This window comes from Aeromonas sp. QDB23 (assembly GCF_027707745.1).
Classification (GTDB): Bacteria; Pseudomonadota; Gammaproteobacteria; order Enterobacterales; family Aeromonadaceae; genus Aeromonas; species Aeromonas allosaccharophila.
Genome location: NZ_JAPCJA010000007.1, coordinates 1 through 56676, shown reverse-complemented (window position 1 = coordinate 56676; position 56676 = coordinate 1). Strand labels below are relative to the sequence as shown.

Annotated in this window: 54 protein-coding genes, 2 other RNA genes and 1 riboswitch (1 of these 57 only partly in view); of the genes, 36 read left to right on the top strand and 20 right to left on the bottom strand. The window is 58.1% G+C overall.

The annotated features are described in order from the left end of the window. From PG888_RS05220 to PG888_RS05210, 3 genes are all read right to left on the bottom strand, one after another. Window positions 1-120: the 5' portion of a DUF485 domain-containing protein gene (locus PG888_RS05220; RefSeq protein WP_005336970.1), read on the bottom strand. Its footprint begins 192 nt before the window's first position; the window shows 120 of its 312 coding nt (coding positions 1-120); the start codon lies at window positions 118-120; the stop codon falls past the left edge of the window. 105 nt (window positions 121-225) lie between these two features. Beyond that, window positions 226-852 carry a 3'-5' exonuclease gene (locus PG888_RS05215; RefSeq protein WP_182939543.1) on the bottom strand — a complete coding sequence of 209 codons (627 nt, stop codon included), beginning with the start codon at window positions 850-852 and terminating at the stop codon, window positions 226-228. Between the two features lie 2 nt (window positions 853-854). Further along, window positions 855-2642, bottom strand: coding sequence for a putative nucleotidyltransferase substrate binding domain-containing protein (locus PG888_RS05210; RefSeq protein WP_182939544.1), 1788 nt, complete (start codon window positions 2640-2642; stop codon window positions 855-857). A gap of 168 nt (window positions 2643-2810) precedes the next feature. On the opposite strand from PG888_RS05210, the gene PG888_RS05205 reads away from it, so the two are divergent. Further along, window positions 2811-3617: a crotonase/enoyl-CoA hydratase family protein gene (locus PG888_RS05205; RefSeq protein ID WP_075111897.1), complete on the top strand. Its 807-nt coding sequence runs from the start codon at window positions 2811-2813 to the stop codon at window positions 3615-3617. Between the two features lie 70 nt (window positions 3618-3687). On the opposite strand, the gene PG888_RS05200 is transcribed toward PG888_RS05205, so the two are convergent. After that, window positions 3688-5187: an alanine/glycine:cation symporter family protein gene (locus PG888_RS05200; RefSeq protein WP_042062719.1), complete on the bottom strand. Its 1500-nt coding sequence runs from the start codon at window positions 5185-5187 to the stop codon at window positions 3688-3690. Between the two features lie 348 nt (window positions 5188-5535). Here PG888_RS05200 and PG888_RS05195 point away from each other — a divergent pair, with 348 nt between their 5' ends. Continuing rightward, window positions 5536-5973 carry a GNAT family N-acetyltransferase gene (locus PG888_RS05195; protein ID WP_182939545.1) on the top strand — a complete coding sequence of 146 codons (438 nt, stop codon included), beginning with the start codon at window positions 5536-5538 and terminating at the stop codon, window positions 5971-5973. A 70-nt stretch (window positions 5974-6043) separates the two neighbouring features. Next, window positions 6044-6811, top strand: coding sequence for a zinc-dependent peptidase (locus PG888_RS05190; protein ID WP_232093657.1), 768 nt, complete (start codon window positions 6044-6046; stop codon window positions 6809-6811). Between the two features lie 80 nt (window positions 6812-6891). Here the strand turns inward: PG888_RS05190 and PG888_RS05185 are convergent, their stop codons facing one another. The 9 genes from PG888_RS05185 to PG888_RS05145 all read right to left on the bottom strand — a co-directional run bounded on the left by PG888_RS05185 (window position 6892) and on the right by PG888_RS05145 (window position 18649). Further along, a complete protein-coding gene (locus PG888_RS05185; protein ID WP_042062716.1) occupies window positions 6892-7488 on the bottom strand; it encodes an acetate uptake transporter in 597 nt (198 codons plus the stop codon). 225 nt (window positions 7489-7713) lie between these two features. Then, window positions 7714-10734 (bottom strand): DUF748 domain-containing protein, encoded by a 3021-nt coding sequence (locus PG888_RS05180; protein WP_270692897.1) that lies wholly within the window; start codon window positions 10732-10734, stop codon window positions 7714-7716. A gap of 52 nt (window positions 10735-10786) precedes the next feature. Then, window positions 10787-11548, bottom strand: coding sequence for a substrate-binding periplasmic protein (locus PG888_RS05175; RefSeq protein ID WP_182939548.1), 762 nt, complete (start codon window positions 11546-11548; stop codon window positions 10787-10789). 36 nt (window positions 11549-11584) lie between these two features. After that, window positions 11585-11995: a MerR family transcriptional regulator gene (locus PG888_RS05170; protein WP_075112978.1), complete on the bottom strand. Its 411-nt coding sequence runs from the start codon at window positions 11993-11995 to the stop codon at window positions 11585-11587. A 2-nt stretch (window positions 11996-11997) separates the two neighbouring features. Continuing rightward, window positions 11998-12966 (bottom strand): hydroxymethylglutaryl-CoA lyase, encoded by a 969-nt coding sequence (locus PG888_RS05165; RefSeq protein ID WP_182939549.1) that lies wholly within the window; start codon window positions 12964-12966, stop codon window positions 11998-12000. Beyond that, window positions 12963-14933, bottom strand: a complete 1971-nt coding sequence (locus PG888_RS05160) for an acetyl/propionyl/methylcrotonyl-CoA carboxylase subunit alpha (protein WP_182939550.1) — start codon at window positions 14931-14933, stop codon at window positions 12963-12965. The genes PG888_RS05165 and PG888_RS05160 overlap by 4 nt, the downstream gene beginning before the upstream one ends. A 109-nt stretch (window positions 14934-15042) precedes the next feature. Next, window positions 15043-15897 (bottom strand): enoyl-CoA hydratase-related protein, encoded by an 855-nt coding sequence (locus PG888_RS05155; RefSeq protein WP_182939551.1) that lies wholly within the window; start codon window positions 15895-15897, stop codon window positions 15043-15045. An 11-nt stretch (window positions 15898-15908) separates the two neighbouring features. Further along, window positions 15909-17510 carry a carboxyl transferase domain-containing protein gene (locus tag PG888_RS05150; protein ID WP_182939552.1) on the bottom strand — a complete coding sequence of 534 codons (1602 nt, stop codon included), beginning with the start codon at window positions 17508-17510 and terminating at the stop codon, window positions 15909-15911. Next, the gene (locus tag PG888_RS05145) at window positions 17507-18649 is read right to left on the bottom strand and encodes an isovaleryl-CoA dehydrogenase (RefSeq protein ID WP_182939553.1); all 1143 of its coding nucleotides are present in this window, start codon (window positions 18647-18649) and stop codon (window positions 17507-17509) included. The genes PG888_RS05150 and PG888_RS05145 overlap by 4 nt, the downstream gene beginning before the upstream one ends. A gap of 305 nt (window positions 18650-18954) precedes the next feature. Between PG888_RS05145 and PG888_RS05140 the strand changes: the two genes are divergently transcribed. The 9 genes from PG888_RS05140 (at window position 18955) to PG888_RS05100 (ending at window position 28083) form a co-directional block, all read left to right on the top strand. Beyond that, complete coding sequence (locus PG888_RS05140) at window positions 18955-20112, top strand: acyl-CoA dehydrogenase family protein (protein WP_182939554.1); 1158 nt, start codon at window positions 18955-18957, stop codon at window positions 20110-20112. Between the two features lie 140 nt (window positions 20113-20252). Next, a complete protein-coding gene (locus PG888_RS05135) occupies window positions 20253-21035 on the top strand; it encodes an enoyl-CoA hydratase (protein ID WP_042062702.1) in 783 nt (260 codons plus the stop codon). Window positions 21036-21053: 18 nt separating this feature from the next. After that, window positions 21054-22166 carry an enoyl-CoA hydratase/isomerase family protein gene (locus tag PG888_RS05130; RefSeq protein WP_182939555.1) on the top strand — a complete coding sequence of 371 codons (1113 nt, stop codon included), beginning with the start codon at window positions 21054-21056 and terminating at the stop codon, window positions 22164-22166. A 51-nt stretch (window positions 22167-22217) separates the two neighbouring features. After that, window positions 22218-23138: a 3-hydroxyisobutyrate dehydrogenase gene (gene mmsB / locus PG888_RS05125; RefSeq protein WP_182939556.1), complete on the top strand. Its 921-nt coding sequence runs from the start codon at window positions 22218-22220 to the stop codon at window positions 23136-23138. Between the two features lie 52 nt (window positions 23139-23190). Next, window positions 23191-23970 (top strand): SDR family oxidoreductase, encoded by a 780-nt coding sequence (locus tag PG888_RS05120; protein ID WP_182939557.1) that lies wholly within the window; start codon window positions 23191-23193, stop codon window positions 23968-23970. Window positions 23971-24328: 358 nt separating this feature from the next. Next, a complete protein-coding gene (gene arcD, locus PG888_RS05115; protein WP_058051835.1) occupies window positions 24329-25765 on the top strand; it encodes an arginine-ornithine antiporter in 1437 nt (478 codons plus the stop codon). A 106-nt stretch (window positions 25766-25871) separates the two neighbouring features. Continuing rightward, the gene (locus PG888_RS05110) at window positions 25872-26660 is read left to right on the top strand and encodes a sulfite exporter TauE/SafE family protein (RefSeq protein ID WP_182939558.1); all 789 of its coding nucleotides are present in this window, start codon (window positions 25872-25874) and stop codon (window positions 26658-26660) included. Window positions 26661-26762: 102 nt separating this feature from the next. Beyond that, an RNA gene (gene ffs, locus PG888_RS05105) (signal recognition particle sRNA small type) lies at window positions 26763-26859 on the top strand. Between the two features lie 84 nt (window positions 26860-26943). Further along, window positions 26944-28083: a site-specific integrase gene (locus PG888_RS05100; RefSeq protein ID WP_128297116.1), complete on the top strand. Its 1140-nt coding sequence runs from the start codon at window positions 26944-26946 to the stop codon at window positions 28081-28083. 196 nt (window positions 28084-28279) lie between these two features. On the opposite strand, the gene PG888_RS05095 is transcribed toward PG888_RS05100, so the two are convergent. Continuing rightward, window positions 28280-30913: a phage/plasmid primase, P4 family gene (locus PG888_RS05095; protein ID WP_270692901.1), complete on the bottom strand. Its 2634-nt coding sequence runs from the start codon at window positions 30911-30913 to the stop codon at window positions 28280-28282. Window positions 30914-31505: 592 nt separating this feature from the next. On the opposite strand from PG888_RS05095, the gene PG888_RS05090 reads away from it, so the two are divergent. Genes PG888_RS05090 through PG888_RS05070 form a run of 5 tightly spaced genes read left to right on the top strand, consistent with a single transcriptional unit; the run spans window position 31506 to window position 38780 of the window. Continuing rightward, entirely contained in the window at window positions 31506-33467 is a 1962-nt protein-coding gene (locus PG888_RS05090; protein ID WP_270692902.1) for a type I restriction-modification system subunit M, read from the top strand. Then, entirely contained in the window at window positions 33464-34882 is a 1419-nt protein-coding gene (locus PG888_RS05085; RefSeq protein ID WP_270692903.1) for a restriction endonuclease subunit S, read from the top strand. The genes PG888_RS05090 and PG888_RS05085 overlap by 4 nt, the downstream gene beginning before the upstream one ends. After that, on the top strand, window positions 34879-35187 hold the full coding sequence (locus PG888_RS05080) for a nucleotidyltransferase family protein (RefSeq protein ID WP_270692904.1): 309 nt from the start codon (window positions 34879-34881) through the stop codon (window positions 35185-35187). Before PG888_RS05085 ends, PG888_RS05080 begins: the two co-directional genes overlap by 4 nt. A gap of 9 nt (window positions 35188-35196) precedes the next feature. Next, the gene (locus tag PG888_RS05075) at window positions 35197-35586 is read left to right on the top strand and encodes an HI0074 family nucleotidyltransferase substrate-binding subunit (RefSeq protein WP_270692905.1); all 390 of its coding nucleotides are present in this window, start codon (window positions 35197-35199) and stop codon (window positions 35584-35586) included. Beyond that, complete coding sequence (locus tag PG888_RS05070; protein WP_270692907.1) at window positions 35583-38780, top strand: type I restriction endonuclease subunit R; 3198 nt, start codon at window positions 35583-35585, stop codon at window positions 38778-38780. The genes PG888_RS05075 and PG888_RS05070 overlap by 4 nt, the downstream gene beginning before the upstream one ends. A 266-nt stretch (window positions 38781-39046) precedes the next feature. Here PG888_RS05070 and PG888_RS05065 read toward each other — a convergent pair whose 3' ends face one another. Further along, window positions 39047-39397, bottom strand: a complete 351-nt coding sequence (locus tag PG888_RS05065; RefSeq protein ID WP_005324909.1) for a hypothetical protein — start codon at window positions 39395-39397, stop codon at window positions 39047-39049. Window positions 39398-39603: 206 nt separating this feature from the next. Here PG888_RS05065 and radC point away from each other — a divergent pair, with 206 nt between their 5' ends. The 6 genes from radC to PG888_RS05035 all read left to right on the top strand — a co-directional run bounded on the left by radC (window position 39604) and on the right by PG888_RS05035 (window position 43100). Next, complete coding sequence (radC, locus tag PG888_RS05060) at window positions 39604-40071, top strand: RadC family protein (RefSeq protein WP_005324908.1); 468 nt, start codon at window positions 39604-39606, stop codon at window positions 40069-40071. Beyond that, the gene (locus tag PG888_RS05055) at window positions 40068-40436 is read left to right on the top strand and encodes a DUF2787 family protein (RefSeq protein ID WP_270692908.1); all 369 of its coding nucleotides are present in this window, start codon (window positions 40068-40070) and stop codon (window positions 40434-40436) included. The genes radC and PG888_RS05055 overlap by 4 nt, the downstream gene beginning before the upstream one ends. A gap of 5 nt (window positions 40437-40441) precedes the next feature. Continuing rightward, on the top strand, window positions 40442-40582 hold the full coding sequence (locus PG888_RS05050) for a hypothetical protein (RefSeq protein WP_005324906.1): 141 nt from the start codon (window positions 40442-40444) through the stop codon (window positions 40580-40582). Then, the gene (locus PG888_RS05045; RefSeq protein WP_005345168.1) at window positions 40579-40722 is read left to right on the top strand and encodes a hypothetical protein; all 144 of its coding nucleotides are present in this window, start codon (window positions 40579-40581) and stop codon (window positions 40720-40722) included. Before PG888_RS05050 ends, PG888_RS05045 begins: the two co-directional genes overlap by 4 nt. Window positions 40723-40962: 240 nt before the next feature. Beyond that, entirely contained in the window at window positions 40963-41526 is a 564-nt protein-coding gene (locus tag PG888_RS05040) for a recombinase family protein (RefSeq protein WP_005324902.1), read from the top strand. Window positions 41527-41657: 131 nt separating this feature from the next. After that, window positions 41658-43100 carry a hypothetical protein gene (locus PG888_RS05035; RefSeq protein WP_244776027.1) on the top strand — a complete coding sequence of 481 codons (1443 nt, stop codon included), beginning with the start codon at window positions 41658-41660 and terminating at the stop codon, window positions 43098-43100. Between the two features lie 275 nt (window positions 43101-43375). On the opposite strand, the gene PG888_RS05030 is transcribed toward PG888_RS05035, so the two are convergent. Next, entirely contained in the window at window positions 43376-43558 is a 183-nt protein-coding gene (locus tag PG888_RS05030; RefSeq protein ID WP_005324899.1) for a hypothetical protein, read from the bottom strand. Between the two features lie 269 nt (window positions 43559-43827). Here PG888_RS05030 and ffs (PG888_RS05025) point away from each other — a divergent pair. Then, window positions 43828-43921, top strand: an RNA gene (gene ffs / locus PG888_RS05025) — signal recognition particle sRNA small type. Window positions 43922-44236: 315 nt separating this feature from the next. Here ffs (PG888_RS05025) and PG888_RS05020 read toward each other — a convergent pair. Together PG888_RS05020 and PG888_RS05015 are read right to left on the bottom strand one after the other, a co-directional pair. Beyond that, window positions 44237-44806 (bottom strand): permease, encoded by a 570-nt coding sequence (locus tag PG888_RS05020; RefSeq protein ID WP_232093638.1) that lies wholly within the window; start codon window positions 44804-44806, stop codon window positions 44237-44239. Window positions 44807-44849: 43 nt separating this feature from the next. Further along, entirely contained in the window at window positions 44850-45305 is a 456-nt protein-coding gene (locus PG888_RS05015) for a permease (RefSeq protein ID WP_270692912.1), read from the bottom strand. A gap of 106 nt (window positions 45306-45411) precedes the next feature. On the opposite strand from PG888_RS05015, the gene PG888_RS05010 reads away from it, so the two are divergent. From PG888_RS05010 to PG888_RS04955, 12 genes are all read left to right on the top strand, one after another. Next, complete coding sequence (locus PG888_RS05010; protein WP_042657746.1) at window positions 45412-45708, top strand: ArsR/SmtB family transcription factor; 297 nt, start codon at window positions 45412-45414, stop codon at window positions 45706-45708. Between the two features lie 85 nt (window positions 45709-45793). Beyond that, on the top strand, window positions 45794-46162 hold the full coding sequence (locus PG888_RS05005; protein ID WP_042062690.1) for an ArsR/SmtB family transcription factor: 369 nt from the start codon (window positions 45794-45796) through the stop codon (window positions 46160-46162). Window positions 46163-46165: 3 nt separating this feature from the next. Then, complete coding sequence (arsD, locus tag PG888_RS05000) at window positions 46166-46594, top strand: arsenite efflux transporter metallochaperone ArsD (protein WP_182939559.1); 429 nt, start codon at window positions 46166-46168, stop codon at window positions 46592-46594. Window positions 46595-46662: 68 nt separating this feature from the next. Next, window positions 46663-48450: an arsenical pump-driving ATPase gene (gene arsA / locus PG888_RS04995; protein WP_182939560.1), complete on the top strand. Its 1788-nt coding sequence runs from the start codon at window positions 46663-46665 to the stop codon at window positions 48448-48450. Between the two features lie 96 nt (window positions 48451-48546). After that, complete coding sequence (gene arsB / locus PG888_RS04990; protein ID WP_182939561.1) at window positions 48547-49617, top strand: ACR3 family arsenite efflux transporter; 1071 nt, start codon at window positions 48547-48549, stop codon at window positions 49615-49617. Window positions 49618-49619: 2 nt separating this feature from the next. Beyond that, entirely contained in the window at window positions 49620-50051 is a 432-nt protein-coding gene (gene arsC, locus PG888_RS04985) for a glutaredoxin-dependent arsenate reductase (protein WP_182939562.1), read from the top strand. Next, entirely contained in the window at window positions 50048-50596 is a 549-nt protein-coding gene (locus PG888_RS04980) for a sigma-70 family RNA polymerase sigma factor (protein ID WP_232093640.1), read from the top strand. The genes arsC and PG888_RS04980 overlap by 4 nt, the downstream gene beginning before the upstream one ends. Window positions 50597-50827: 231 nt before the next feature. Beyond that, window positions 50828-52267: a glutathione synthetase gene (locus PG888_RS04975; protein ID WP_232093641.1), complete on the top strand. Its 1440-nt coding sequence runs from the start codon at window positions 50828-50830 to the stop codon at window positions 52265-52267. 121 nt (window positions 52268-52388) lie between these two features. Continuing rightward, window positions 52389-53378 (top strand): permease, encoded by a 990-nt coding sequence (locus tag PG888_RS04970; RefSeq protein WP_270692915.1) that lies wholly within the window; start codon window positions 52389-52391, stop codon window positions 53376-53378. A gap of 13 nt (window positions 53379-53391) precedes the next feature. Then, entirely contained in the window at window positions 53392-53622 is a 231-nt protein-coding gene (locus PG888_RS04965) for a thioredoxin family protein (RefSeq protein WP_182939564.1), read from the top strand. Between the two features lie 311 nt (window positions 53623-53933). Next, window positions 53934-54626: an iron-sulfur cluster assembly scaffold protein gene (locus tag PG888_RS04960; protein WP_182939565.1), complete on the top strand. Its 693-nt coding sequence runs from the start codon at window positions 53934-53936 to the stop codon at window positions 54624-54626. 10 nt (window positions 54627-54636) lie between these two features. Beyond that, the gene (locus PG888_RS04955) at window positions 54637-55638 is read left to right on the top strand and encodes a GGGtGRT protein (protein ID WP_058051859.1); all 1002 of its coding nucleotides are present in this window, start codon (window positions 54637-54639) and stop codon (window positions 55636-55638) included. A gap of 85 nt (window positions 55639-55723) precedes the next feature. Here the strand turns inward: PG888_RS04955 and PG888_RS04950 are convergent, their stop codons facing one another. Together PG888_RS04950 and crcB are read right to left on the bottom strand one after the other, a co-directional pair. Continuing rightward, the gene (locus PG888_RS04950; RefSeq protein ID WP_182939566.1) at window positions 55724-56053 is read right to left on the bottom strand and encodes a DUF190 domain-containing protein; all 330 of its coding nucleotides are present in this window, start codon (window positions 56051-56053) and stop codon (window positions 55724-55726) included. 11 nt (window positions 56054-56064) lie between these two features. Then, complete coding sequence (crcB, locus tag PG888_RS04945; RefSeq protein WP_182939567.1) at window positions 56065-56448, bottom strand: fluoride efflux transporter CrcB; 384 nt, start codon at window positions 56446-56448, stop codon at window positions 56065-56067. A gap of 69 nt (window positions 56449-56517) precedes the next feature. Next, a riboswitch (Fluoride riboswitch) is annotated at window positions 56518-56594 on the bottom strand. Window positions 56595-56676 lie beyond the last annotated feature (82 nt).

Genomic DNA, 56676 nt, shown 5'->3' with positions numbered 1-56676 from the left:
AAACGCCAGGTAGAGTCCCAGCATCAGAGCCGAGAGGGCCCAGGCAAAACGCTGGCGCTTGGCGACCAGCTCCTGGAAGTTGGGATCTTGCTGGATCCTCAGGTAGCTTTGCTGTTCCATTGCAGTTCTCCATGACATAAGTGTCAGCGGTGGATGGGGTAACCCCGACGAGCAGGGGACCTGCTCATGTAAGCAAAATGTGAATTAAATGTTATTTGTGGGCAATTAGACTTTGGGATAAGCCAGCGGCGAGCCGCAGGTCAGGCGCAGGTAGATGAGCGCGGCCGTGGTGGCATCGGCAAGAGCATCGTGGGCGGGCAGGGGGGGCAGCGCCAAGTGACGGCAAATGGCACTCAAGTGCAGGTCGATGGCCGCATCGGGATAGCGGCGATAGAGGTGGTCGTGATAGAGCTGGCTCACCTCGATCCCTCGTTGGGGCAGGGTTAATCCCCACAATTTCTGGCAGGCGAGATTGAGAATACGCAGGTCGTAGGCGATGTGATAGCCCACCAGTTCACGCGGGCCGATAAAGGCCAGAAGCAGGCGCAGCGCGGCTTCCAGCCTCATCCCCTGTTGCAGATCCTGATGGCGCAGGCCGTGGATCACCACCGATTGGCCGGTCAGGCTGGCCGGTGGCTGTACCTTGATGGCGAGCGCCTCGCCAGTCAGCAGCCGGTTGCCCTGAATGCGCACCGCCCCGATGGAGACGATCTCGGCCTGCTCGGGATCGAGACTGGTGGTCTCGAAATCGAGGGCGATCCGTTCATCATCCGGTGGGGTGGCAAACAGCGGCGCGAACTCGCCCGTTCGGAACGCGCGGCCATACCAGTAGCGTCGAGCGCGGCTCAACATGGTTATTGTCTCAGACGAAAGTGCAAGGTGAGCCACTGCTGGAACTTCTTCACCTGATGCAGCGCCTGACGCAGCAGATCCCGCTCGCTGTGGCTGAGATCCTGTGTCTGCACCCGACTGTTGCCCCCCTTGAGCTGGCTGCGCAGCCTCAGCCGGATAAAGAGCCGAAACGCCTCCGCCAGATTGCTGCCATAGTCGGCACTGAGCCGCTCGGCGGCCACCAGTGCATCGATGCGCCCCAGGGTCGAGGTCTCCATTATTCCCCCCTCAATGGCCAGCATGCGGATACCGTGTACCAGCGGGAACAGGCCGCCCCGCTTCAGATCCAGCCCTTCCGGTGGCTGCTCCAGTCGGCCAAACAGGGTGAGCGGGGCATGAAAAGCCACCGCCGGTCGCACCATCTCTGCCAGCAGATCCCGCCTGTCTGCCAGCTGCTCGCGCAGTGCTCGGGCAACAGGCAGATGCAGCTGGCGATCTCCCGCGATGGGGTGGGCATCGGCAAGGGTGGCGAGCCAGAGCAGCTCATCCTCTTTCGCCGTGGTGCAGGCGCTGGCAATGGCTTGTTGCCACTCGCTGCCCGTTTTTACCCAGGCCGGATTGTTCACCATCACCTGCCCGGGGCAGAGGGGGTAGCCTAGTCGCTCCAGCAGGGCGCTGAATTCGGCCAGATCCGCGGCTTGGGTGGGCCATGTCAGCCCTTCTGGCAGGATCAGGGCGTTGTCCTGATCGGTTTTGAGGATCTGCTCGCCGCGCCCCTCCGAGCCCAGCATCAGCAGGCAGACGTTATCCTGCACCTCGGGGGAGATCACCAGCGCAAAGGCTTTGGCGATCAGCTGTTCGTTGATGGTGGCGATCAGCTTCATCAAAAAGGCGGTGTGGATCCCCTGGGCAAACAGCGAACGGGTCAATTGTTGCTGTTCGCGGGCCACCGCCTCCAGTGCCGGCAGGCTGTCGGCGCGGGCGATGCGCAAGGTCAGCACATGGGAGTGGGTCGAGAAGAGTCCCAGCACCTGAGTCAGTTGCAAAATGCCCGCCACCTCGTTGCCACGCCACACCACCAGCCGCTTGATGCGATGGCGGGTCATCAGCAGCAGGGCATCAAACAGATAGCTCTCCAGCGGCAGACCAATCAGCGGGGTGGGGGTCAGTACCGAGAGGGGCGCCGTCAGCGGCAATCCCTTGAGAGTCAACGCGTGGAGCAAGGTCTTGCGGGTTGCCAGCGTGAGGGAGCCATCGTGGGCGGGGTAGAGCAGGCAATCGGTCCCCTTGTTCACCATGGCTTCGGTCGCCGCCAGCAGTGACAGCTTGCTGTCGACGATGAGCGGTGGTTGCAGATGACCGAGCTCGATGCGGGTCAGGATAAATTCCGCCAGATTCTTCTGGCCCAGTTGCTCGCGTTGTTCCTGCTGTTGCTGGCGCTCGGCCAGATTGGCGGTGAAGTAGCTGGCAAACTGCGGATCCTGCTCACAGAGCGCCAGAAAGGTGTGGCGAGGAATGAGCTGGCAGAGGCTATCTTCCAGCGCGGTGAAGCGGTGGCGGCAGCGGCCGTCAAATTGGGCGCGCACATCGAACAGATCATCAACCCCGTAATCACCAAACTGGTGGTGAGGGGCCGACTCTTCCACTGCCCCCTTGATGATGAGATAGAGGCCGGGAGGCTCGTCCCCCTCCTTGAGCAGCAGATCCCCTGCCCGAAAATAGCAGAGCGAGAGGTGACGGGAGAGCCGCTCGCGCGCCTCATCGCCCAGTCGGTCGAACGGTGGTCTGGCAAAATTGAACAGGGTTGACATGACAGCGTCCTCTGCTGGCTTGCGGCACTGATCCTGCGCCCAGTGTGACAAAGGGAGGGGGAGGCGGCCAGCCGACTTTAGTCTCAGCTGTACCGGATGATAACACTCTGATAACGTGGTGGTATGACCAGTGAGTCAGTTTCAGGGATCAAGGAGAGGACAAGGGAGATGGAAAAACCAAGGATCAAGTGCGAGATCCACGACGGGATTGCCGAAGTGATGCTGACGCGGGGGGATAAACTCAATGCGCTGGACCGCGCCATGTTCAGCGCCATCGACGAGACGCTGACGCAACTTGCTCAGCACAAGGGGTTGCGGGCGGTGATCCTGCACGGCGAGGGGCGGGCCTTCTGCGCCGGACTGGATGTGAAATCCATGCTGAGACAGCCGGTAGCGGCGCTCGATATTCTCAAGCGCGAAGCGGACGAAGCGACCAATCTGGCCCAGCGGGTCGCCTATGGCTGGCATCAACTGCCGGTGCCGGTGATTGCGGTGACCCAGGGGGTCTGTTTTGGCGGTGGTCTGCAGATTGCCCTCGGCGCCGATTTTCGCTTCAGCACCCCCGATTGCCGCTTCTCGGTGATGGAGATCAAGTGGGGCATCATTCCCGACATGAGTGGCAGCGTCACCATGCGCAACCTGATGGGGCTGGATACCGCCATGGAGCTGGCCATGAGCGGGCGCGAGCTGGATGCCGTCGAGGCGAAATCCCTCGGGATGGTGAGCCGGGTCTGCGCCGATCCGCTGGTGGAGGCGCGGGAGTTTGCCCGCACCCTCATCACCAAGTCGCCGGATGCGCTGGCGGGGATCAAGCAGCTCTACAGCCAGGCCTGGGCCCGCAGTGACGAGGCGATGCTCAAAGAGGAGACCCGCCTGCAAAAGCAGATTCTGGGGCGCCCCAATCAGTGGCGAGCTACCTTTAACAGCCTGTTTCGCTGGCGTCTGCCCTTCGGGCCACGCCGCAATCCGCTTTGAGATGAGGTGATAGGAAAAAGAAATGGCAGCCGAGGCTGCCATCTTTATTGATGTCTTATGTCGTTCAGGTTCAGGAGATCTTGCGATCCTGATCCGGTTCGAACGGGTGACCGGATTTCTCCAGCTCCAAATTCTCTTCGGAGCGTTTGCCCACCCAGTAATCGGCGTTCTTGATGCCGAGCTTCTCCGGGTGGAACACCGGATCCAGCCCTTGCGCCTGTTGCGCCTCGTAATCCTTCAGGCAGGTGAAGGCAGTTTTTTGCAGCAGCAGGATGGCGATGATGTTGAGCCATGCCATCAGGCCGACCCCGATATCACCCATGCCCCACGCCAGATCCGCCGTCTTGACGGTGCCGTAGACAGTGGCGGCCATCAGCGCAATCTTCAGCAAGAAGGTGAGCCAGGGGCGATTTATCTTGCGGTTGATGTAGGCGATGTTGGTTTCGGCGATATAGTAGTAGGCAACGATGGTGGTGAACGCGAAGAAGAACAGCGCGATCGCCACGAAAATGCTGCCAAAGCCCGGCATCATGCTCTCCATGGCGGTCTGCACATAGCCCGGGCCCGCAGCGATACCGGCAATACCTGTGTAGAGGGCGGCGCCGTCCGGCCCTTGTACGTTATAAAGGCCGGTGATCAGCAGCATAAAGCCGGTGGCGGAGCAGACGAACAGGGTGTCGATATAGACGGAGAACGCCTGCACCAGACCCTGCTTGGCCGGGTGGCTTACTGCCGCAGCAGAGGAGGCGTGCGGCCCGGTACCCTGACCCGCTTCGTTGGAGTAGACCCCGCGCTTCACACCCCACATGATGGCCAGACCCAGAATGGCACCGAAACCGGCATCCATACCGAAGGCGCTCTTCCAGATCAGCAGGATCACGCCCGGCAGGGCAGAGATGTTGAGGGCGATGATGACGCAAGCCACGATGATGTAGCCGAGCGCCATAAAGGGCACCACGGTACTGGCGAAGCTGGCGATACGCTTGACACCGCCGAAGATGATAAAGCCGAGCAGCAGCGCCAGACCGGCGGCGGTGACGTTCGGATCGATATCAAAGGCGGTTTGCAGGCTGGAACCGATGGAGTTGGCCTGCACCCCCGGCAGCAGCACGCCGCAGGCGAAGATGGTGGCGATGGCGAAGGTCCAGGCATACCACTTCATGCCAAGCCCTTTCTCGATGTAGAAGGCCGGGCCGCCACGGTACTCACCGTTGATCTTCTCCTTGTAGACCTGACCCAGAGTGGACTCCACGAAAGCGGAGCTGGCGCCGAGGAAGGCCACCATCCACATCCAGAACAGGGCGCCCGGGCCACCGAAGGTGATGGCGGTAGCCACACCCGCGATGTTACCGGTACCCACGCGACCGGCCAGAGTCATGGCCAGCGCCTGGAAGGAAGAGACACCGGCATCGGTGCTCTTGCCATCAAACATCAGCCGCACCATCTCTTTGATATGACGCAGTTGCAAAAAACGGGTGCGCAGGGAGAAGTAAAGACCGACCCCCAGACACAGGTAGATGAGCGCAGGGCTCCAGATTACACCATTGATGGCATTGACGATTTCATTCATGTACAACAACTCCTTTGTTGTGTTTGTGGCGCTGTCTTGGCGAGATCTTGGCCTCGCTCTCTGTCACTGTTTTCGGCCCTGACTGTTAACAATCCAGTTAACAAACGAGCACGGGGTTGAGGGGTTAAGCAGAGCGCAAAGGCGCGCCATGCATGGCTTGTAACATATCGAGTTGTATCGGTGCTTCCCAGCTAAAAATGTCGTTTTGTTGCAAATTTGTGAATTGACAAGGGTGGGTGGATAATGGCAGGCAGCGTTTTCTATGAGTAAAGATGAGATCCTCCTTGTTGATCTGCGCCGAGCAATGTGACGGGCGTAACACAATGGAAAGCAAACATGAGGCCAACAATGAAAGATACCTCTGACACATTGACGATCCGTCCCCCTGAGGCCGACGACGGGAGCGCAGTCGCCCACCTGTTCAGCCAATTGGGGTATCCTGCCGAAGGTTGTGACGTGACGGCGTGCCTGTTGGCGCCGGATCCCGCCAGCGTTGTGCTGCTCGCCTCCCTGGCTGACAAGGTGGTCGGCGTGTTGGTGTGGCACAGGCTGGCACCGCTGCATGTTGCACCAGCATGGGGCCTGATCTCGGCGCTGGTTGTCGATGAAGGGGCAAGAGGGGCGGGAGTGGGCGCGGCCTTGCTCAAGCAAGCCGAACAGATGGCGCGTGCCGCAGGTTGCGCCCAGCTGGAGCTCTCCAGCAGCCTTAAGCGCGAGGCTGCTCACCGTTTCTATCTGGCGCAGGATTATCAGGAGCGGCCGAAACGGTTCGTCAAACTGCTGTGACCTGTTTTTTGCATCAAAAGAAGGAGTAGGCGTGCTGGGATGGTTTAAATGGCTGGGTGGTCGCCCGCAAATGCCCATGAGTGAGGATGAGTTGGCTCTGTGGCGTCAGGCGCTGGCGGCAGTGCCTATCTTGCAAGGGCTCAGCGACACCGAGCAGACGACGCTTATCGGGTTGGGGCAACAGCTGCTCAGGCGCAAGACCCTGACCCTGATCGGGGTAGCGCTCAGCCTCCGTCAACAGGCGGTGCTGGCGCTGCAGGCGGCGTTGCCCATCTTGCACCTCGGCCTTGACTGGTATCGCGGCTTTCACGAAATCATCATCATTCCCGAACCTGTCACGCGGCGCCAGGAGGTGCAGGATGAATTTGGGCTGGTGAGCGAAGTTGAAGAGGAGAACGCCGGTGAATCCTGGCCGCAAGGGCCGTTGGTGCTGGCCTGGAGCGAGCTGCAGCAGGATGGCGACTGGGATGGCTTTAATCTGGTGATCCACGAGTTGGCCCACAAGCTCGACATGCTGGGTGGTGAGGCGGACGGCACGCCGCCGTTGCCGGGGTCGATGAGCAGCCAGCTGTGGCAACAGGCCTTTCAGACCGCCTTCGATGCGCTGTGCCAGCAGCTCGATCGGGACGAAGTGACCGCCATCGATCCCTATGCTGCCGAACATCCCGCCGAGTTTTTTGCCGTCAGCTGCGAGTGCTTCTTTACTGATCCGCTGCGGCTTCGTAGTGTCTATCCCGAGGTTTACCGTCAGCTGAGCCTGCTGTTTGGTCAGGATCCGGCGAGTCGTTTTCCGCCAACCCGTCTATTAGCCGGAGAGGGAGATAGTCGGTTGTTGTGAATCCTGAGCAGCAAATACAGCATCGTAGAAAGCAAAAAAGCACCCGAGGGTGCTTTTTTACTATCTGAATGGCTTGCCTATCAGGCAGCGGCTTTCAGCTGTACGGCGGCGGCTTTCTTGTGATCGCCGATCGGCATCACGGTGCGGCCGAACTGCTCGTTGATCACGGTGGCCATGGCCAGGTAGATGGCGCTGGCGCCACAGATGATGCCTTCGAAACCGGCGATGGTGCCGATCAGGGTGCTGCCGGTGAAGTCACGGGCGGCCAGCAGGAAGAACAGCACGGTCAGGGAGGCGAACACGAACTGCTTGGCACGCGGGTAGTTGACAGTGCCGACCAGCATGAACAGGGTGAAGACACCCCACAGCAGCAGATACCAGCCCATGTAGGCGTGCGGGGTGGCTTCGGCCAGCCCCATGGTCGGCATCACCAGCAGGAACACCAGGCTCAACCAGAAGAAACCGTAGGAGATAAAGGCGGTCACACCGAAGGTGTTGCCACGCTTGTATTCCATGATACCCGCGACGATCTGGGCCATACCGCCGTAGCACAGGCCCATGGCCAGGATCATGGCGCTGATGGGGAAGAAACCTGCGTTATGGATGTTCAGCAGGATGGTGGTCATACCGAAACCCATCAGACCCAGAGGGGCAGGGTTGGCCAATTTTTCGCTCACGTGGCGTTCTCCAAAAATAGAGGTGGGGGGTTAACAAAAGACGCGCGATTTTAGGCAGGCTGTGGCGCGCCCGCAAGGGGGCAAGGGGGATAAATCGTAAAAAAACTACGTGATTATTTGCATCAGAGGCCAAATGCTCACCAAAGCAGGCTGTTTGGTGAGCAAAAGGTGTCAAAATAGTTGAGGGGTTGTATTTTTATTACGCTTTTGCGCAGTGCGGCGGCGTTACTGATCCAGCGTCAGGATCACTTTGGCTTCCTTGTCCTCTTCCTTGACCTGGCTGTCGAGCACGAACAGCCGCTCCGGGGTGATCCCCTGGCTGTCGACCAGAAACTCCTTGGTATTTTGCGCCCGGCGCATGGCGAGATTGCGCAGGGATTTGGCGGTGATGAGCTGCTGATCCCGCAGCAGGATCACCGCCTGGGCCCGCAGTGCCGCGCTCTCTTCATCCAGATGGAGCCGATCGGCCAGATCTTCCAGATCTTCACCAAAGCGCTCTTCATAGGCCTGGGCCAGCGCCTCTTGCAGGGCGGGGTCCTGTTCCAGCAGGTCGAGATCCGCCTGATTGCCAGTCAGTTTGGCCAGTACCCGCTCCAGCTTTTGCCGTTGCAGGATGGGGCGCTCCTCGTTGAAGTTAACCTTGCCGCGAATATTCATGCTGAGCTTGGGTCTATCTTTGAGGGCTTGCGCCAGCTTGACCAGTTTCTCCTGCTGGGTGGGGGTGAGATCGGGATCCCCCGGCAGGAAGGGGAGTTCGTCCAGATCGTCGGTGCCATCGGCCAGCGAGGCGAGCAGGGAGAAGGGGGAGGTGATCGCCTTGCTCAGGGTGTTGCCCAGCACATCCCAGAAGATATTGCCGATGCTGAAGTCCGGTTGATCGAGATCCCCCTTCACCTTGAGGTTCATCTGTATTACCCCGTTGGCATCGCTCAGCAGGGCGATGGCCAGCCCCAGCGGCAGATCTTTGGCTTGCTCACTCTTGATCTTCTCGCCCAGCTGCAGCTTCTTGATGGTGATGTCGTTATCCCCCTCCAGCCGGTTGCCCTCCAGCTTGTAGTGCAGCTTCATGGAGAGCTGGCCCTTGTCGATGGCATAACCGGCATAGGTGCCCGAGTAGGGGGTAAAGGTGGTGAGCTCCAGATTGTGGAAGGCCACCGCGATGTCGAGGAGCGGGTTGGCGACCAGCAGGTTGGTGCCGCCGCGGATGGTCACCGGCGCATAGCGATCCACCTTGCCGTTGAAAGCGAGATCGGAGCGTTGCCCCGGAATATTGCTGATATGACGGCTCTGGCCGCCCAGCGAGGCGATATCGGCCACGAAATCCTGACTCAGGCTGCGATCGGCAAAGCGCAGGTTGCCCTGCTCGGTACGCAACTGGTCGATGGTGAAGCGAAAGTCGGGGCCCTTGCTGCCAGTGCTCGTCTTGCTGCCTGCAGCCGCTTGAGTGCTGTTGGTCGCCGCCGGTTGTGGCAACAGCAGTTGTTGCAGGTTGGTGGTGCCATCCTCGTGGATTTCAATGCGGGCGAAGGGTTTGTGCAGGGCTATCTCCTTGATCCGCATCTGCTGGCTGATGCCGTCGTACGTCAGACCGGTGAGAGCCAGGGTGTTGAACTCCAGCAGCCGCTGATTGTCTGCCCGATCGACCACCTTGAGCCCGTTGACATCGAGCCCCCCTTGCAGGGTCAGCTTGCTGAGATCCCCCTGGGCGCTGGTGGCGAGATCAAGTCGGGTCTTGCTGCTCAGCAGCCCGTTTTGCACCTTGATGCGCACCAGATCGGCCAGATAGGGTTGCGCCAGCGTCAGGGGCAGCCCCTGCTGGTTGATGTCGCCGCTCAGGGCGAAAGGGGTCAGGGTCAGTTGGCCATCAAAGGTGAGGGGACTGCTCTGGTTGAAGTGGGTGGCCAGAGTCAGTTTACTCGGTTGCTCTCCCTTGCTACTCAGTGGCCCCAGCGCCAGCTTGAGGCCGGAGAACTGGCGTGCCAGCGGTTTGCCGCTGCTCGATTCGGTAAGGGTGAGATCGCCCTTGTCGATGGCGATCTGCCTGATCTGCCACTGCCAGGGTGTGTCTGCCGCGTGTTTCTTGCCGTTACCGGCTGCCTTTGCTTGTTGTGCCGACTTGGGATCCGCACTTTTGGCTACCTCGTTTGCGGCGTTGGCCCCTTTAACGGGTTTGGCGGGGGCCTGTGCAATGAGCAGATCCGCCAGATCCAGCTCTTGCTGTGCGTTGAGGGTGGCCTTGAGCAGGGGTTGTTGCAGGGTCACCTTACCGATCTGCAGCGATTGTTTCTGGCCATCGACCGCCAATTCGCTCAGGGCCAGCTGGCTGAAGCGGGCAAACTCGTCGCCCTTGCGTTTTTTAAGCTGCCAGTTATCCAGCGTCAGCTTGCCTTTTGACAATTGCCACTGCACTTCTTGCTTGCCCTCTTTGAGCTGGTATTCCACCTCTGCATTGGCGTGGCCCTTGGCCAGATCCAGCTTGAGGTAGGGGGCCCAGAGCGGGGCAAAGGGTTTAAGCTCGACCTGCTTGAGGCTCACCTTGCCCTGACCCATACCGCTCATCACATCGAGCTTGCCGTGAGCGGCGAGGCTGCTGTTGCCGTTGATGGCGGCGCTCAGCTGATAGGCGGTCGGATGGTTTGCCTCGGTGCGCAGGTTATCGAGCTTAAGGGTCACTTTTTCCAGATTGAGGGGCGGCAGCCAGCCGGGTTCGCTCTCCTTGCGCTGATCCTGATAGCGCACATGCCCGTCAGTGACAGCGATGCTGGCGATGTCAACCAGCAGCGGGGTGCTCGTTGTCTCGGGCTCCGGGGAGGGCGCAGGAGCGAGCAGGGTGGCCAGCGCATCGGTCAGATTGAGTCGAACGTCCCCTGTTTTGTCGGCCAGCCATTGCAGCAGCACCACGGGTTTGGTCAGGGTGACGGCGGAAAGCACGACCCCTTTCTGCTGCCAACTGGCTTGCAGGTCGGGGCTGATAAAGAGCTGCTCAAAACGGATGATGGGCTGCTGTTTGGCATCGAGCAGGGCAGTCTTGCCGAGGGTGAGAGAAGGGTTGCGCAGTCCTACGTCAATCTCCCCCAGCGTCAGCTGCAGACCGTAATGCTCGGCCAGCCAGCCGGGCAGATAGCGCTGGATCAGACGAGGGGTCTGCCATAGCAGCAGGATGATCAGGATAAGAAACAGCAGGAAAGCGTAGGCAAGGTAGCGCAGCAAGCGGGGCTTGGGGGACGCGGGCTCGGTGGTGTTCATTTGGTGCACTCCCATTTGGTTCCCGCCATGGTACAGAAAAGCTGGATAGTAATCATGGGGTTGCGTGCTGTTGTACGCCGTACTTTGTCCAAAGGCGATCCAGTTCACCCTTTTGTTGCAGCGCTGCCAGCCACTGTTCCAGCTGGGCAGGGGTAATGGGGGCCGCGGGGTGGAGAATGGCGCGGTGCTGATAATGCTGATCCCATTTTTGCGAGATCAGCAGCTGTTCAGCGGTGCCGGGATGGGCCAGCAGATACTGGTTAAGGTAAGAGACGTTGATAATGGCCACCTCACCGCGCCCTTTGAGCAGGGCTTGCAGGGCACTGATGTTGTCCTTGACCAGGGTGATATTGAGCTTGCGCTGCAGGTAGACGGGATCGGCATTGAACTGGCCGACGCCGTAGTGATAGCCGGTCACCCCGATAAGGTGGTGCTGGGAGGGATCATCGAAAAAGTGTTGATCCCGGCCCGTTTTCCGCAGTGCCACATAGACTTCGCCACCGCCGAGAAAGGGGGCTGTCATCTTCAACTTGTCGGTTTGCCAGCCCCATTTGCTGTCTTCAAACAGCATCAGCGAGAAGCGGCCCAGATCGAGCGCCTTGTAGCGATTGGCGGCCGAGGTGGGCACAAAGATAAATTTCACCTCCTGCTGGATCTCGTTGAGCTGGTCGATGAGATCCAGGGTCAGCCCTTCATAGTGGGAATCGGAGAGCTTGACCACGAAGGGGGCATAGGGGTAACCGCCAACCTTGATGAGGGGATGGCTCCAGCCAGACAGGCTGAACAAGAGCAGAAACCAGCACCAATATTTCATGGGATCCCCAGGGCAATAGCTTGTTCCCAGATTCGGTTAATCTGCGCCGCTTTTCAAGCTGTTAAGGGAATTAACACAGCGCTGTTCCGCCGCCTCCAGTTCGGTCATCACCATCTGGATATCTTCCAGTTGCTGGAGCAGGGCGCCGCGCTTTTCCTCGATCAGCTGGATCATGGAGTGGAGCTGGGTTTTGCTCGAGCGGTCGGTGTCATACATCTCGAACAGCTCGCGGATCTCGGCCAGGCTAAACCCCAGCCGTTTGCCGCGCAGGGTCAACTTGAGCCGGATCTTGTCCCGGTGGTTGTAGATGCGGGTTTGCCCCTCCCGCAGCGGGGTGAGCAGCCCTTCGTCCTCGTAATAGCGGATAGTGCGCGGCGTGACATCGAACTCGTGAGCCAATTCCGAAATGCTGTAGGTGATCTCCTTGCCGGGCAGGGAACGGGACATGGTCATGACTCCTGTGGGTGGGCGAGTGGCTGGCAGAGGCGGGCACGCAGCCGCTCGGCATTGGCGTGCAGGGCCTGACCGACTCGCGAGCCGTTGGGGCGACCAAGCTGCTCGCTGACCCACTGGCCGGTGGCCGCCAGTTTGTCGAGATCCACCCCCGTCGTCATGCCAAGGCCATGCAGCAGGTAGACCACCTCCTCTGACGCCACATTGCCAGAGGCGCCCGGTGCATAGGGGCAGCCGCCAAGGCCCGCCACCGAGCAGTCGATGGTGCGAATACCACGCTCCAGCGCGGGTAGCAGGTTGGCCAGACCCTGGCCGTAGGTGTCGTGAAAATGGACCGCGAGTCGCCCTGCCGGGATCTCGTGCAGCACCGCATCCAGCATGGGCGCCACCGTGCCCGGGGTGCCGACGCCGATGGTGTCTCCCAGCGAAATTTCGTGGCAGCCTAGATCCAGCAGTTGCTCGGCCATGGCGGCGACCCGTTTCGGGCGGGTCGGGCCATCGAACGGGCAGGCGATGACGGTGGAGAGGTAACCGCGCACCTTGATGCCGAGGCTGCGCGCCTCCTGCACCAGCGGGGCGAAGCGCACCAGCGACTCCTCCACGCTGATGCCGATATTGGCGCGAGTAAAACCGTCGGAGCAGGCGGTGAAGAGGCCAATCTCGTCGGCGCGGGCGGCGATGGCGGCCTGCAAGCCTTGCAGATTGGGCACCAGGGCGCCGTAACGGGTCGATCCCTTGCGCGGCAGTGCCTGAAAAAGTGCTGCGGAGTCCGCCATCTGCGGTACCTTTTTGGCAGAGACAAAGGCGCCCACCTCGATGCGCTGCAGGCCGCTGTCGGCCAGTCGCTGGATCAGCTCCAGCCGCTGGATCAGTGCCAGCGGGCTGGCTTCATTTTGCAGGCCATCTCGCGGCCCCATCTCCACCAGACTGACCCTGTCGTCACGGACGTCCTGTGATCGGTTCATGGGTGATCCTCCTGTATGGCTATCTCTTCGGCAAAGCGTACCAGCACGGCCCCCTGGCTCACCTGCTCGCCCTGCTTGCACTGCAGGGCCTCAATTACCCCGTCTCGCTCTGCGCGCAACTGGTGCTCCATCTTCATCGCTTCCAACACCAGCAGGGGTTGCCCCTTGCTGACCGTTTGGCCGGGTTCGACCAGCACGGCCACCACGATGCCGTGCATGGGGGCGATGGCGCCCTGCGCCTTATCGTTTACCTGATCATGGTGGTGACTGTGTTGCTGATCATCGGCCGTGAAGCGGATGCGCTGGCCCGCCAAGGTCATGATGAAGGTTGCCTCCGAGCCTGCGACCGTCTGAATGGGGATCTGCTGCCAGCAGCCCCCCTGTTGCAGCCGGATATGGTCATCGCCTTTTTGGTAGCAACAGGTCTCCCCTTGCCACCCAAACTGACCGTCATGATCGTGAAGGGTCAATACCCGGCGCTCATCACCGATGCGCACCGCTGCCGTCCAGCAGCGATCCGGCCCCAGCCGAAATCCGCAGGCTTGCTGCCAGGGGGAGTTGCCCGCAGGACGGCTCGCCAGCCAGAGGGTCGCCAGCGGCCAGGCGAACTCAGGAATGGGTTGTGGTTCGGTGGGGATGGGCCACTGGGTATGGTGGCCCATGGCCAAGACGTCAGGCTCTTCACACAGGCGCAGCAGCAGCGGGCCGTTGTGCACCAGCGGGCCAAGATCCAGCGCAGCAAGCGCATCGGCCAGTTGGGCGAACGCCTCGGCGCGGCTCTGGCCGTGGGCGATCAGCTTGGCGATCATGGGATCGTAATAGGGGCTGACCTCATCACCAGAGGTAACGCCGGTGTCGATGCGCACGCCAACGGGCCAGTGGAGCCAGTGGATGGGGCCGCTGGCGGGCAGAAAACCGGCCGCCACATCCTCGGCGTAGAGGCGCGCCTCCACAGCATGGCCGCGCAGCACCACCTCATCCTGGGTGAGTGGCAGCGGCTTGCCTTCGGCCACGGCCAGCTGCCAGGCCACCAGATCTTGCCCGGTCACCGCTTCGGTGACCGGATGTTCTACCTGCAGCCGGGTGTTCATCTCCATAAAGAAGAACTCCTCCCCGCACAGCAGGAACTCGATGGTGCCCGCCCCCTGATAGTGGATGGCTTTGGCAGCGGCCACGGCTGCATCCCCCATGGCGCGCCGCAGAGCCGGAGGAATATCGGGGGCGGGCGCCTCTTCGATCACCTTCTGATGGCGTCGCTGCAAGGAGCAGTCCCTGTCCCCCAGATAGATGGCGTTGCCGAGGCTATCGGCAAAGACCTGTACCTCCACGTGACGAGCATGGGGCAGATAGCGCTCCAGCAGTACCCGATCGTCGCCAAAGGCGGCCTTGGCCTCCCGTTTGACTGCCGCCAGCGACTCGTCAAAGTCAGCCAGCTGATCGACCCGGCGCATCCCCTTGCCACCGCCGCCACTGGAGGCCTTGATAAGCAGCGGGAAGCCAATCTGGCTCGCCTGATCGCGTAAAAAGTCTGGCCGCTGATCCGTACCGTGATAGCCGGGCAACACAGGTACACCGGCGGCCTGCATCAGCGCCTTGGCGCCCGATTTGTCGCCCATGGCGAGAATGGCGGCGCCGCTTGGACCGACAAAGCGCAGGCCGCGCTGTTCGCAGGCGGTGGCAAAATCGCTGTTTTCTGACAGAAAGCCGTAACCGGGATGGATAGCATCGGCGCGCGTCTCTTTGGCAATCTTCAGCACCTTGCCGGTGTCCAGATAGCTCTCTCTGGCTGGTGCGGGCCCCAGATGCCAGGCCTCATCGGCCAGACGGGTGTGCATGGCATGGGCGTCGGCATCGGAGTAGAGGGCGATGGTGTGGATGCCGAGGCGTTTCGCCGTCTTGATGATGCGCACGGCAATTTCGCCGCGATTAGCGATCAGCAGGCGTCTAATCGAAGTGTGATGAGTCATTTTGGCTCCCTGTTGTTCAAGGCGCACAAGTACGAAGCGTGTTGATCCGCACTCCGGTTATATTCGCCGTGGTTGGCGATCAGCAGACCATTAATCGGGGTGTGATGGGTCATGTCTCATCCTTGAAACGGGGGCGCCAGGCGGGAGGGCGTTTGTCGAAGAAGGCTTGCATCCCCTCCTGAGCTTCGAGACCGACCCGCACCCGGGCGATAGTCTCGACGGTTTTCTCTTCATGCAGGCGGGAAGGGTGGGCCTCTATGGCCGCCAGCAGCCGTTTGGTCTCTTTCATCGCCTCCGGCCCGTTGCGGCACAGACGCAGGGCTTGCGCCCGCCCCTCCGCCAGCAGCTGATCCGGTTTGCAGAGTTGATGCGCCACATTGAGCCGACAGGCGGTGATGGCATCGAACGGCTCGGCACTGAGCATGTAGCGGCGCGCCTGACGCATCCCCATGGTGCGTACCACGTAGGGGCTGATCACCGCAGGCACCAGGCCCAGGCTCACCTCGGAGAGACAGAAGCGGGCATCGTCGCTGGCCAGCACCAGATCGCAGGCACAGATCAGCCCCAGCGCTCCGCCATAGGCTGCCCCTTGCACCAGCGCCAGCGTGGGGAAGGGGAGCTCGTCGAGGGTCTGCATCAGCCGCGCCAGTACTCGGGCGTCTTCGCGATTGTGCTCGAAATCGGTGTGGGCCAGATTGCGCATCCAGTTGAGATCGGCGCCCGCGCAAAAGTGTTTGCCCTCGGCCCGCAGCAGCAGGGCGTGAGGGCGTTCGGCGAGATCATGACCATGGAGATGGGCCAGATCATCGAGGCAGTCGAGCAGCCCCAGCATCAGGTCGGCATCAAAGGCGTTGTGGCGGGCCGGGCGCGACAGCACCAGCTCGGCCAGCGGGCCATGCCGTTCAAGCCGAAACGGGCCCTGTGTTGAAGAGCCAAGTGCTGAGGAAGTGAGTGGATCTGACATAGGTTTGCTCCTTACATCCGGAAGATGCCGTACTGCTCGGGTTCAATGCGGGCACCCTGACAGGCGGCCAGTGCCAGCGCCAGCACGGTGCGGCTCTGGGCCGGGTCGATGACGCCATCATCCCAGAGGCGGGCGCTGGCGTAGTAGGGGTGACCCTGGCGCTCATACTGCTCGATCACCGGGGCGCGGATGGTGGCCGCTTCCTGCTCGCTCAAGTACTTGCCCTCGGCAGCCAGTTTGTCCCGACGCACCTGCACCAGCACCCCGGCAGCCTGCTCGCCTCCCATGACAGAGATGCGGCTGTTGGGCCAGCTAAAGATAAAATCGGGTTCATAGGCGCGGCCGCACATACCGTAGTTGCCGGCACCAAAGCTGCCGCCGACGATGATCGTTACCTTGGGCACCCGGCTGCAAGCCACGGCGGTGACCAGTTTGGCGCCGTGTTTGGCGATCCCCTCTTTTTCTGCGCTACTCCCCACCATAAAGCCGGTGATGTTCTGCAAAAAGATCAGCGGGATAACGCGCCGGTTACAGAGCTGGATAAAGTGGGCGCCCTTCTGGGCACTGTCGCTGTGCAGCACACCGTTGTTGGCGAGGATCCCCACCTCCATGCCGCAAATGCGGGCAAAGCCGGTCACCAGGGTGGTGCCGAACAGCGCCTTGAATTCGTCAAAGTCAGAGCCATCCACCAGTCGGGCAATCAGCTCGCGCGCGTCGTAAGGGCGTTTGAGGCTGGTGCCCACCAGGCCGTAGAGATCCTCTATGGGGTAGCAGGGGGGCTCGTAGCCGGGGCTGCTCTCTACCGGCTCGTTCCCCAGGTGGGTCACCAGCATGCGGGCGATGGCAAGTGCATGGGCATCGTCACAGGCCATATGATCCGCCACCCCCGAGTGGGCGCAGTGCACCTCGGCGCCGCCCAGGGCCTCGGCACTGATCTCCTCACCGGTGGCAGCCTTGACCAGCGGTGGGCCCGCCAGAAAGATGGTGGCCTGTTCTCTGACCATGATCGACTCGTCCGCCATGGCGGGGACGTAGGCACCCCCGGCGGTACAGAGCCCCATTACGACCGCCAGCTGCGGAATGTTCTGGGCCGACATGCGGGCCTGGTTGTAGAAGATGCGACCAAAGTGATCCCGGTCGGGGAACACCTCATCCTGCATCGGCAGAAAGGCGCCGCCGGAATCCACCAGATAGAGGCAGGGGAGGCGCAGCCGCTCGGCGATGGCCTGGGCGCGCAGGTGTTTTTTTACCGTGAGCGGGTAGTAGGTGCCGCCTTTCACGGTGGCGTCGTTCACCACCAGCATGCAGAGTCTGCCCGAGACCCGGCCGATGCCGGTGATGATGCCGGCGGCGGGCACCGGCTCGTCATAGACCTGCCAGCCAGCCAGCGCCGACAGTTCGAGAAACGGGGAGCCCGGGTCCAGCAGCTGATTGATGCGCTCGCGGGGCAGCAGCTTGCCGCGGGCCTGATGGCGGGCGTTGTTGGCCGCGCCACCCCCTTGCGCGATCTCGGCAATGCGGGCATGGAGATCGTCGACCTGCCCCTGCATGGCGGCCCGATTGGCCGCATATTCCGGACTCGCCGTGTCGAGACGGGAGTGGATACGACTCATGGGTTATCCCCCATCAGCTCGCGACCGATCAGCCAGCGGCGGATCTCCGAGGTGCCGGCACCGATCTCGTAGAGCTTGGCGTCCCGCAGCAGCCGGCCGGTGGGGTATTCGTTGATGTAGCCGTTGCCGCCGAGCAGCTGGATGGCATCGAGCGCCATCTGGGTGGCGTTTTCTGCGGCAAACAGGATGGCGGCGGCGCAATCCTTGCGGCTGGTGCGGCCCTGATCGCAGGCGCTCGCCACCGAGTAGACCAGTGCCCGGCTGCTGGCGAGGTGGGTATACATGTCGGCGAGCTTGCCCTGCACCAGCTGGAACTCGCCGATGGCCTGGCCGAACTGCTTGCGCTCGCGCACATAGGGCAGCACCACGTCCATGCAGGCCTGCATGATGCCAAGGGGGCCCGCCGCCAGTACTACCCGCTCGTAATCGAGCCCGCTCATCAGAACCTTGACCCCGCCGTGCAAGGTGCCCAGCAGGTTTTCCTGCGGCACCTGACAGTTGTCGAACACCAGCTCGCAGGTGCTGGAGCCGCGCATCCCCAGCTTGTCGAGCTTCTGGGCGGTAGTGAAACCGGGAGTGCCTGCCTCGACGATAAAGGCAGAAATCCCTTTGGGGCCAGCACTGGCATCTGTTTTGGCATAGATGACGAAGGTGTCGGCATCCGGGCCGTTGGTGATCCACATCTTGTTGCCATTGAGCACGAAGTGATCGCCCTCGCGTACGGCAGTCAGGCGCATGCTGACCACGTCGGATCCCGCGCCCGGCTCGCTCATGGCCAGCGCCCCCACATGCTCGCCGCTCACCAGCGCGGGCAGGTAGCGCGCTTTCTGCTCCGCCGAGCCGTGGCGGTGGATCTGGTTGATGCAGAGGTTGGAGTGGGCGCCGTAGGAGAGGCCGACCGAGGCACTGGCGCGGCTCACCTGCTCCATCACCAGCACGTGGGCCAGATAGCCGAGGTTCACCCCGTCATACTCCTCTGCCACTGTGATGCCGTGCAGCCCCAGCTCACCCATCCGGGGCCAGAGATCACGGGGGAAGGCGTTGCTCTGATCGATCTCGCTGGCGCGCGGGGCGATCACTTTCTGGCAGAAAGCCGCAACCTGTTCGGTCAGGGCATTCAGGGTCTCATCCATCTGCATCCATGCTCTCCTTGCGGATATGACAGTCGGGTAGGAAGGTTGGTTCGACCGGCTGACTCGGCGTTACGGCTGGCAGTGGTCGATCCATTTTTGTACTTCACTTCTGTCTTAAGTTTACGTTAGCGTAAACGTAAATCAATTGTTAATCTGTTGTGTGTCGATAGAGAGGTGGTCGTGAGAGTGTCATCAGCTACCACCACAACAGCGCCATAGTGGCAGATCCGAATGACCAGTGTTTGGGCGCCGCGTCATAAAGCACTAACTCAGGAAAATAAGCGCGGGGCAACAAGGGAGCGAACGACAAGATGGATTTTACCCTGACCGATGATCAACAGGCGTATGTGGAGGCGGCCGCCGCCTTTGCCGACGATGCGCTCAAACCCCATGCCGCGCGCTGGGATAAAGAACACGAGTTTCCGATCCCCACCATCAAGCAGGCGGCCGAACTCGGGTTTTGCGGTCTCTATACCCCGGAGCAGTTTGGCGGATTGGGGCTGCCTCGCCTCGATGCGAGCCTCATCTTCGAGCGCCTCGCCATGGGTTGCACTTCTACTACGGCGTATCTGACCATCCACAACATGGTGAGCTGGATGCTGGGCAGCTGGTTGCCCAGGGAGGTCGCCGAGCAGTGGGTGCCCAAACTGGCCAGCGGCGAGCTGCTGGGCTCCTATTGCCTTACCGAGCCGGGTGCGGGCTCCGATGCTGCGGCACTCAAGACCCGAGCAATTCGCGAGGGTGACAGCTATCTCATTGAGGGAACCAAGGTCTTTATCTCGGGGGCGGGCAGCACCGATGTGCTGGTGGTGATGGCCCGCACCGGTGGTGAAGGTGCGAAAGGGATCTCTGCCTTTATGGTACCGGCAGATACCCTCGGCGTGAGTTATGGCAAGGCAGAAGAGAAGCTGGGCTGGAACAGTCAGCCGACCCGGGAAGTGGCGTTTAACGGGGCGCGTATTCCCGCCAGCTACCGGCTGGGTGAAGAGGGGGAAGGGTTTAAATTCGCCATGCAGGCCCTCGATGGGGGGCGCATCAATATCGCCACCTGTTCGGTGGGCACCGCCCAGCAGGCGCTGGATGATGCGCTGGCCTATGTGCAGCAGCGTCAGCAATTTGGTCGCCCGATCAGCGAATTCCAGAGTGTGCAGTTTCGCCTGGCCGACATGGCGACCGAACTGGCGGCGGCTCGCCTGATGGTACGTCAGGCCGCCGACAAGCTGGATCGCGGGGCACCGGACAAGAGTGCCTGGTGTGCCATGGCCAAGCGTTTTGCCACCGATGTGGGTTATCGGGTCTGCGATGAGGCTCTGCAACTCTTTGGCGGCTATGGTTATATCCGCGAGTATCCGCTCGAGCGCTATCTGCGCGATACACGGGTACACCGCATTCTGGAGGGCACCAACGAGGTGATGCGACTCATCATCGCGCGTCGCCTGCTGGCCGACCCCGGCTTGTCGCTGGGTTAACCGGTGGTCGCAGCAAGGGTGTGTCTCCTGCCACCCGATTTGCGCCATGCCATGCCGGTTTCGGCTTTGTGAGCCAGCCACAGGTTGGTGTCATTCAAGCCTGTCATCATGGCTGCAGCTTCATCGACAAGGACAATGTTATGACAAGGATCAGACTCGAATATCATGGCCACGTTGCCTATATCACCCTCGACCATCCCCCTGCCAATACCTGGACCCTCGCCAGCCTGCAGGCTTTTTTGCAGATGATGGTGGAGCTCGACAGCCGCCCCGACGTGGTGGCGCTGGTGATCCGCGGCGCGGGCGACAAATTCTTCTGCGCCGGTGCTGACCTCAATATGTTTGTCGAGGGGGATCTCGAGCGGGCTCGTCAGGTGGTCGACGCCTTTGGCAAGGCCTTCGAGGCGCTGACCCGTTTTCACGGCGTCAGCATCGCCGCCATCAATGGCTATGCCATGGGAGGCGGGCTGGAAGTGGCGCTGGCCTGTGATATCCGCATCGCCGAGCAGCAGGCGCTGCTGGGACTACCGGAGGCATCGGTAGGCTTGCTCCCCTGTGCCGGTGGCACCCAGCGTCTGACCGAGCTGGTGGGGCCAGGCTGGGCCAAACGGATGATCCTCTGCGGCGAGAAGGTGAGTGCCTCGCTGGCCTACGAGATGGGGCTGGTGGAGGAGGTGGTGAAAACCGGTCAGGCATGGGAGGCGGCGCACCAGATGGCCCATCTGGTGGAGCGCCAGAGCCCGAGCGCCCTGCGCGCCTGCAAGACCCTGATCAATCAGGGCCGCAGCGGCCCTCGGGATGCGGCCCTGCCCCTTGAACAGGCGCTGTTTCTCGATCTTTTTACCGATGCCAACCAGCGTGAAGGGGTGGCCGCCTTTCTGGAGAAACGCTCACCACGCTGGCAATATGGCCCAACAGAATAAATCCATACGGAGCCGTTTATGAGTGAGCCGGTCAAGGTTAGCTGTTATCCCACCGAAGATGGTCATCAGATCGGGGTGTTGACCCTCGACAGCCCTGCGTCTCTCAACGCATTGAGCCTGCCGATGATCCAGATCCTGCAACAGACGCTGACCCGTTGGGAGCAGGATCCCGCCATCGTCTGTGTGCTGCTGCAGGGGGCGGGTGAGAAGGCGTTCTGTGCCGGTGGCGATATTCGCTCCTTCTATTACCGCAAGCAGGAGGCGAGCGAGGCGGAACTGTTTGGCTATGCCCGCGACTTTTTCGAGCAGGAGTACCGGCTCGACCACCACATCCACAGTTATCGCAAGCCCCTGATCTGCGTGGCGGACGGTATCTGCATGGGGGGCGGCATTGGCCTGTTTGCCGGAGCCGATTTTCGGGTGGTGACCGAAAGAAGCCTGTTCGCCATGCCGGAGGTGACCATCGGCCTCTACCCCGACGTGGGGGCAAGCTGGTTTTTAAGCCGGATGCCGGGGCGACTCGGGCTCTGGCTCGGTCTGACTGGCGCCCGCTTCAACGGGAGTGATGCCATCGGTCTTGGGCTGGCGGATCACGCCATCGCCAGTGGCGAGCGCAGTGCGCTGCTGTCACACCTCGCCGTACTCGACTGGACTGGCAGTGGTGATCCCCGTGAGCAGATCGATCTGCTGTTCAGAGGGTTACATGGTGAGGTGGCGGCCCGCTTGCCTGCGTCTGTGCTGTTACCCCATCAACAGAGGATCGATACCCTGCTGGCGGGGCGCACGTTGCAAGGGGTATTGGCGCGGCTGTTCGATGCCCAGTTCGATGAACATGAAGCTGTGCTCCAGCAGGCGCAGCAGATTTGCCGCACCGGCAGCCCCATCAGCCGCGCCATTTTGTGGCGCCAATATTGGCAGGCTCGCCGCAACTCCCTGGCCGAGGTATTTGCCGAGGAGCTGACCCTCTCGGTCAACTGCGTGCTCAAGGGCGATTTTGTGGAAGGGGTGCGAGCACTGCTGATCGACAAGGATAAAGATCCCCGCTGGCAGCAGCTACCACCGGAGGGGGAGTGGCTGGACGAGTTCTACCGCTGGCCGCAGGGGAGCAATCCGTTGGCCTGCAAGGAATAACAGGTTGGCAACCGGCGGACACCGCCATCAGCAACGCAAGGAGCAAGCGGGATGACAAGGATAGGATTTATCGGGCTCGGCAACATGGGGGGCCCCATGGCGGCCAATCTGGCCAAGGCCGGGCATACGGTGCAGGTATTTGATCTGGTTGCCGAAAACATTGATCGTGCCATTGCTGCTGGCTGCATCGCCGCGGGGGATGCCCGCGAGGCGCTGACCGGCTGCGAGGTGGTGATCAGCATGCTGCCTGCGGGGGAGCATGTGCGCGCCCTCTGGCAGGGCGAGAGCGCCGGTGAGCGAGGCGGGCAGGATCTGCTGGCTGCCCTGCCGGTTGGCGCACTGGTGATCGACTGCTCCACCATCGATGTCGATTCTGCCCGTCAGGTCGGGGAGGCGGCCCGCGCGCGTGGTTTGCGCTTTATCGACGCTCCCGTGTCGGGTGGTGTTAGCGGTGCTGCCGCCGGGACGCTCACCTTTATCGTCGGCGGCGATAGGGCGGATTTCGAGGCAGCAAAACCTCTGCTCGCCTGTATGGGGCAGAACCTGTTTCACGCCGGGGCGCTGGGGGCAGGGCAGATCGCCAAGATGTGCAACAATATGCTGCTTGCGATCCACATGGCGGGCACCGCCGAGGCGTTGGCCCTCGGGGTGAAGGAGGGGCTGGATCCCGCCGTGCTCTCCACCATCATGGGCAAGAGCTCGGGCAACAACTGGAGTCTGGAGCGCTACAACCCCTGGCCCGGGGTGATGGAGAATGTGCCCGCCGCCCGCAACTATCAGGGGGGCTTTATGACCCGCCTGATGGTGAAAGATTTGGGGCTGGCCATGGCGCTGGCCGAGCATGGCCACAGTGCGGTGCCCATGGGGGCGCTGGCGCGCAACCTGTTCAACCTGCATGCCGCCCAGGGGCAGGGGAGTCGGGATTTCTCCAGCATTGTCGAACTCTATCTGGATAAACAGGATCCCGCCTGACGGGCCACCTTTCTTCAAAGCATCTCCCCTCGACCTGCTACAAGGAGCATTGATGGATATCAAACAACGGGTTATCGCCATTACCGGCGCCGGACGAGGGTTGGGGCGCGCCATCGCTCTTGCCCTGGGCGCACAGGGGGCGACGCTGGCGCTGCTCGACATCAATCGAGCCGATCTGGAGGCGACCGCCGCCATGGTGCGCAGTCAGAATGATCAGTGCGATCAAGATAGCCAGTGCGAGCTGTTTGTCTGCAATGTGGCGAGCGAAGTCGAGGTTGAGTCGGTTTTTGCCGCCATCAAGGGGCGCTTTGGCGTGCTGCACGGCCTCATCAACTGCGCTGGCATTCTGCGCGACGGCATGCTGATCAAGGTGAAAGAGGGTGAGTTGGTGGAGAAGATGACGCTGGCCCAGTGGCAGAGCGTGATTGACGTCAACCTCACCGGAACCTTCCTCTGCGGTCGCGAAGGGGCGGCGCTGATGGCGCAAGGGGGGCAGGGGGGCGTTATCATCAACATCTCCTCCATCGCCCGCGCCGGCAATATCGGCCAGAGCAACTATGCCGCCAGCAAGGCGGGGGTTGCCTCGCTGGTGGTGACCTGGGCGCGGGAGCTGGCGCGCCACGGTATTCGGGTGATGGGGATCGCCCCCGGGGTGTTTGCCACCGACATGACGGCGGTGATGAAGCCGGAGGCGATGGCGCGGATGCAGCAGGCCATTCCGGTCGGCACCCTTGGCGAGGCGCAACAGCTGGCCGAGACGGTGAGCTTTATTTTTGCCAACGACTATCTGTCGGGACGGATGATAGAACTGGATGGCGGTTTGCGTTTATAGAGATTTACACCATGGGCCCCGGTGTTTTCACCGGGGCTTTTTTATGCAGATTATTTATACAGTAAGGGGCTGAATGGGGATGCATGGGGACCATGCGAGTCAGGTCACGTTGGCAGAAAAATGAGAAATATCAACGGGTCTTGGTTAATTTGAGCCAGCTCACAGGCCATATGGGTCAGTGCTGTAAAATTGCGCGCGGTCAAGGCGGTGCATGATTGACGGGACGAGGGATTGCGGTCGGAATAGTCATGCAATATAGTTGCCGCCTTTTTCACGGGGTCAGGATTTCTAGCCCCTCCCATATTGCGCGCAGTATGAATACGGACGCTCTGCCGCCGCCTAAATAAACAGGATTGAGATGGACAAGAAACTAGGGCTGGGCGCCCTCATTTCGCTGGTGATCGGCTCTATGGTCGGCGCCGGGGTCTTCAGTCTGCCACAAAACATTGCAGCGCATGCCAGTGCCGGGGCGGTCGCCCTGGGTTGGGCCATCACCGGCCTTGGCATGATCTGTCTCGCACTGGTTTACCAGAACCTCTCCATGCGCCGCCCTGATCTCGATGGTGGTATCTTCAGCTATGCCAAAGCCGGTTTCGGCGATTTCATTGGTTTCAACGCCGCCTGGGGTTACTGGCTCTGCCAACTGCTGGCCAACGTCTCCTACGCCATCGTGGTGTTCAGCGCCCTGAGCTACTTCTTCGATACGCCGGACAATGTCATCTTCGGCGATGGCAATACCCCGGTCGCCATCACTCTCGCGTCTATTCTGATCTGGTCGGTGCATGCGCTGGTGCTGCGCGGGGTGCAGGTCGCTGCACTGGTGAACATCGTCACCACCATCGCCAAGATGGTGCCGCTTATCGTCTTCTGCGTCGCGATCCTGCTGGCCTTCAACATGGATACCTTCACCCTGGATATCTGGGGCCAGAACAACATGGAGCTGGGCTCCGTGATGGATCAGGTCAAGTCCACCATGAAGGTGACCCTCTGGGTCTTTATCGGGATTGAAGGGGCCGTGGTGGTCTCCGCCCGTGCTCGTCATCGCAAGGATGTGGGCCGCGCTACCGTGCTGGCGCTGCTCGGCGCCCTGACGCTCTATGTGATGGTGACCCTGTTCTCGCTGGGGGTCATGAGTCAGCCACAACTGGCGGCGCTCAAGAACCCCTCAACCGCCATGATCCTCGAAGCCGTGGTCGGCCCCTGGGGGGCCTGGCTTATCAACATCGGTCTGGTAGTGTCGGTGATGGGCGCCTTGCTGAGCTGGACCGTGCTGGCAGCGGAAGTGCCTTACATCGCAGGCAAGACCGGCGTGTTCCCGGGCTGGTTTGCCAAGGAGAACAAGAACGGCTCGCCACAGGTGTCGCTGTGGTGCTCCACCTGTCTGGTGCAGACTTTCCTCATCATCATCTACTTCCAGAACAGCACCTATCTGGCGCTGGTCAACATCGCCACCTCGGCGGCGCTGGTGCCTTACGTCTTCTCGGGCGCTTATGGCCTGAAGCTGGCACTGAAAGGGGAGACCTATGAGGGTCAACCCCATCAGCGCAAGCGTGATCTGCTATTGGCCCTGCTGGCAACCGTCTACGGCTGTTGGCTGGTCTATGCTGCCGGTGCCGAGTACCTGCTGCTGGTGGCGCTGCTCTATAGCCCGGGCATCTTCATCTACTGGAAGGCGCGTCAGCATCACGGTCTGCGCGGCCTTAACCGGCTGGAGCAGGGAATGACGGCGGCCCTGCTCGGCTGTGCCGTACTGGCCTTCTACAAGGTGATGGACGGTACCATTCCACTGCACTAACCGGCACAATGAAGAGATGGCCCTCGCGCCATCTCTTTTTTTTCATGCTGATATTGATCTGTTATCTGGCCAGTTTGGCCATTTTCCGTTTAAGACAGGAATTTTTATGCTGTATATGGGTTACCTCCTGCTGGGGGCATTCGCCGGGATGCTGGCGGGACTGTTCGGGATCGGCGGCGGTCTCATCATTGTGCCCGTGCTGGTCATGACCTTTCACGCCCAGGGCGTCGACCCGGACATCATCACCCATCTGGCCCTCGGCACCTCGCTGCCCACCATGATCTTCACCGGTTTCAGCTCGCTGCGAGCCCATCAGGAGGCGGGCGCCGTCGACTGGGTGATGATCCGCCGACTCGGCGCCGGCATGCTGATCGGCGGTTGGCTTGGCGGCATGACTGCCAATCTGCTCAGTACCAGCACCCTCAATATCATCATCGGCTGTTTCGCCTGGAGCATGGCGTTGCAGATGGGGCTCAACCTCAAACCCAAGGCGGAGCGTCATATGCCAGGGCCGCTCGGCACAGGCATCGCCGGTACCCTTATCGGCTGGATGTCCGCGTTGTTTGGCATTGGCGGTGGCTCGCTCACCGTCCCTTACCTGAGCTGGAACTCGGTACCGATGCGCAATGCGGTGGCGGCCTCTGCGGCCTGCAGCATGCCCATCGCGTTGGCGGGCAGCCTGAGCTACCTCTATGCGGGTTGGGATCATGCCGATCTGCCCGAGTGGAGTGTTGGCTACATCTATCTGCCCGCCCTGCTGGGCATTGTGCTGACCAGTACCCAGTTCGCCCGCATTGGCGCCAAGCTGGCACACCGCCTGTCACCAAAACGCCTCAAGCAGGCATTTGCCCTGCTGATGCTGCTGGTGGGGGCGAAATTTATGCTGTTTAGCTGATTCATTCGGCAGATTGTTGAAAAATAAGGCAAACGATCTGTTGGAGGGTAGAAAGCCGTTGCATTGAACGCCCAGTTTGCCTATTCTCCTCGCCGGTGGTCCTATTGGTCCTCTCGCATTGATAACCCGTCGACCTGGTCAGGACCGGAAGGTAGCAGCCAAGGCGGGGGACTCGAGTGCCGGGATGTGGCTGGTAGGGCCACCACTTGTTTTTGGAAATCAATAAGTTAGCTTCCTAAAGCCCTTGGTCATCCACTTTGTGTGGACGACGAGGAGCTCATCGATGAATCTCTGGCTCAGTCCCCACGGCATCTGGTATTACCGGAAAGTCACCACGCTCCCCTGTGGTCGTCGTAAAGAGATCAAAAAATCCCTGCATACCCGAGACAAGCTGACGGCTCGTGCAGCTGTTGCGAAACTGCTTGCCTGCGTGCGTTCCAGACCCAAGCCCATTCAGTTGCCTGCAGACGTCAATGTTGCCCCACATGAGCAATCAGTAGCCCAGCCGATGACTCCGGCGGCCAAACCGCTTGCTCCGCTGTTGTCGGTCTTGAGTGACCGCTATCTGAAAGAGAAGGCCCTCTCCTGGGCACCGAAAGAGCTCAGCAACCAGAAGAACTACATCGGCTGCTTCATCAAGGCGCTGGGTGATAGACCGGCTGCTGACTATGCGAAAGCGGATGTGGTCAAGTTCAAGGAGGACCTGCTGAACTCCGGCAAGAGTCCGACCACCATCAACAAGTATCTGCAGAAGCTCTCTCTGCTGTTTAACTGGCTGGCTAACCATCAGGATGGGGTCATCAACCATTTCGCCGGATTGAAGCTACAGCGAGCCAAAGAGGTGAACTCACGAAGTGGGTACACAGCGGAAGAACGTCGCAAGTTTATCGGGTGGGCTAAGCAGCAAGAGCCCCACCGTAGGTGGATTGCTCTGCTGGGGCTGTTCACCGGGGCTCGTGCCAATGAGATCTGCCAGTTGTACGCAGATGATGTGCAGCAGGTTGACGGTATATGGTGCCTGAATATTCGCAGTGGACGGCCAGACCAGAAACTCAAGACGGCCAACAGTGCTCGTCTCGTTCCTATCCATCGACACCTCATCCAGAGCGGTTTCATCGAGTTTGTGAAGGAGAGGATAGGGGGACGCCTCTTCCCTGAACTGCCACATCGCCAGGATGGATACAGCCACCTGTGGGGGCAGTGGTTTAGTCGCCATCGCCCCGTCGACAAGGACTTCCACAGCCTGCGGCATACCGTGGGGACAACACTCAAAGGTCACGGAGTGCCATTGCAGTATGCGGCGGCGATCTTGGGCCACACCAACGGGGCGATCAGCTATGACCGATATGGAGGGGATGTCTCGCTGGAGAAGCTCAAAGAGGTGATAGAGGCGGCCCTTTCATCCTTTGCTGATGCCGGATAAAGGGAGGGATGGGTCTGCCGAGATGCTGAAATTTTGGCATTTTTAAGAACTTTTTCTACGAGATTTCATACAGGAAAAGTTCTATAAAATGCTGAAATTTCGGCAGATTGACTGCTTGGTTTGGGCCCTTTGCTTTTGTTGGCGGGGAAAGCAGGGAAATCAAAAACGGCAGAGGGGCCCGCAGGCCCCCCATTCGTTACACTGTGTAGTTAGCTCCTGTTTCCGGCTGCTCCCTACGGACTGAGACCGTCATGTCAGCCATCTCGCTATCGAGCAGGGTCAACCCGATGATGGTGTCCTTGCTGTTATAGCGGGGGATCAGATAGCCCTTTTCTAGCAGCTTCTTCTTGAGGGCCAGCTTCTTCATGGCCCATTCACCGTTCTGCTGTGCCCATCGGCTGTAGACCGCGTAGACCTCGCTCATGGGCACTTTGGCCCCTGCTCTGGCCTGGGTGCACTCTTCAAGGAAGCAGCCAACCATATCTGACTCGGCACGGTAGGTCTCGACATCCTGCTTGAGACGAGCAGGAATCGATGCCTTGAGCCTCTGCTCTTGCCACATCTGGCAGCCCTGGATGGCCCAGTTCAGAATGCCGGGCATCTCGGCCCGCAGCTTCTCCATCAGCATCGGGTCCAACTGTGCCTTCGTGAAGGAGGCATTGAAGGGCAACATCATCATCCGACGCCACATACCTGGGCTGGTATCCCGGATCTCCGGCTTGTGGTTGCCCACCATCACCAGTGAGAAGCGAGGACGAAACTCCATCTCGGTCTTGGCGTAGGGTGCCCGAGCGACGATGATGTCGTCTCCCGTCATAGCCTTCACCAGGTTCTCATCCATGCGAGACCCTTCCGGCAGCTCGTTGGCGACCACCAGGCGGGCATCCACCAGCTTGGTCAGGGACGGGTTTGGTCCTGTGTTGCCATTGCGGTTGAACAACAGGACGTTACTGCTGATCTGCCGGCTGAACTCCCCCAGCAACTGCTGGATGACGGACATGAAGGTACTCTTGCCGTTGCAGCCGCCCCCGTGGAGGAAGAACAACAACTGCTCGTCAGTCCGGCCAGTGATCCAGTAACCCACGCAACGTTGCAGGAAGGCGGCGTACTCGACATCCCCGCGGGTGATTTCGCTGATGAACTGCTCCCATCGTGGGCAAGTAGCTGCCGGGTCATATGCCACAGGGCTATGGTGGGTCATCATGAATGCCCGTCTCGGTGCCAACAGGCGACCCGACTTCAGGTCGATGACACCATTGGCCGTGCCCAACAGCATCGGGTTGGCGTTCAGCTCGTGCAGTCTTGCCGTCATCATCGGCTTGGCCAGCTCCAGCATGTTCTGAATGCCTGCTCGGTTAAGGCTGCTAGAACCGTGTCTGAGCACTGCATAGGCCCAAGACAGCTCCTCTTTCTTGCACGCCTGCTTGATCAACATCTGTCCGATTTCCTGGATCTCTTTGCCCACGGTTTGAGCAAGGATCATGGGCGTCAAGTCATTCTGGGTCCAGTGCGTACCATCGAAGTGGATGAAGCCACCTAACTCAGGGACGAACTTCAGGTTATGCCCGTGCATCTGCACGAACCGTTCGGCGTTGGCCGAATCGTTGAGCTCGTTTTCAAAGATGGCAGTACGTGGCATGACCTTGACGACTTCCGGCTGCTGATCATCGTCCTGAAAGGCTTCAGCTTCAGCTTCGGCCTCAGCCACAGGCTCAACCAGGGTGAATGCCGCCACCAGTTCGGTCAGAGGCAAGGGGTTGTCGCCATGCAGGTATTCGTCGATGTCCTTGACGCTATCCGGCAGCTTTACTTGGGTCAGTTTGAGACCGAGTTGGGCCACCTTTGAGCGGTACTTGTCGCCCGCGTCATCAGTGTCGAAGAAGGTGACAACATCACTGTCAGCCAGCTCACGCCCCAGCCACTCTAACTGTGTCTGTGACAGCGTGCCAATGGTAGCCAGCACAGGGCCCGGCCAACCTGTATCCACCAGCGACAGGCGGTCATTTTCCCCCTCTACCAGGGCAACAGGGCCGGTGGCATTCAGGCTCTCTTCTCCGTAGAACTGCACCCCGTTAAGCCAACAGGCGCTCGGCAGTTGGTACTGGTGCTGCTTGCTCGGGTCCTTGAAGGTGAAGCGGCTGACTTGTCCGTTGCGGTCGAAGTGCGGGAACACATAGACGCCACTCGGGAAGAAGTCGCGAAGCTGGTCAGGTGCATCCTTGCGAGGCTTGACCAGACCGGAGGCCAGCCGCTCCTCTTGGCTGAACCCTGCATCCTTCAGTGCCTTGTTCAGGCCACCGGAGAAGCCGATATCCAACCCCACCAACACCTCCTCAGAGTGGCCACGCCGCTCCATCAGTTCGTCTACATCCAGACGGGACTGATAGTGACTAGCTGCGAGATTGAAGAGTTCTTGCAGGCGAGCAGGTGGGGCCGTGTAGATCGGCTGCTCCAGCTTCACCACTTTGCGAACGGTCGGGGTGACTGCCAGTTCTCCCAGCAGGAGCAGACGAGCAGCATCAGATACCTTGTCGGCTTGACCGCACTTGACGATCAGATCGAACACGTCGCCTCTTTCCTCGCAACTGAAGCAGTGGAAGCTATCGTCGTCAGGGTAGAGGGTGAAGCAATCATTATGGCCGCACAGTGGGCAACTGGCATCATCCAGTCGATAGGTGTTGGAGCCGACTTTCTTGACGTCTTGCCCGGTCAGGGCCGAGGCGACATCCATAATGGGGAACTGCTCTTTGATGGCAGCAAAGTCGATAGTCAGGGAGTGGCCAGCATCGGCCAGGGCAAATTCAAGGTCAAATTGAGTGGATTGAGACATGGTGTCTCTCCTCTTAGAGGACCGCTGCTGTGGAACTAAAATTAGGTTGTGTGTGTTCCAAGCGGCGGTAATCAGGTCGGGTAACAGCGCCCCCCGTGGGCCTATGGCGTGAGCCAAGGTGCGATGTGCGGGGGCGTCTGCCCGCCGACAACCCCGACTATACGGATCGGCAGAAGCAATACAACCCCTCTTTTTTCCTCCCCAAGGTCCCATTTCGAGTTTTCGTTGTGAACAACGCAAAAACGGCTATTCATGAAATATTCTAATGATTGACAACAGGTGATGTAGTGACATCCCTTACTAAGTTGATAGCTGCCCTCCGCCCCGCCAAATAGGTGGGATATGAGGTCTGCCGATCTGCTGAAATTTTGGCAGATTTAAGAACTTTTTCTACGAAGTCTCACACAGAAAAAGTTCTATAAAATGCTGAAATTTCCGCAGATTGAGCACCCTAATTGGCCCTTTTGCCCTTGTTGGTGGGCCAAACGGGAAAATCAAAAACGGCAGATTTACGCAGCCTGCTCCGAGGCCACGACTGGAGGCCAGATGCTGTGATAGGATCACGCTATTTCGAGCGTCCCACGGGGTTTCCATGACAACCAATATCTCCTCCCTTGCCAATCTCATCTGGTCGGTGGCTGACCTCCTGCGAGGTGATTTCAAACAGTCCCAGTATGGCCGCATCATCCTGCCCTTCACCGTGTTACGTCGTCTTGAGTGCGTGCTGGCCCCGACCCGTGACAAGGTGCTGGCCACCGCCGAGAGCACCAAGGCCATGCCCGAGCTGGCCCGCCATAAGTTGTTGCTGAATGCCGCCGGGCAGAGCTTCTACAACACCGCCAAGCTCACCTTGGATAACCTTGGCGAGAAGCAGATTGGCGACAACCTGGATGCCTATGTGCGGGGCTTTTCCCGTGAGGCATTCGAGGTGTTCGAGCACTTCAACTTCGCCGCCAGCATCGATCTGCTGGAAGATGCCGACCTGCTTTACAAGGTGGTTCGCAACTTCGCCAACGTCGATCTCTCCCCCGAGACCGTAGACAACTACCACATGGGTCTGGTGTTCGAGGAGCTGATCCGCAAATTTGCTGAAAGCTCCAACGAGACCGCCGGTGAGCACTTCACCCCCCGTGACATCGTGCGGCTGACCACCTCGCTGGTGTTTGCGGCCGATGACGAGGCCCTGACGACGGCAGGGGTGGTGCGGACCATCTATGACCCCACCGCCGGCACCGGCGGCTTCCTCTCCTGCGGCATGGAGTATCTGCACGAGCTGAACCCGGCGGCACGTCTCGCAACCTTTGGCCAGGAGCTCAACCCCGAGTCCTTTGCCATCTGCAAGGCCGACATGCTGATCAAGGGGCAGGACATCAGCAACATCAAGCTGGGCAATACCCTCTCCGACGACCAGTTGCCGCTGGAGAAGTTCGACTACTGCCTCTCCAACCCACCATTCGGAGTGGACTGGAAGAAGGTCGAGAAGCAAGTGCGGGACGAACACCTGCTAAAGGGCCACAGCGGCCGCTTTGGGGCGGGTCTGCCCCGTGTTTCTGATGGCTCACTCTTGTTCCTGCAACATCTTATCGCCAAGATGAAGCCGGAGGGTGCCCGGATCGGCATCATCCTCAACGGCTCCCCGCTCTTTACCGGTGGGGCAGGTAGCGGCGAGAGCGAGATCCGCCGCTACATCCTGGAACACGACCTGCTCGATACCCTGGTGGCCCTGCCCACCGACATGTTCTACAACACCGGTATCGCCACCTATATCTGGGTGCTGTCGAACCACAAACCGGCCGAGCGTAAGGGCAAGGTGCTGCTGATCAACGCCAGCGACATGCACAGCCCAATGAGAAAATCCTTGGGCTCCAAGCGTAAGCAATTGAGCGACGAGGCCATTGAGCAAATCGTCCGCCTCGCCAGCCGTTTCGAGGCGAGCCCGATCGCCAAGATCTTCCCCACCACCGCCTTCGGTTATCGCCGTATCACGGTAGAGCGGCCGCTGAAACTGGCGTTCTATCCGCAGGATGCCGAGCGGCTCGCTAGCCTCACTGCCGATAAGGGTTGGGCCAAGCTCGATGGCACCCTGCAGTCTGCCATTCTCACTGCCTTGGGCCAGTTCGCTGAGGCCAAGTTGCTCTCTCGCGACAAATTCAAAAAGCAACTGATCAAGCTGCTAGGTGAGGTCAAGCTACCCGCCCCGGCCTTCAAGCTGCTGGTGAACCATCTGGCTGAGCAGGACGACGCCGCCGAAGTGTGTAAAACCAAGGGCGAGCAGGAGGCTAATGCGGATCTGCGGGATAACGAGAATGTGCCGTTGGGGGAGGATATCAATGACTACCTCAAGCGGGAGGTGCTGCCCCATGTGCCGGATGCCTGGATCGACACCAGTAAAACCGACCCGCTCGATGGTCAAGTGGGCATCGTGGGCTACGAGATCCCCTTTAACCGCCACTTCTACCAGTACCAGCCGCCCCGGGAGCTGGCAGCGATTGATGCTGATCTCGATGCGGTCGCCAAGGAGATTATGCAACTGCTGGCGGAGGTGTATTCATGAGCGAAGCAGTGACTACCCGACAGCAAGAACTGGCAGGCAAGTATCGCCCCTATCCGGATTATAAGGATTCTGGAGTGGTGTGGTTGGGGGATATGCCAAGTTATTGGCTAACGAGCAAATTGCGCTATATGTTCACGTTTGGTAAAGGGCTGACTATTACCAAAGAAAATCTTCGTGATGAAGGTATTCCTTGCGTTAACTATGGCGAAGTACATTCGAAATACGGTTTCGAAGTGGACCCAACAAAGCATCCTTTGAGGTGTGTTGAAGAAGATTATTTAAAAACGTCATCCAGCTCAGTGCTGAATATCGGTGACTTTGTCTTTGCCGATACATCCGAAGATATCGATGGGTCTGGTAATTTCACTCAGTTAACAAGCGACGTTGTAACATTCGCGGGCTATCACACCATTATCGTTCGTCCAATCGATAAAAGTAGTCATCGTTTTTTTGCATATCTTTTTGACTCGAAAGAATTTCGCACAGCTATTCGTCATGCAGTGAAAGGCGTCAAAGTTTTCAGTATCACCCAAGCGATTCTTCGAGGGGCTGATATTTGGCTTCCATCACAAGACGAAAGACAACGGATAGCCGCCTTCCTCGACTACGAAACCGCCCGGATTGATCGGCTGATTGCCCAGCAGCAGCGGCTGATAGAGCTACTGAAAGAGAAGCGGCAGGCGGTGATCTCCCACGCCGTCACCAAGGGCCTCAACCCCTATGCCCCCATGAAAGACTCCGGCGTTGAGTGGCTTGGCCACGTGCCGGAGCATTGGGCATCTATTCGTGTCAAACAGGTATCTACTTTCATTACTTCTGGCCCGCGTGGCTGGTCTGATTTCATATCAGAGAATGGGGAGGAAGTATTTCTTCAAAGTGGTGATCTAAATAATGAACTTGGTTTGGATCTTGATAAGGCGAAGCGTGTAACCCCGCCTAAAAATACTGAAGGTGTGCGAACGAAGTTAATTGATGGTGATGTTGTTGTTTGCATAACAGGTGCAAACACAGGACGAGTTGCAATTGTTGAAAATTTGTCAAGGACAACATATATAAATCAGCATTTGAGTTTAATTCGTCCACTAACGTCGAAGATTAGCTCAAAATATTTGGGGTTCAGTCTTGCCTCGTCAGGTGGTCGATCATTCTTTGATGTTGTTCAATATGGGCTCAAAGAAGGATTGAGCTTAAGTAATATATGTGAGGTGCCAATTGCGCTGCCACCAATAGATGAACAACATCAGATAGCTAAACATATCGAGTCAAAAAATATTTATTTTGACAAATTAACAAGTTTTGCGATCCATCAAGTTGACCTACTCAGAGAACGCCGCACCGCTCTGATCTCCGCCGCCGTCACCGGCAAGATCGATCTGCGTGGCTGGACACAGCCTGCCGAAGAGGTGGCCGCATGACGCTAACGGGGCTGGCGTGCTACGACTTTGTCAGCCAACTGGCAGCCTTGCCGTTTGTCGAGGCGATCTGGCTGTTTGGTTCACGGGCCCGTGGCGATCACCGTGAGCGTTCCGATATCGATCTGGCCATCGAGTGCCCCGGTGCCTGCGAGGCGCAATGGCAGCAGGTGTTGGCGATCATCGATGAGGCCGATACCCTGCTCTCTATCGATTGTGTGCGACTCGATGAGGAGTCGCCCCAGAGCCCGCTGTATCAGGCCATCCTGCGTGACAGGGTGCCTCTCTACCGACGAATGACGCCTTAAGGAAGTGCAATGAGTCTGGATCTGAATCTGGTTGCCCTTGGCAACGCCCTCAACCGCCTCGCCGAATCCCTGAGCTATGACGCGAGCCAACCGCTGGTGGTCGATGCCAGCATCCAACGCTTCGAGTTCTGTATCGAACTGACCTGGAAGACCCTGAAAAAGGCGCTGGCGGCGGAAGGTATCGAAGCCAATACCCCCCGTGAGTGCATGAGCCAAGCCTATGCGGCCCACTGGCTGGCCGATGAGACGGTCTGGTTGTCGATGCTCAAAGATCGCAACCTGACCTCGCATACCTACAAGGAAGATCTTGCGGTCGAGATCTATCGCCGGCTGCCGGGGCATCTGGCGGCGATGCAGTCGCTTTATCAGGTACTGCTGGCCCGAGGGGGTCAGCCATGAGCCTGGACCTCAGTTTGGATAACAAAGCACGGGAAAAAGCCTTTCAGGACCATATCATCGAGCAACTGGTCGCATCAGGTTGGTTGGTCGGTGAGTCGGCACTCTATGACAAAGAGAGAGCCCTCTACCCCGAAGATGTGATCGCCTATGTGCAGGAGAGCCAGCCAGAGGGGTGGCAGAAATACTGCAAGACCTACGGTGAGGAGCCAGAGCGTCATCTGCTCAACGCCGTGGCTCGATCCCTTGAGAGCGATGAGCGGGGCACCTTGTGGTTACTCCGTCATCAGGTAGAGGATCGAGGGCACCGGCTGGCGGTGGCCACCTTCAAGCCCGACCATGACCTTAACCCAGAACTGGTCGAGCGGTATGCCAAGAACCGACTGCGGGTGGTGCCAGAGCTGGTCTATAGCCCCCATGGCTATGATGGACGACTCGATCTCACTCTGTTTCTCAACGGCATACCGGTGGCAACGCTGGAGCTCAAGTCTTGCTTCAAACAGAGCTTGGAGAACGCCAAGCAGCAGTACCGCTTCGACCGCCCACTGGTAACGGCGGGCAAGCGTGAGCCCTTGCTGGCTTTTCGTCGCGGAGCCTTGGTGCACTTTGCCGTCAATCAGTTTGAGGTGGCGATGACCACCCGGCTGGCCGGAGCAGATACCTTCTTCTTGCCGTTCAACCGTGGCACAGCCCAAGGCGGTGCGGGGAATGATCAGCCGGAGACAGGGTTCGCCAGTGAGTACCTGTGGCAGGAGATTTTCGCGCCCGAGACCTTCCTCAATATTCTGGGCCGCTATCTGCATCTGCAGGTGAAGCATGAAGAGGACGCACTGGGCCGCCTCAAGAAGAAAGAGACGATGATCTTCCCCCGCTATCACCAGTGGAAGGTGGTTGAGACGCTGCTGGCGACGCTCCAGCGGGAAGGGAGCGGCCAGAAGTACCTTATTCAGCACTCGGCGGGCTCTGGCAAATCGAACTCTATCGCCTGGTTGACCCATCAGCTCGCGTCGCTGCGGCGAGTCAGTGACGGTGGCTCGGGGGATAAGCTATTCAATTCGGTCATCGTCGTCACCGACCGGACCGTGCTCGATAGCCAGTTGCAGGAGACCATCGCTCAGTTCGATCACGCATCCGGGGTGATCTCCCGCATTAATCGGGAAGAGGGGGATGGCAGCAAATCTGCTCAGTTGGCCGAGGCACTGACCAGCGGCACTCCCATCATTATCGTCACCATTCAGACCTTTCCCCATGTGCTCAAGGCCATTCAGGAGAGTACCAGCCTGAAGGCCAGCCGCTTTGCGGTGGTGGCCGACGAGGCTCACTCCAGCCAGACCGGCAAGACTGCCCGTCAGCTGCGTGAGGTGTTGATGGCCGAGCAGTTGAATGATGAAGAAGAGCTCTCGGCCGAGGATGTGATGAACCTGACCTTGGCTGCCCGTGGCGGCAGCCAGAACATCAGCTACTTCGCCTTCACTGCTACCCCGAAGGCCAAGACGCTGGAGCTGTTCGGTCGCCCGCCCAAGCCCCATCTGCCCATTTCTGATGAGAACAAACCCCAGCCGTTTCACGTTTACACCATGCGCCAAGCGATCGAGGAGGGGTTCATCCTTGACGTGTTGCGGAACTACACCAGCTACCAACTGGCCTATAAGCTGGCGATGGAGAGCGAAGCGGCTGATGCAGAAGTGGACAGCAAGAAGGCCAAGCGCAAGCTATCCCAGTGGGTCCGGCTGCACCCGCACAACATTGGCCAGAAAGTGCAGGTGATAGTCGAGCACTTCCGCCAGCACGTTGCACCGCTGCTGGCCGGTCAAGCCAAGGCGATGGTGGTGACCAGCAGCCGGATGGAGGCGGTCCGCTACAAGCTGGCGTTCGACAAATACGTTAAGGACCAAGGCTATCAAGCCATTCGGGCCATGGTGGCCTTCTCGGGCGACATCGAGGACGAGGGGCAGACGTGGAACGAGCGGAACATGAACCCGGAGCTGAAGGGCCGGGACATGCGTAAGGCGTTCGATACGGCTGACTATCAGGTGATGCTGGTTGCCAACAAGTTCCAGACCGGGTTCGATCAGCCCAAGCTGTGTGCCATGTATGTAGACAAGAAGCTGACCGGGGTGGACTGCATCCAGACCCTCTCGCGGCTCAACCGCACCTATCCGGGCAAGGAGAGTACCTATGTGCTCGACTTCGTGAACGACCCGCAGGATGTGCTGGAAGAGTTCCAAAAGTATTACGAAACCGCCACGCTAGACTCGGTGTCGGATCCCAACCTGATCTATGACCTGTTTCACAAGCTCAAGGGCGAAGGGATCTTCACCTGGCCCGAGGTGGTGGCGTTTACCGATGCCTACTTCGACCCCAAGCGGGGTGCCGATGCCTTTTTGCGGCACGCCGTTCCGGCCAGAGATCGCTTCGCCAAGCGTTACCGGCTGGCCATCGATGCTATTCGGGAGTGCCGGACCCAGCTCAAGTGGCTGATCGAACAGGGCGGCTCAGGGAGTGATCAGGCCAACGCCGAGCGGCGGTTGAAAGAGGCCGGGGAAGCCCGTTCGGTGTTGGAGCTGTTCAAGAAGAACCTCAACGGCTATGTGCGGTTCTACGAGTTTGTCTCCCAGATCACCCCCTTCGACGATTACGACATGGAGCGGCTGTGTGTCTTTGCACGCCACCTGCTGCCCCTGCTGCGGGAAGAGGTGTTGGATGAAGAGCAAGTAGACCTTTCCTCGGTGATGCTGAGCCACTACCACCTTAAGGCCAAGCGGACCCAGGATCTGCAACTCAAAGAGAATGCTGCCGGTTATGGGCTGGAGGGGATCGCCTCCCTCGGCAGCGCCAAGCCGAAAGAGGAGAAGAAGGATTTCCTCTCCGAACTGCTGGCTCGGATGAACGATCTGTTTGGCCTGGAAGTGACTGATGGGGACAAGCTCGACTGGGTGCAGGGGATGGTCAGCAAGCTAAGCGAGAACGGCCCCCTGATGGAGCAGGTCCGCAATAACCCACGGGAATCGATTCTGCATGGCGATTTCCCGAATGCGGTGGATGAAGCCGTTATCGGACGAATGGAAACCCAGCAGGGCATGTCGCTGACGTACCTCTCTCACCCCGATAAGGCCAGGGCATTGCAGAATATGCTGCTGGACTTGCTGCTCGAGGGGTTGGCTGGCCATCAGTCATTACGGACACCGAGCCAGTAGGCGTTTGCTGGAGGTGCATGTTAGGGCTGACGTGCTCCTTCAGCGGCAACGAGCCCGATCAAAAGAGGCGGGAACACCATCCTAGGCTAGGTAGGTCGAGGAGGTCTGCCGATCTGCTGAAATTTTGGCAGATTTAAGAACTTTTTCTACGAGATTTCATACAGAAAAAGTTCTATAAAATGCTGAAATTTCAGCAGATTGAGTACCCTAATTGGCCCCTTTGCCTTTGATGGCGGGCAAAAGGGCCAGATTCAAAATCAGCAGATTTACGCAGCCACCACCTCCTCGGACAGCATCACATGAACCGCCTTGGCGATGTGCTCCAACGCCAGCCCATCGGCGTAGCCAGAGTCCAGCATGTGAGTCGTGACGAATGCATCCGGCAGCCCTTTCCGATGGAGGAAGGACTGGACTAGCTGGGCCTGCTCGGGGGTGATGGCGAAATCACCACGAAGGTAGCCCTTACGGTGGTAGTTCTCGATAATCCAGAGTGCCGGTGTGTTGCTTCTACTGCAACGCTCGATCAGCTCGTTCTTCATCTTCTGGCCCAGCGGGCTCTTCTCGACTTCTTCATCCATCATGATATGGGTGGGGTGGATTTGTGGCTCGTAAATCATGCTGTTTCCTTACATCATCGCTAAGTTGGCGTTTCGGTTAGATATTTTTTTGGTGCATCCCTGACATTTTAAGGGTGCCCCTCCAGGGTACTTATACCCTGACCGACGCAATCTGACAAAGTCACCGGCGGGAAACCGTCGTTCAATATCTGATCCGCCCCCTGGCATAAGTAACTCGTGTACCCAAACGACGCGAGGTTACTGTTATGTCACAACACTATGATGATCACCCCGGACAGGGCGATCACATCATCAATCAGGCATTGGCCATTCTGGAAAGCCGACAGCGGCATCTTGGCAATGCCTTCACTCAACCCAAAGCGGCAGCAGACTTCCTTCGGCTCAAGATGGGGGAGTACGAGCGGGAAGTGTTCGCCGTCATGCTGCTCGACAATCAACACCGACTGCTCGATTACCAGGAGCTGTTCTTCGGCACCATCAATGCAGGCACCGTTCACCCCCGTGAGGTGGTCAAGGCGGCCCTCAACAGAAACGCCGCAGCGGTCATACTGGCCCACAACCACCCCTCCGGTATGGTCGACCCCTCGGATGCCGACAAGGCTGTTACCGCTCGTCTCAAGGATCTGCTTGAGATGGTAGACGTGCGAGTGCTCGACCACTTTGTGGTGGGACAGCACGACATCTTCTCGTTTGCCGAGCGGGGGCTGCTATGACTCCATCCAAACCGCTACAGACTCTGTTCGCCAAGATCATCAGCAGCTACCCCGATGCCACTGCCCTGACCCTCAACTTCCGTAGTCCCGATTATTCCGCCGACACTGGCGGTTACCGTCCGGTCGAAATCCGTCTGGAGAAACGGGCTGGCAGCTGGGGGATGGCCTACGTCACTGAGTTCACTTACCTCGGTGGCGAGCTGGTCAAGGATCTTGATTTCGACTTCAACGCCGGGCTGGCCTCACAGCTCTGGTGTGGAGATCGGCCGTTGGCCACCACCATGGACCTCTACCGGCTCTGGGAGAGGAACTTTCTCGACTATCACCGGATGGAGGTCTACCACCTGAAGATAACCCCTGAGTAATCGCCATGAACGACTTCACGAAAGCCCTGCTGCTGGACGCCTTGAAGGCAGCCCTGACGGCGTTTGCGTCAGTCATCGTCAACGCGATGATGGCCCGCTACATGCCGCCACACTTCTACAACATGAACGAAGAGGACTACCCATGAACAAAATGATCCTGACCTCGGTGACTCTGGTTGCCATTGCAGGGGGGACCCTGATGATCCGCCTCATCGCCCGTGACAAGGCTCATGCTGAGGAGCTGGCCAAGGTATTGCGGATGCCGGGCGGGGCGACGCGTCATTGAGATCCCCCGGTCGGCACCCTGCATGACCAATAGATAGAGCAGCCAGAGCATCTGGTTGACTACCCCTGCGGGCCCTCCATTACGGAGCGGCCCGTTTTCATTTGTATCACTGGCACAGGTCAATAGACCAAGCCCGTGTGACGCGAGCGAAAGTGCCACTTTTTGCCGGTCATATGGGTTCCTTTCGACCTTCTGACCGGTCGCGTCAGTGTACCTTGCCCTATTGACCAGGAGGAGACCATGGCACTGGTGGGATATGCACGTGTCAGCACTGTGGGGCAGAGCCTGGATGCCCAGCTTCAGGCACTGGCCGAGTGCAGCAAGATATTTCAGGAGAAGGTGAGCGGGGCCAAGGATGATCGCCCGCAGCTCTCGTTGATGCTGGATTTTGTTCGTGAGGGAGACGTGGTGATGGTGACCAAGCTGGATCGCTTGGCTCGCAACACTCGCCACCTGTTGGAGATCTCGGAGTACCTGCACGCTAAGCGGGTTGCTCTGAGGATTTTGAATCTGGGTATCGATACCTCGACACCTACCGGAAAACTGATGCTGACCATGATCGGTGCCATCGCCACGTTTGAGCGGGAGCTGATGCTGGAGCGTCAGGCAGAAGGGATTGCAATGGCAAAACAGCGTGGGGTCTACAAAGGTCGCAAGCCGACTGCTATGGCTAAAGGGGAGGAGGTGCTGTCACTTGCTGAACGGGGACTAGCTAAGGTCGAAATCGCACGCCGGACGGGGATCAGTCTCTCCAGCGTGCAGAGGATCTTACGCGGGATGGAGGTAAATTCAATGGAATCATAGGCATGTAGGACAATGTCCACTCTCATGAAAACGGTATCAATCACATAAATATATCTGCAGATTCTTTAGTATTTCTCCTTTGGAGCGGTCTATTGAATCGTTATGAAAATATAGGGAACAAGGAGAAACTGATGACAGTTCGTTCGTGGGTATGCATAGGGGTTTGTCTGGCTCTTTCTGCTTGTGGCGGCGGAGGGGGCAGTGACAGCGATAGCACCAACCCTCCGGCCGTTAAATCTTCTATCCAAGGAAAGGCCATCGATGGTTACATCAAGGGTGCCACAGTGTACCTGGACCTGAACTTCAACAAGCGGCTCGACGCAGGCGAACCCAGCTCTGTCACCACAGAGCTCGGCGATTACCGTATGGAACTTACCGGTGCCCAAGAGCAGTGTGCCGAATACGTGCCTCTGGTTGTGGACGTACCTGTAGGTGCGGTTGACCTTGATACTGGCGTTGTCGAGGAGGCATACCAGATGGTTCTGCCTCCCAAGTTTACCCCGATCTCCAACGATGACCTCCTCCACGTTACTCCGCTGACGACTGTCCTTTGGAGCGATGTGGAAAAGCAGTTGGCCAGCGATGGTGCTCTGACTTGCCAGTCAGTCATGGCCGACCAGCTGAAGCGAGAGAAGATCGCGTTCGAGCTGCGAGAGTCTACCAACCGCGTGATCAAGCACTACAACATCTCAGAAAAGAAGCTGTACGCTGACTACATCGCCTCTGGTGACGCTGAAACCGCCACTCTGGCCATGGAAATCGTCCGAGGTCTGCAGGCATCATTCGGGGAGACTGAAGTGTTGAAGAAGCAGCACCCAGATGCGTTCTATGCCTATGTGGACTACCACATCGGTGACAATCGCGACCTAGATAACGCCTACCCCAATGCCTGGTATCGTGAACAGGGTGTCTATTGGGATGATCGTGCAGTTACTCAGTTGGCAAAGGTATCCTCTGACTTCACGCAGGTGATCCGCCAGTTGGCCTACAGCGAGCGTCACTTCCGCAAGACTGCTAGCTACAAATATGTCAACGAGTACAGTTTTGAGTCAAAAGGTGGGGATGACTCTCCGTATGCCTGTGGTGTGCAAGAGGCTATCGAGCATGTAGCTGGTAACAAACTGTATGAGTTGTCCAACTTGGTGAACTTCCAGGCTAATAGCTTTGAAGAGTGTGTCATCGACAACTTGGTTGATGTGGTAACGCAACGCCATGTAGCCGTAGAGGCCACTAATGGTGACGTTAAGTCCACCGGTGAGTTCATCTACGACCGTCAAGCTGGCAGCTTCCCCTTCTTGAACGACTGGATTGGTGTGGCTGATACTATCGATACCCTCAATATGGCTGATCTGGGGTCTGCTCTGGAACAGCTCCCGTATGGTTTCGAAGACCAGACTATCGAGCCAGATGCCCGTTTCTGGGCGAAGACTCAAGTCACCACAGACACAACCGGGGTGAAAACTGAAGTTCGCTACAACGAGCTCGGTAACTATGTCAAAACCGTCACTCAAGTAGACGGCACCTATACCACCGAGTGTGGTACTGATGGTGTGATATGGGGAACATGTAGCTAATAACAACCCAAGGAGCCCTTGCCGGGCTCCTTTTTAGCAGGTTTTGACTGGGTCAAGCCGGTATCGATGCTTGGCCCGGCAGCCACGGCACCATGATTGTATCCTGGTTACACCAGCCATCCGTCTGAATCCGAATTCTCCTGCCCGATAGAACACATGAACGCCAGCCTGTTCTGAACAGTTCGGGCAGCTTTTGAGTTTCTGCCCGTTTTGATGGAACACAACTGAATGGTTGAGGGGCTGGCCACAAGAACACTGGTCGGTCATCGATGAACTCACTTCCGGCGGTTGTCGGTTTCTTTGGCTACCCCTTTGAAGGGATCCCCACCTTGTTTCTGCTCGATAAACTTGCCGCTATCCGTATCGCGTTTCGTCCAGTTCCCATTAACCGGGTTCTGAACTTGGGTACGGTCGTTGACGGAACCTTGTCGATAGCCTTTGCCTGTGTTCGTAGCCATATGTCACCTCGGGTTTAAGTGAGACCCAAAGTTACCATTAGATTTCATTTCGCTCAATATTGGGTTGATTGTTGAGCTTCTGCGGGAGGGGATGGGGTCTTTAATGAGGTGCTTGCAGTGTACGGGGGAGGGCGGGTAGGATTGCCCTGTTTGTTACCCATTTAAGCATGTCCACTTGATGTGGATGACCGTACTTGCGGCGGATTCTCGCTTGTTGAGGTTTCAGAACACTGTGATGGCGCTCAGTTCCATCCCCAAGTGCCTGATTTATTTGGGCTCGCATTGATAACTCGTCAACCTGGTCAGGACCGGAAGGTAGCAGCCAAGGCGGGGGACTCGAGTGCCGGGATGTGGCTGGTAGGGCCACCACTTGTTTCTGCAATTCAATAAGTTACAGCTAATACCCCCTTTCAGACCTCTTGGTAATCCACTTTGTGTGGATGGATCAGGAATCTTCATAGTAAATCTCTGGCTCTCTCCGCAAGGTATCTGGTACTACCGCAAGGTGACCGTGTTCCCCTGTGGCCGCCGCAAAGACATCAAGACATCTCTCCGTATTCGGAACAAACTCGTCGTATGTGAATAAATAAAGCTGGCTGCGGCCCCGTCGCCCATGATGGTCATGGTGCAACCAGTTACACACAAAAGGGCCTTCTGTTTCAGAAGGCCCTTTGTCATTTATGCAAACAGCAGTTGGGTCAGGTAGCCCATCATGACGGCCATCCCCAGTATGACGGTCAGGAACGCCGCTATCATCGGGGTTCTGAACATCGACTTGAGCAGGATCACCTCGGTCAGGCTGGCTCCTGCACTACCGATAATCAGTGCCATCACGGCCCCCATGCCCATCCCTTTGCCCAACAATACCGATGCCAGAGGGATAACGGCTTCTGCCCGGATATAGAGCGGAATACCCACGGTGGCGCTGAACGGGATCGCCAGCGGGTTGTCTGCCCCGGCGTGGGCCGCTATCCATTCGGCGGGGATAAAACCGTAGATAAATGACCCTATCAGCACCCCCAGCAACAAATAAGGCAGTACTTCTCTGAATTGTTGCCAGGCATCGATACGCGCTTTGGCGAAGGCCGTGGAAATGACAGGGGCCTGGGTCAGTGCCGCAGTGCCATCTGCGCAACAAGAGAGAGTGGGGGCGGTCTCATCGGGCTGCGCAGTACAGCAGGATGTCTGAGCCTTTAGCGGTTTGACGGACTTGATAGCATTGCTTGCACAGCAGGCGGTTGCACTCACACTGGCAGGTTCACTTGTTGGGGTGCCACAACCGGTGCCACAGCTACGCCTCTTTGGGGTCAATCACATGACGCTCAAACCCCAGCATGTCCAGCAGCATACTCGCCAGCACCGAAACGCCGGCTGCAATCACGGCATACAGTGCCGTCACTTTCCAGCCAAAGGTGGCCCACATCAGGCCGACGATGATCGGGTTGAGCAGCGGCGAGACAAACAGGAAGGTCAGGGTTGGCCCAAAACCGGCTTTGGCAGACAACAGTCCGCGCAGCATCGGAATGGTTGAGCAACTGCAAAAGGGCGTCAATGCCCCCAGTGCCGCAGAGATTAAGTAGCCCCTTCCTTTTCGTGCTCCCAGCATGGCCTGGATTTTAGTATCGGGGATCTTCTGGCGGATCAAGCTGACCCCTGCACTGATCACCAGAAACAGCACAGAGAGCTCGAAGGCCAGGAACAAAAACATCTGAGATGCATCTGTCAGCATGGTTAACCAGTCATTCATTTTCATACCCTCTTTGATTTACCATATTTCTAAAATAGTCGAATCATTGGGGTGGTCAAGATATTTCTGGTATTATCGAAATATGTTCCATCAAGGAGAGTGAGCTATGGAGTTGGAAGAAGTTGCCAAGGCACTGAAAGAGCTGGGTCATCCGACTCGGTTGTTCATTTTCAAACATTTGGTCAAGGCGGGGGAGCAGGGCCTGCCTGTCGGAGAGTTGCAAAAGCAGCTCGCCATTCCCGCATCGACCCTGAGCCACCACATTGCCGCGCTGGTCTCGGTTGGTCTGGTCAAGCAGAACCGGGAGAGCCGTACCCTGCTGTGCGTCTCTCAATACGAAGTGCTGGAAGAGATCATCGCGTTTTTCCGTGAAGAGTGTTGTGTAAACAGCAACTGTACCTAAATACACCAATAGCAAGGTTTGGGTGGGTTGATCATTTCAACTATTCTTGTATAGTTGTAATCACGAAGTGAATGAAGAGGTTCAAATGAATAAAGATACAGCCACTAAAGTCTTCGAGTCTCTCGCATCCGGTATCCGCCTCGATGTATGGCGTCTGCTGGTCAAGGCAGGGCTGGAGGGGATGGTCGCTGGCCAGCTTGCCAGTGAACTGGATATCGCCCCGAACACTCTTTCATTCCATCTGAAAGCCATGCTGCATGCAGGCCTTGTCTCGGTGGAGCAAGAGGGCCGTTTCTTGCGTTACCGCGCCAATATTCCCCTGATGCTCGACTTGATCGGTTACCTCACCGAGGAGTGCTGCGCCGGTCATCCGGAAGCCTGCGGGGTGATGAGGGCTGAGTCTGGCTGCTCACCCCATGTATTGCCTGCGCAGCCATGCTGCAATAAGGAGTAGACCATGAGACTGATACAAGTTTTTGACCCGGCCCTGTGCTGCTCCAGCGGCGTATGTGGCACAGAAGTTGACCAAAACCTGGTGATCTTCGCTGGCGATGCCGAGTGGCTCAAGCAGCAGGGGGGATCTCTATATCGCTTCAATCTGGCTCAGCAACCTCTGGTATTCGCCGAGACCCCGGCAGTGGCTTCCTTCCTGGAACTGTCCGGTGAAGAAGGATTACCGGTGACCCTGGTTGATGGCCAGGTGGTACTCACCGGTCGCTATCCCAGCCGCGCTGAATTGATGCGTTATGCCGGACTTGAGTCACCGAAAGCGGCTGACGTCGATGGCGAAGACGTTGAACAGCCAGCAGCCGAGCCCAACAAAGCGGGCGCCATCAAAGGGATCGTCAAGAGTGGATGCTGCTCCGGCAGCAGTGGTTGCTGCTAAGCGTCATCGCCTGGTTGGCAAGATCTCTGTTTGCTTTATTGCCTCGTTCTTCCTGATAGGAGTCTCTCATGTCCCCGTTGCTGAACTACTCGTTTCTCAATGATGCGCCACCGTTTCTCTTTTTCACCGGTAAAGGTGGGGTGGGTAAAACCTCGCTGGCCTGTGCCAGTGCGGTTGCCTTGTGTGACAGTGGCAAACGGGTACTGCTGGTCAGCACGGATCCGGCATCAAACGTAGGTCAGGTGTTCGACACCCAGATAGGTAACAGCATTACCGCCATCGCGGCAGTCAGTGGGTTATCAGCACTGGAGATTGACCCGCAAGCCGCCGCACAAGCCTATCGCGAACGTATCGTTGGCCCGGTGCGCGGCAAGCTGCCCGAGAGCGTGGTGCGCAGCATTGAAGAGCAGCTCTCCGGTGCCTGCACCACAGAGATCGCCGCCTTTGATGAATTCACCGCGCTCTTGACCGACAGCAGCCTGGTGGGGGAATACGACTACATCGTGTTCGATACGGCACCGACCGGTCACACCATCCGTCTTTTGCAACTGCCGGGGGCATGGAGCGAGTTTCTGGAGCAAGGCAAGGGCGATGCTTCCTGTCTGGGGCCGTTGGCGGGACTGGAAAAACAGCATAGCCAATACGCAGAGGCCGTGGCTGCCCTGTCAGATGCGGGGAAAACCCGACTTATTCTGGTGGCCCGGGCGCAAGCCTCAACCTTGCGGGAAGTGGCGCGTACCCATGACGAACTGGCGGCCATCGGCCTTGCCAATCAGCAACTGGTCATCAATGGCATCTTCCCGCAAAGCGAGCTGGCGGATGACCCCCTGGCGACAGCCGTATGGCAACGTGAGCAGCAGGCGATGTCTGATATGCCAGCGCTGCTGGCCAGTTTGCCACAAGACAGAGTGCCGCTGTTGGCGACCAACCTGGTGGGGGTGGAGAGCCTGCGCCAGTTACTGGGTGCAGCACCGGTTACCGGGACTTGTGAGGTTGAGATCGCAACCACTGAACCACATCCTGGTTTGAAGCAACTTATCGATGAATTGGCCAGCGATGGCCACGGGCTCATCATGCTGATGGGCAAGGGCGGTGTGGGTAAAACGACCCTGGCAGCAGCAGTCGCGGTGGAGCTCGCCAGTCGGGGGCTGCCGGTTCATCTGACCACCTCGGATCCCGCAGCCCATCTGGGAGAGACCCTGGCTGGCGCCTTGCCTAGCCTGGAGGTCAGCCGTATCGATCCCCACGCCGAGACCGAGCGTTACCGTGCTCAGGTGCTGGCCACCAAGGGGGCGAGTCTGGATGCCCAGGGTCGCGCTCTGCTGGAAGAAGATTTGCGTTCCCCCTGTACCGAAGAGATTGCCGTGTTTCAGGCCTTCTCGCGGATCATTCGTGAGGCGGGCAAGCGCTTCGTGGTGATGGATACCGCACCCACCGGTCACACTCTCTTGCTGCTCGATGCGACCGGTGCCTATCACCGGGAGATCGCCCGTCAGATGGGGGGCAAGGGGATGCACTTCACGACCCCCATGATGCAGCTGCAAGACCCGAAACAGACCAAGGTGATGATCGTCACCCTGCCCGAACCTACTCCGGTACAGGAGGTGGCCAACTTGCAAGCTGACCTGCGCCGCGCCGGTATCGAGCCATGGGCCTGGGTGGTCAATCACATGCTGGCCCCAGCCAGTGTCACCTCACCACTGCTGGCCCAGCGAGCGTATCGCCAGCAGCCCCATATCGACGCGGTCAAGGGGGAGCATGCCAAGCGTTATGCCGTGGTGCCCTTGCAAGCTGTCGAACCGGTGGGCGTGAAAGCGCTGCAAGCGTTGTGTCACCCTGTCCACAGGGCGGGGTGACATGCAACCGCGCGAGTTTACTGCCAAGGCGCAACCAACAGGGGCATTTGCCCGGGTTGAGTCCTTTGTTTCATCCAACTCTCATGGAGTCTCTTGATGAGTACCAACGCCTGCTGCGATCTGCCCGTCAGCAAAAAAATGAGTTTTCTCGACCGCAATCTGACCCTCTGGATCTTTGTCGCCATGGCCATAGGGGTCGGGATTGGTTATCTGTTCCCTCAGGTGGCCCAGTGGAACGAGGCGATGTCGGTCGGTACCACCAATGTGCCGCTCGCCATCGGCCTCATCCTGATGATGTATCCGCCGCTGGCCAAGGTGAACTACGGCATCATGGGCGCCATGACCCGCGACCGTCAGGCCATCACCCTCTCACTGGTGATGAACTGGTTGGTCGGCCCCATCCTGATGTTTGTCATCGCCCTGACATTCCTGCATGACTACCCGGACTACATGGTGGGCCTGATCCTGATCGGTCTGGCACGCTGCATCGCCATGGTGCTGGTGTGGAACGATCTCGGCGGTGGCAGCAAGGAGTACGGTGCGGGCCTGGTGGCGCTCAACAGCGGTTTTCAGATCCTGACTTACAGCTTCATGGCCTGGTTGTTTATTACCGTACTGCCGCCGCTGTTTGGTTTGCAGGGCTTCGCAGTGGATATCACCATGCTGGATATCGCCGAAAGCGTGCTGATCTATCTTGGCATTCCCTTCCTGGCAGGCTTCCTGAGCCGTCACTATCTGGTCAAGGCGAAAGGGGAGAAGTGGTACACCGAGCGTTTTATTCCGGCTATTTCTCCCATCACGCTGATCGCCTTGCTGGCCACTATCGTGCTGATGTTCAGCCTCAAGGGCGAGATGATCGTCGAGTTGCCGATGGATGTACTGCGGGTTGCTGTGCCTCTGGTTGTCTATTTCGTGCTGATGTTTTTCACCAGCTTCCTGGTTGGCAAGAAGCTGGGTATTCCCTACGACAAGAACGCTTCCATCGCCTTTACTGCCACCGGTAACAACTTCGAGCTGGCCATTGCGGTCTCCATCGCCGTGTTCGGGTTGAACTCGGATCAGGCGTTCGCCGGTGTGATCGGCCCGCTGGTGGAGGTGCCGGTCTTGATCGCTCTGGTCAATGTGGCACTTAGAATGAAACGCAACTATCTCAACGCAGAGGCTTAATCATGAATAACACCCAGATCACCATTTACCACAACCCGGCCTGTGGCACCTCCCGCAATACGCTGGAGCTTATCCGTAACTCAGGCGTTGAGCCGACCGTTATCCACTATCTGGAGACACCGCCGAACCGTGAGACCCTGGTTGCATTGATTGCCGCCATGGGCATGCCGGTGCGCGACTTGCTGCGCAAGAACGTGCCGCCTTTTGAAGCGTTAGGGCTGGCCGACGAGCGATTCAGCGATGACGAGTTGATTGACGCCATGCTGGCGCATCCCATTCTGATCAACCGCCCCATCGTGGTGACGCCGCTTGGCACCAAGCTGTGCCGTCCATCAGAAGTGGTGCTCGATATCCTGCCGAACCCTCAGCAAGGGGCCTTCACCAAGGAGGATGGAGAGCAGGTGGTAGATGCACAGGGAAAACGCATCAAGTGACCGAGCCAACCGGGGCACCACCTTGCCTGATGACGGCATGGCAGCAGCATGAACATGAGCTCTATGGGTGGCTACTCAAGCAATCTGGCAGCCCGATGGATGCCGATGACCTGTTGCAAGAGACCTTCATGCGGGCAATCCGCCAGCAGGGCAAGTTCTGCGCCATCGAGAATGCCAGGGCTTGGCTGTTTGACGTCGCCAGACATCTGGTGATTGATAAAAGCCGCAGGCAACGCCCGTTGCTGCCACTCTCTGACGAGTTGGCCATGCAGCAGGGGGAGCTTGATGCGGTCGACTCTTTGGCGGGCTGTTTACCCAGAGTGCTGGAGAAGCTTGCTCAGGCTGATCGGGATATTCTCAGACACTGTGATTTGGATGGCATGAAGCAGGCGGATTATGCCGCCCGATACGGTTTGACCCTTGCCGCCGTCAAGTCTCGTCTGTTGCGAGCCAGGGAGCGCTTGCGTCAGCAGCTCTCTCTTGACTGTCAGGTCAGGTTGGATAGCTCGGGGCGGGTCTGCTGCTTCACCCCGGCGGTGAAGTAAGCCATGAACGCTATTCAGCAAAAAGGCCAAGGTGTTCTCCTTGGCCTTTTCTTTATTTTTTCTTGGCTTCGGCCAGGTATTCATCCAGGGTTTCCTGGTTGGCTGCCTGGACCGTCATGCCATTGGGGCCTGCCCGATATGGCTGAACTGGTTTGCCATGTTGGCGTCTCTGGGGGAGATGAGTACCGGGCAACCCGATGTTGCGGTTCGTGAGTCAATATTCAGGAGTGAATGATGAGTTCTCTTGGCATTCAGAAAATCAGGGATGATGCAGTCGAGTGGGCATTAACCCATGGTGTCGCTTTTAAAGAGTCGCTCTATTCTGCCGTGCATACCCCGTTTACCCTGACACCTACCCCGATCAGCAGAGCGGGCTACCAGCATTTGAAAAGTGCGGCTCAGACCTTGAGCAAACTGATCTATGCCGTCTCTGAGGATCATGGTTTTTTATACGATGCCATTCACCCCATCACGGCAGGCGACCCCTTCTTCTCAGCGCTGCTTGGCATGCATCAACAGATCCACTCATCAGCCACCAAGGCACCCCGGCTGTCACTGCTTATCATGCGCAGCGACTTTATGGACGACCAGCGCGATGGCCACAAGCTGGTCGAGTTCAATGGTATCGCCGCGGGCATGGGGCCATTTGGTCAGCGAATACATGAACTGCACCACTATCTGCAACGGCAATGGCCTGCTGAATATGGGCAGTTGTCACCCGAGGCGATGGGTGAACTTGTCGGCAATGAGGCCATTGAAGGGTTGTCAGCTGGTATTGCCGAGGCCACTTTCAAGATTAAGCGCGAGTTTGGCGACCCTGGCCCGGCAAGGTTTTTGATGATAGTGCAGGAGCATGAAAACAATGTGTTTGATCAACACCTGCTTGAGCTGGCACTCCAGCGCAAAGGGATTGAGACCCAGCGCAGAACCTTTCGTGAACTTCATAATCGACTGAGCACGGGCGCCAACAACAGGTTGATCCTCGATGGTGTCGGCCCCCTCGATACCGTCTATCTGCGGGCCGGATACCAATATTCGTATTATGAGGCAGCCGATCTCAACGAGCAGAGATGCTGTCAGGCACTGATGGCGACCCGTGTGTTGATTGAGCGACACAGAGTCGCCGTCAATGCCACGGTCGCTCAGCAATTGGCGACCAGCAAGCGAGTACAAATGCTGCTGTCGCGTTTGGGAGAAGAGGGATTCGCTGCATTTGGCCTGACCTCGCAAGAGGCTGATACCGTAAGAGGCGTGTTGGGTGAGATGCATCCTGTGACCCCTGATAGCGCATGCTTTATCAAAGCGGCCCCCTCCGACAGCTGGGTACTTAAAAACCAAGGGGAAGGGGGTGGGCATTGTCTGTTTGGGGCGGACATCCCGACAAAATTGGCAATGCTTGACCCACTCCAATATCAGGCCTGGTCACTGATGCGCCGCTTACATCCTGTTCCCAGAGCCATGCCCGCCTGGATAGTACGCAGAGGAGAGCTGCATTGGGTGACGGATTTGATCAGTGAGCTGGGGATGTTCACCGTTCAGAGCGATGGCCATCCTGCCAGCGCGGCGCAAAGCTTTGCGGGATATCTCATTCGTAGCAAATTGGCCGGATCGACAGAAGGGGGCGTTCATAGCGGGCAAGGAGTCCTGGACTCGCTGGTATTCAGTGATTGATGGCGCGAATAGCTGGGTGAAAACCGAGAGAACGCGGCACTGGTAAAAAAAACGGAAAATATGCGCATCCTTTGCTGACATGCAACGTCTTCTGGATAACACCGATGTTGATGGAGCCATTATGTTTCAGATTTTCACCGATCTTGCCAGCTGGCTGGTCTATCAGCAGTTGGGCCTGAGCCCACAAACCAAGCTGGGGGATGCGCTGCATTTCTTCGTGGAGGATGTGAGCAAGATCTTTGCCCTGTTGCTGGTGATGATCTACATCGTGGCCATGCTGCGGGCCTCCCTGAATGTTGAACGGGTGAGGGACTATCTGGCGGGCAAGCATAGAGGGTTGGGCTATCTCCTGGGCTCCGGCTTTGGAGCCATCACCCCCTTCTGCTCCTGTTCGAGTATCGGCTTTACCTCAGCCGGTATTCCGCTCGGGATCACCATGGCCTTTCTCATTACCTCACCGCTTATCAACGAAGTGGCCGTCTTGTTGCTGGTCAGTCTGCTGGGCTGGAAGTTCACCCTGATTTACGTGGTGGTCGGCATGGCGGTTGGCATGCTGGGTGGGGCGTTTCTGGACAAGATCAAGGCCGAGCGCTGGCTGGCCGATTTTGCCGCCGAGGCCCTCAAGCAAGGGCAGCATCAGCAAGGTGATATCGTCCAGCCGCATGCCGATGCCCCGAGCCTCTCACTGGCCAAGCGCCATGCCTTTGCCAAAGAGGAAACCCTCACCATCTTCAAACGGGTGTGGCTCTGGGTCATTGTCGGTGTGGGACTCGGCGCCGCACTTCATGGCTTTGTGCCTGATGGCTGGATTGCCTCACACCTTGGTGCCGGTCAATGGTGGTCAGTTCCGGCTGCCGTGCTGATCGGCATTCCCCTCTATTCCAATGCGACCGGGGTGATCCCGGTCATGGAGAGCCTGATCGTCAATGGTTTGCCCATTGGTACGACACTGGCATTTTGCATGAGCACGGTGGCGGCCAGTTTTCCCGAGTTTATTTTGCTCAAACAAGTGATGAAGTGGCCATTGCTGGGGACCTTGCTGCTGGTGCTGCTGGTCTCCTTCACGCTGGTTGGGTGGGTATTTAACTTCGTATCGCCGTTAATTTCTTGATGAGGAGTGTGAGATGAAACAGGTAAAAGTGCTGGGCATGGGCTGCGCCAACTGCAAGAACACCGTTCAACTGATCCAGCAGGTGGTGGATGAGCTGGGGGTCGAGATCCAGCTTGAGAAAGTCGAGTCCTTGTCCGAGATCATGAAGTACAAGGTGATGTCTACGCCAGCTGTCGTCATCGATGACAAGGTGGTACATGCAGGTGGGATCCCGGCCAGAGACGCAGTGCAAAGCTGGTTTTAAATCGGTAAGGAACAGGTGTTCAGGGAGGCAGCATGGCCTCCCATTTTTATAAATAAATTGTTTTTAATCATGTAGTTATAAACACCATCTCGGTGTCTTTGGATGATGTCTCTTGGCTGCTCCTTGCTATGCGTTTTCACAAGCACGGGGGACGCTAGGGGCGGTGCGCTTTTCATTGATCCCCATCGAATGCAGGTACTCACACATACATTAAGGTTTTTGCGTATTTCTTTGATCATACCCACATCATCATCATTGGTATGGGCCTATGGTTTTTGGATAACTCACCGAGATGAAGGAGTATCCGTATCATGATGCAAACTCATGAAATTGAGCAGATGTGTGTCGTTGCCAAAGGTCCTAATCATGGGCCTGCCCCGATCCCTCAGGAGGGGCAGTGGATCAAGGTCAAAGAGGTGACCGATGTGTCCGGCCTCACTCATGGGGTGGGTTGGTGTGCCCCTCAGCAGGGGGCATGCAAGCTCACGTTAAATGTCAAAAACGGCATTATCGAAGAGGCGCTCATTGAAACAATTGGCTGCACCGGGATGACGCACTCCGCAGCGATGGCCGCCGAAATTCTTCCTGGCAAGACCATTCTGGAAGCCATGAACACAGACCTGGTTTGTGATGCCATCAACGTCTCGATGCGGGAGCTGTTTTTACAAATCATCTATGGCCGCAGCCAGACTGCATTCTCTGAAGGGGGGCTCCCTATTGGTGCGGGTCTGGAAGATCTCGGCAAAGGGCTGCGCAGTGTGACCAGTACCATGTATGGCACAAATCTGAAAGGCGCTCGCTATCTGGAGATGGCGGAGGGATATGTCACTGAATTGGCGCTTGATAACGACAATGAAATCATCGGGTACAAGTTTGTTCAGCTTGGCGTGATGATGGATCACATATCGAAAGGCATGGGGGCTGAGGATGCACTACGGAAGGCAACGGGCACTTATGGCCGGTTTGCCGAGGCAGTTAAAACTATCAACCCGCGCAAAGAATAAGGACAAGACCATGGCACTCTTTGAAGGATACGAGAGACGTATTGCACAGATCACCCCATTCCTTGCCAGTTATGATATCGCCTCGCTGGAGGCAGCCGAACAGATTTGTCTGAAGCAAGGCGTCGATGTCAGGGCAATCGTCAAATCCATCCAACCCATTTCGTTTGAAAATGCTGGCTGGGCCTATCTGATTGGCGCCGCCGCGGCACTGAAAAAAGGTCAGGTATCGGCAGCTGACATCGCACAGACCCTGGGCGAAGGTTTGCAGGCTTTCTGTATCCCGGGCTCTGTCGCCGACGATCGCCAGGTGGGGATTGGGCACGGCAACCTGGCGTCAATGCTGCTGCGTGAAGACACCGACTGTTTCGCCTTTTGTGCGGGCCATGAATCATTTGCCGCGGCAGAAGGGGCGATCGGTCTGGCTCGTTCAGCAAATAATGCCCGGACAAATCCGCTACGCGTCATTCTGAATGGCTTGGGAAAAGATGCGGCCCAGATTATTTCGCGGGTCAATGGTTTCACCTACGTTCAGACCGAGTTTGATTACTCCACCGGCAAGCTCAAGATTGTTCGTGAGAAGGCCTATTCGGCAGGGGAGAGAGCTGCGGTTCGCTGTTATGGCGCGGATGATGTGCGTGAAGGTGTGGCTATCATGCACCATGAGCAAGTCGATGTCGCCATCACGGGCAACTCCACCAACCCCACGCGCTTCCAACATCCGGTGATGGGTGTCTACAAAAAAGAGCGTCTGCTTGAGGGCAAGAAATTCTTCTCGGTGGCATCAGGTGGCGGCACCGGCCGGACACTTCACCCGGACAATATGGGGGCGGGGCCAGCTTCTTATGGCATGACCGACACGATGGGACGTATGCACTCGGACGCCCAGTTTGCCGGTTCATCCTCGGTTCCTGCCCATGTGGAGATGATGGGGTTGATCGGTATGGGAAATAATCCCATGGTGGGCGCCTCTGTCGCGGTTGCCGTTGCGCTGGAACAGGCAATGAAAGCATAAAACATGATGGTTGATTGATGCCGCCACTGATCAGATATTGATGAGTGGCGGCATATTAAACTTATGTAGAATAATTTGGTTGCATCTAATTATCAGAGTCTCGTTCGCCAGACATGCCAAATTCTATCGGTATTAATGTATAGAATACGCTGGTATTATTATTTTTAAGTGCATCAAACATAAGGTTAACTTCGCTCTCCGTTACTGCGAGTGTTACTTCCAATGGTTGGTCAGACAGTTCGAAAAAATGAGCAGAGTGTAACCGGCGATCATGTCCCAACCCTTCATTGGCCGCTAATAATGTCGCACCTTGGATACCGAGGTTTTTCGCTTGTTCAACCAACCATTGTGTTAATGGTTGACCCTGTATTGAACGATCTTGTCGAGTGTAAAATGTTAATTGATAACCTTTCATAAATCCTCCAGTCATAGACGCTGCAATATAGACATCGACCACATTCCTGCAATTGTCATCACCAGTGAACCGACTACATGAACACCAATGGCTGCGCCAGCCCAAACGAATCGTCCTGCTTGCAGTAATGAACTCACTTCGGCAGAAAATGTGGAGAAGGTGGTTAATCCACCGAGAAAGCCGGTGATCACCAGCAGGCGCCATTCAGGGGAGAGGGCCGGATTTGCCGAAAAGAACGCGATAGCGATTCCAATCAGATAGCCTCCCAGCAAGTTTGCGATGAGAGTGCCCGGGGGAATAGTGGGAAAGAGTGCATTGAGCGCTGTTCCCAATAACCACCTTGATATGGCGCCGAGTGAGGCACCACAACTGATGGCCAGAATCGAATTAAGCATATCATTTCGTCCTTTAGTGCTGAGACTCCAGGACAGTGGTGCATAAAGCTACGCAGTCCTGACCTGGACTGAAACGTAGGCATCATTAGCCACAGCGGCGGTTTGTTTGCTTATGCATATGGAGGAATGCCATCTCCAAGCACATTGTATCTCGCGAATTCAACTTCGAAGTGCGACACTCGCCTATGCCGCCTGACGGTACTCTTCGAATACCTTGACAGGCTGCCT

Bases quoted from the DNA above. Each gene is read 5' to 3' on its own strand.
- PG888_RS05090 (WP_270692902.1), top strand. From the start codon at position 31,506: ATGACAACCAATATCTCCTCCCTTGCCAATCTCATCTGGTCGGTGGCT.
- PG888_RS05140 (WP_182939554.1), top strand. From the start codon at position 18,955: ATGGATTTTACCCTGACCGATGATCAACAGGCGTATGTGGAGGCGGCC.
- PG888_RS05015 (WP_270692912.1), bottom strand. From the start codon at position 45,305: ATGAATGACTGGTTAACCATGCTGACAGATGCATCTCAGATGTTTTTG.
- PG888_RS05160 (WP_182939550.1), bottom strand. From the start codon at position 14,933: ATGACTCATCACACTTCGATTAGACGCCTGCTGATCGCTAATCGCGGC.
- PG888_RS05210 (WP_182939544.1), bottom strand. From the start codon at position 2,642: ATGTCAACCCTGTTCAATTTTGCCAGACCACCGTTCGACCGACTGGGC.
- PG888_RS05195 (WP_182939545.1), top strand. From the start codon at position 5,536: ATGAAAGATACCTCTGACACATTGACGATCCGTCCCCCTGAGGCCGAC.
- PG888_RS05040 (WP_005324902.1), top strand. From the start codon at position 40,963: ATGGCACTGGTGGGATATGCACGTGTCAGCACTGTGGGGCAGAGCCTG.
- PG888_RS04950 (WP_182939566.1), bottom strand. From the start codon at position 56,053: ATGAAAGGTTATCAATTAACATTTTACACTCGACAAGATCGTTCAATA.
- PG888_RS05150 (WP_182939552.1), bottom strand. From the start codon at position 17,510: ATGAGTCGTATCCACTCCCGTCTCGACACGGCGAGTCCGGAATATGCG.
- PG888_RS05200 (WP_042062719.1), bottom strand. From the start codon at position 5,187: ATGAATGAAATCGTCAATGCCATCAATGGTGTAATCTGGAGCCCTGCG.
- PG888_RS04965 (WP_182939564.1), top strand. From the start codon at position 53,392: ATGAAACAGGTAAAAGTGCTGGGCATGGGCTGCGCCAACTGCAAGAAC.
- arsD (WP_182939559.1), top strand. From the start codon at position 46,166: ATGAGACTGATACAAGTTTTTGACCCGGCCCTGTGCTGCTCCAGCGGC.
- PG888_RS05110 (WP_182939558.1), top strand. From the start codon at position 25,872: ATGCTGTATATGGGTTACCTCCTGCTGGGGGCATTCGCCGGGATGCTG.
- PG888_RS05205 (WP_075111897.1), top strand. From the start codon at position 2,811: ATGGAAAAACCAAGGATCAAGTGCGAGATCCACGACGGGATTGCCGAA.
- PG888_RS05100 (WP_128297116.1), top strand. From the start codon at position 26,944: ATGAATCTCTGGCTCAGTCCCCACGGCATCTGGTATTACCGGAAAGTC.
- PG888_RS05145 (WP_182939553.1), bottom strand. From the start codon at position 18,649: ATGCAGATGGATGAGACCCTGAATGCCCTGACCGAACAGGTTGCGGCT.
- PG888_RS05175 (WP_182939548.1), bottom strand. From the start codon at position 11,548: ATGAAATATTGGTGCTGGTTTCTGCTCTTGTTCAGCCTGTCTGGCTGG.
- PG888_RS05035 (WP_244776027.1), top strand. From the start codon at position 41,658: ATGACAGTTCGTTCGTGGGTATGCATAGGGGTTTGTCTGGCTCTTTCT.
- PG888_RS05055 (WP_270692908.1), top strand. From the start codon at position 40,068: ATGACTCCATCCAAACCGCTACAGACTCTGTTCGCCAAGATCATCAGC.
- PG888_RS05005 (WP_042062690.1), top strand. From the start codon at position 45,794: ATGAATAAAGATACAGCCACTAAAGTCTTCGAGTCTCTCGCATCCGGT.
- PG888_RS05030 (WP_005324899.1), bottom strand. From the start codon at position 43,558: ATGGCTACGAACACAGGCAAAGGCTATCGACAAGGTTCCGTCAACGAC.
- arsC (WP_182939562.1), top strand. From the start codon at position 49,620: ATGAATAACACCCAGATCACCATTTACCACAACCCGGCCTGTGGCACC.
- PG888_RS05130 (WP_182939555.1), top strand. From the start codon at position 21,054: ATGAGTGAGCCGGTCAAGGTTAGCTGTTATCCCACCGAAGATGGTCAT.
- PG888_RS05180 (WP_270692897.1), bottom strand. From the start codon at position 10,734: ATGAACACCACCGAGCCCGCGTCCCCCAAGCCCCGCTTGCTGCGCTAC.
- PG888_RS05170 (WP_075112978.1), bottom strand. From the start codon at position 11,995: ATGTCCCGTTCCCTGCCCGGCAAGGAGATCACCTACAGCATTTCGGAA.
- PG888_RS05095 (WP_270692901.1), bottom strand. From the start codon at position 30,913: ATGTCTCAATCCACTCAATTTGACCTTGAATTTGCCCTGGCCGATGCT.
- PG888_RS04975 (WP_232093641.1), top strand. From the start codon at position 50,828: ATGATGAGTTCTCTTGGCATTCAGAAAATCAGGGATGATGCAGTCGAG.
- PG888_RS04955 (WP_058051859.1), top strand. From the start codon at position 54,637: ATGGCACTCTTTGAAGGATACGAGAGACGTATTGCACAGATCACCCCA.
- arcD (WP_058051835.1), top strand. From the start codon at position 24,329: ATGGACAAGAAACTAGGGCTGGGCGCCCTCATTTCGCTGGTGATCGGC.
- PG888_RS05155 (WP_182939551.1), bottom strand. From the start codon at position 15,897: ATGTCAGATCCACTCACTTCCTCAGCACTTGGCTCTTCAACACAGGGC.
- PG888_RS05135 (WP_042062702.1), top strand. From the start codon at position 20,253: ATGACAAGGATCAGACTCGAATATCATGGCCACGTTGCCTATATCACC.
- PG888_RS05120 (WP_182939557.1), top strand. From the start codon at position 23,191: ATGGATATCAAACAACGGGTTATCGCCATTACCGGCGCCGGACGAGGG.
- PG888_RS05050 (WP_005324906.1), top strand. From the start codon at position 40,442: ATGAACGACTTCACGAAAGCCCTGCTGCTGGACGCCTTGAAGGCAGCC.
- PG888_RS05215 (WP_182939543.1), bottom strand. From the start codon at position 852: ATGTTGAGCCGCGCTCGACGCTACTGGTATGGCCGCGCGTTCCGAACG.
- PG888_RS04970 (WP_270692915.1), top strand. From the start codon at position 52,389: ATGTTTCAGATTTTCACCGATCTTGCCAGCTGGCTGGTCTATCAGCAG.
- crcB (WP_182939567.1), bottom strand. From the start codon at position 56,448: ATGCTTAATTCGATTCTGGCCATCAGTTGTGGTGCCTCACTCGGCGCC.
- PG888_RS05080 (WP_270692904.1), top strand. From the start codon at position 34,879: ATGACGCTAACGGGGCTGGCGTGCTACGACTTTGTCAGCCAACTGGCA.
- radC (WP_005324908.1), top strand. From the start codon at position 39,604: ATGTCACAACACTATGATGATCACCCCGGACAGGGCGATCACATCATC.
- arsA (WP_182939560.1), top strand. From the start codon at position 46,663: ATGTCCCCGTTGCTGAACTACTCGTTTCTCAATGATGCGCCACCGTTT.
- PG888_RS05165 (WP_182939549.1), bottom strand. From the start codon at position 12,966: ATGAACCGATCACAGGACGTCCGTGACGACAGGGTCAGTCTGGTGGAG.
- arsB (WP_182939561.1), top strand. From the start codon at position 48,547: ATGAGTACCAACGCCTGCTGCGATCTGCCCGTCAGCAAAAAAATGAGT.
- mmsB (WP_182939556.1), top strand. From the start codon at position 22,218: ATGACAAGGATAGGATTTATCGGGCTCGGCAACATGGGGGGCCCCATG.
- PG888_RS05075 (WP_270692905.1), top strand. From the start codon at position 35,197: ATGAGTCTGGATCTGAATCTGGTTGCCCTTGGCAACGCCCTCAACCGC.
- PG888_RS05010 (WP_042657746.1), top strand. From the start codon at position 45,412: ATGGAGTTGGAAGAAGTTGCCAAGGCACTGAAAGAGCTGGGTCATCCG.
- PG888_RS05065 (WP_005324909.1), bottom strand. From the start codon at position 39,397: ATGATTTACGAGCCACAAATCCACCCCACCCATATCATGATGGATGAA.
- PG888_RS05045 (WP_005345168.1), top strand. From the start codon at position 40,579: ATGAACAAAATGATCCTGACCTCGGTGACTCTGGTTGCCATTGCAGGG.
- PG888_RS04960 (WP_182939565.1), top strand. From the start codon at position 53,934: ATGATGCAAACTCATGAAATTGAGCAGATGTGTGTCGTTGCCAAAGGT.
- PG888_RS05085 (WP_270692903.1), top strand. From the start codon at position 33,464: ATGAGCGAAGCAGTGACTACCCGACAGCAAGAACTGGCAGGCAAGTAT.
- PG888_RS05070 (WP_270692907.1), top strand. From the start codon at position 35,583: ATGAGCCTGGACCTCAGTTTGGATAACAAAGCACGGGAAAAAGCCTTT.
- PG888_RS05190 (WP_232093657.1), top strand. From the start codon at position 6,044: ATGCCCATGAGTGAGGATGAGTTGGCTCTGTGGCGTCAGGCGCTGGCG.